The sequence below is a fragment of the Fodinicurvata sp. EGI_FJ10296 genome (genome assembly GCF_040712075.1).
In the GTDB taxonomy this organism is placed as follows: domain Bacteria; phylum Pseudomonadota; class Alphaproteobacteria; order DSM-16000; family Inquilinaceae; genus JBFCVL01.
On the sequence record NZ_JBFCVL010000005.1, the window covers coordinates 57672 to 115342 of the forward strand.

52 protein-coding genes and 2 tRNA genes (2 of these 54 cut by a window edge) are annotated in these 57671 nt (G+C 60.4%); 26 read left to right on the forward strand and 28 right to left on the reverse strand.

The genetic code is table 11. The features are described from left to right. From tpiA to ABZ728_RS11685, 12 genes are all read left to right on the forward strand, one after another. On the forward strand, nucleotides 1-444 hold the 3' portion of the coding sequence (gene tpiA, locus ABZ728_RS11630; RefSeq protein WP_366656292.1) for a triose-phosphate isomerase. The gene continues 312 nt to the left of window position 1, outside the view; only the last 444 of its 756 coding nucleotides appear in the window; the start codon falls outside the window, past its left edge; the stop codon is at nucleotides 442-444. A gap of 207 nt (nucleotides 445-651) precedes the next feature. Further along, nucleotides 652-966: a preprotein translocase subunit SecG gene (gene secG, locus ABZ728_RS11635; RefSeq protein WP_366656293.1), complete on the forward strand. Its 315-nt coding sequence runs from the start codon at nucleotides 652-654 to the stop codon at nucleotides 964-966. 120 nt (nucleotides 967-1086) lie between these two features. Continuing rightward, complete coding sequence (locus tag ABZ728_RS11640; RefSeq protein WP_366656294.1) at nucleotides 1087-2715, forward strand: CTP synthase; 1629 nt, start codon at nucleotides 1087-1089, stop codon at nucleotides 2713-2715. A 55-nt stretch (nucleotides 2716-2770) separates the two neighbouring features. After that, nucleotides 2771-3613 carry a 3-deoxy-8-phosphooctulonate synthase gene (gene kdsA / locus ABZ728_RS11645; protein WP_366656295.1) on the forward strand — a complete coding sequence of 281 codons (843 nt, stop codon included), beginning with the start codon at nucleotides 2771-2773 and terminating at the stop codon, nucleotides 3611-3613. A 40-nt stretch (nucleotides 3614-3653) separates the two neighbouring features. Further along, nucleotides 3654-4940, forward strand: coding sequence for a phosphopyruvate hydratase (gene eno / locus ABZ728_RS11650; RefSeq protein WP_366656297.1), 1287 nt, complete (start codon nucleotides 3654-3656; stop codon nucleotides 4938-4940). Between the two features lie 164 nt (nucleotides 4941-5104). Then, nucleotides 5105-5455: a septum formation initiator family protein gene (locus tag ABZ728_RS11655; protein WP_366656299.1), complete on the forward strand. Its 351-nt coding sequence runs from the start codon at nucleotides 5105-5107 to the stop codon at nucleotides 5453-5455. Nucleotides 5456-5695: 240 nt separating this feature from the next. After that, nucleotides 5696-6664, forward strand: coding sequence for a pyruvate dehydrogenase (acetyl-transferring) E1 component subunit alpha (gene pdhA, locus ABZ728_RS11660; protein WP_366656300.1), 969 nt, complete (start codon nucleotides 5696-5698; stop codon nucleotides 6662-6664). Between the two features lie 109 nt (nucleotides 6665-6773). Next, nucleotides 6774-8198, forward strand: a complete 1425-nt coding sequence (locus tag ABZ728_RS11665) for a pyruvate dehydrogenase complex E1 component subunit beta (RefSeq protein ID WP_366656301.1) — start codon at nucleotides 6774-6776, stop codon at nucleotides 8196-8198. A gap of 77 nt (nucleotides 8199-8275) precedes the next feature. Further along, nucleotides 8276-9679, forward strand: coding sequence for a pyruvate dehydrogenase complex dihydrolipoamide acetyltransferase (locus tag ABZ728_RS11670; RefSeq protein WP_366656302.1), 1404 nt, complete (start codon nucleotides 8276-8278; stop codon nucleotides 9677-9679). A gap of 98 nt (nucleotides 9680-9777) precedes the next feature. Then, nucleotides 9778-11178, forward strand: coding sequence for a dihydrolipoyl dehydrogenase (gene lpdA, locus ABZ728_RS11675; protein WP_366656304.1), 1401 nt, complete (start codon nucleotides 9778-9780; stop codon nucleotides 11176-11178). 116 nt (nucleotides 11179-11294) lie between these two features. After that, a complete protein-coding gene (gene lipA / locus ABZ728_RS11680; protein ID WP_366656305.1) occupies nucleotides 11295-12284 on the forward strand; it encodes a lipoyl synthase in 990 nt (329 codons plus the stop codon). Nucleotides 12285-12360: 76 nt separating this feature from the next. Beyond that, nucleotides 12361-12855 carry an SRPBCC family protein gene (locus tag ABZ728_RS11685; RefSeq protein ID WP_366656306.1) on the forward strand — a complete coding sequence of 165 codons (495 nt, stop codon included), beginning with the start codon at nucleotides 12361-12363 and terminating at the stop codon, nucleotides 12853-12855. Here the strand turns inward: ABZ728_RS11685 and ABZ728_RS11690 are convergent. Genes ABZ728_RS11690 through ispD form a run of 3 tightly spaced genes read right to left on the reverse strand, consistent with a single transcriptional unit; the run spans nucleotide 12822 to nucleotide 15184 of the window. Further along, entirely contained in the window at nucleotides 12822-13331 is a 510-nt protein-coding gene (locus ABZ728_RS11690; RefSeq protein WP_366656307.1) for a nicotinamide-nucleotide amidohydrolase family protein, read from the reverse strand. The two genes, ABZ728_RS11685 and ABZ728_RS11690, sit on opposite strands and share 34 nt — an antisense overlap. 21 nt (nucleotides 13332-13352) lie before the next feature. Then, on the reverse strand, nucleotides 13353-13901 hold the full coding sequence (locus tag ABZ728_RS11695) for a phosphatidylglycerophosphatase A (RefSeq protein ID WP_366656309.1): 549 nt from the start codon (nucleotides 13899-13901) through the stop codon (nucleotides 13353-13355). A gap of 14 nt (nucleotides 13902-13915) precedes the next feature. Then, nucleotides 13916-15184, reverse strand: coding sequence for a 2-C-methyl-D-erythritol 4-phosphate cytidylyltransferase (ispD, locus tag ABZ728_RS11700; RefSeq protein WP_366656310.1), 1269 nt, complete (start codon nucleotides 15182-15184; stop codon nucleotides 13916-13918). A gap of 241 nt (nucleotides 15185-15425) precedes the next feature. On the opposite strand from ispD, the gene dusB reads away from it, so the two are divergent. The 11 genes from dusB (at nucleotide 15426) to groL (ending at nucleotide 29645) form a co-directional block, all read left to right on the forward strand. Further along, a complete protein-coding gene (gene dusB, locus ABZ728_RS11705) occupies nucleotides 15426-16511 on the forward strand; it encodes a tRNA dihydrouridine synthase DusB (protein ID WP_366656311.1) in 1086 nt (361 codons plus the stop codon). Beyond that, complete coding sequence (locus ABZ728_RS11710) at nucleotides 16508-17740, forward strand: ATP-binding protein (protein WP_366656312.1); 1233 nt, start codon at nucleotides 16508-16510, stop codon at nucleotides 17738-17740. Before dusB ends, ABZ728_RS11710 begins: the two co-directional genes overlap by 4 nt. A 3-nt stretch (nucleotides 17741-17743) precedes the next feature. Then, entirely contained in the window at nucleotides 17744-19195 is a 1452-nt protein-coding gene (gene ntrC / locus ABZ728_RS11715) for a nitrogen regulation protein NR(I) (protein ID WP_366656313.1), read from the forward strand. A gap of 199 nt (nucleotides 19196-19394) precedes the next feature. Then, on the forward strand, nucleotides 19395-21719 hold the full coding sequence (locus ABZ728_RS11720) for a PAS domain-containing sensor histidine kinase (RefSeq protein ID WP_366656314.1): 2325 nt from the start codon (nucleotides 19395-19397) through the stop codon (nucleotides 21717-21719). 86 nt (nucleotides 21720-21805) lie between these two features. Then, nucleotides 21806-23239, forward strand: coding sequence for a sigma-54 dependent transcriptional regulator (locus ABZ728_RS11725; RefSeq protein WP_366656316.1), 1434 nt, complete (start codon nucleotides 21806-21808; stop codon nucleotides 23237-23239). A 52-nt stretch (nucleotides 23240-23291) separates the two neighbouring features. Next, a complete protein-coding gene (trkA, locus tag ABZ728_RS11730; protein WP_366656317.1) occupies nucleotides 23292-24671 on the forward strand; it encodes a Trk system potassium transporter TrkA in 1380 nt (459 codons plus the stop codon). Between the two features lie 89 nt (nucleotides 24672-24760). Continuing rightward, nucleotides 24761-25642, forward strand: coding sequence for a D-amino-acid transaminase (locus tag ABZ728_RS11735; RefSeq protein ID WP_366656318.1), 882 nt, complete (start codon nucleotides 24761-24763; stop codon nucleotides 25640-25642). A 220-nt stretch (nucleotides 25643-25862) separates the two neighbouring features. Beyond that, nucleotides 25863-26114, forward strand: a complete 252-nt coding sequence (gene hfq / locus ABZ728_RS11740; RefSeq protein ID WP_366656760.1) for an RNA chaperone Hfq — start codon at nucleotides 25863-25865, stop codon at nucleotides 26112-26114. A gap of 8 nt (nucleotides 26115-26122) precedes the next feature. Then, nucleotides 26123-27526, forward strand: coding sequence for a GTPase HflX (gene hflX / locus ABZ728_RS11745; protein ID WP_366656319.1), 1404 nt, complete (start codon nucleotides 26123-26125; stop codon nucleotides 27524-27526). Nucleotides 27527-27626: 100 nt separating this feature from the next. Then, nucleotides 27627-27914: a co-chaperone GroES gene (gene groES / locus ABZ728_RS11750; RefSeq protein ID WP_366656320.1), complete on the forward strand. Its 288-nt coding sequence runs from the start codon at nucleotides 27627-27629 to the stop codon at nucleotides 27912-27914. A gap of 63 nt (nucleotides 27915-27977) precedes the next feature. Further along, on the forward strand, nucleotides 27978-29645 hold the full coding sequence (gene groL / locus ABZ728_RS11755; RefSeq protein WP_366656321.1) for a chaperonin GroEL: 1668 nt from the start codon (nucleotides 27978-27980) through the stop codon (nucleotides 29643-29645). Between the two features lie 105 nt (nucleotides 29646-29750). Here groL and mazG read toward each other — a convergent pair whose 3' ends face one another. Then, the gene (mazG, locus tag ABZ728_RS11760; RefSeq protein ID WP_366656322.1) at nucleotides 29751-30596 is read right to left on the reverse strand and encodes a nucleoside triphosphate pyrophosphohydrolase; all 846 of its coding nucleotides are present in this window, start codon (nucleotides 30594-30596) and stop codon (nucleotides 29751-29753) included. A gap of 117 nt (nucleotides 30597-30713) precedes the next feature. Here mazG and ABZ728_RS11765 point away from each other — a divergent pair, with 117 nt between their 5' ends. Next, nucleotides 30714-31838, forward strand: a complete 1125-nt coding sequence (locus ABZ728_RS11765; RefSeq protein ID WP_366656324.1) for an FAD-dependent oxidoreductase — start codon at nucleotides 30714-30716, stop codon at nucleotides 31836-31838. A gap of 13 nt (nucleotides 31839-31851) precedes the next feature. Here the strand turns inward: ABZ728_RS11765 and ABZ728_RS11770 are convergent, their stop codons facing one another. The 3 genes from ABZ728_RS11770 to ABZ728_RS11780 all read right to left on the reverse strand — a co-directional run bounded on the left by ABZ728_RS11770 (nucleotide 31852) and on the right by ABZ728_RS11780 (nucleotide 35408). After that, nucleotides 31852-33360, reverse strand: a complete 1509-nt coding sequence (locus tag ABZ728_RS11770) for a GNAT family N-acetyltransferase (RefSeq protein WP_366656325.1) — start codon at nucleotides 33358-33360, stop codon at nucleotides 31852-31854. A gap of 133 nt (nucleotides 33361-33493) precedes the next feature. Continuing rightward, the gene (locus ABZ728_RS11775) at nucleotides 33494-34066 is read right to left on the reverse strand and encodes a YceI family protein (protein WP_366656326.1); all 573 of its coding nucleotides are present in this window, start codon (nucleotides 34064-34066) and stop codon (nucleotides 33494-33496) included. A 139-nt stretch (nucleotides 34067-34205) separates the two neighbouring features. After that, nucleotides 34206-35408: a PAS domain-containing sensor histidine kinase gene (locus tag ABZ728_RS11780; protein ID WP_366656327.1), complete on the reverse strand. Its 1203-nt coding sequence runs from the start codon at nucleotides 35406-35408 to the stop codon at nucleotides 34206-34208. 231 nt (nucleotides 35409-35639) lie between these two features. On the opposite strand from ABZ728_RS11780, the gene ABZ728_RS11785 reads away from it, so the two are divergent. Further along, the gene (locus tag ABZ728_RS11785) at nucleotides 35640-36182 is read left to right on the forward strand and encodes a hypothetical protein (protein WP_366656328.1); all 543 of its coding nucleotides are present in this window, start codon (nucleotides 35640-35642) and stop codon (nucleotides 36180-36182) included. A gap of 13 nt (nucleotides 36183-36195) precedes the next feature. On the opposite strand, the gene ABZ728_RS11790 is transcribed toward ABZ728_RS11785, so the two are convergent. The 8 genes from ABZ728_RS11790 to ABZ728_RS11825 all read right to left on the reverse strand — a co-directional run bounded on the left by ABZ728_RS11790 (nucleotide 36196) and on the right by ABZ728_RS11825 (nucleotide 44656). After that, nucleotides 36196-36960, reverse strand: coding sequence for an MBL fold metallo-hydrolase (locus ABZ728_RS11790; RefSeq protein WP_366656329.1), 765 nt, complete (start codon nucleotides 36958-36960; stop codon nucleotides 36196-36198). Between the two features lie 16 nt (nucleotides 36961-36976). Then, nucleotides 36977-37828: a TatD family hydrolase gene (locus tag ABZ728_RS11795; RefSeq protein ID WP_366656330.1), complete on the reverse strand. Its 852-nt coding sequence runs from the start codon at nucleotides 37826-37828 to the stop codon at nucleotides 36977-36979. 62 nt (nucleotides 37829-37890) lie between these two features. Next, nucleotides 37891-39471, reverse strand: a complete 1581-nt coding sequence (gene metG, locus ABZ728_RS11800) for a methionine--tRNA ligase (protein WP_366656331.1) — start codon at nucleotides 39469-39471, stop codon at nucleotides 37891-37893. A gap of 111 nt (nucleotides 39472-39582) precedes the next feature. Beyond that, nucleotides 39583-40698: a DNA polymerase III subunit delta' gene (locus ABZ728_RS11805; protein ID WP_366656332.1), complete on the reverse strand. Its 1116-nt coding sequence runs from the start codon at nucleotides 40696-40698 to the stop codon at nucleotides 39583-39585. Further along, nucleotides 40695-41351, reverse strand: coding sequence for a dTMP kinase (tmk, locus tag ABZ728_RS11810; protein ID WP_366656333.1), 657 nt, complete (start codon nucleotides 41349-41351; stop codon nucleotides 40695-40697). Before tmk ends, ABZ728_RS11805 begins: the two co-directional genes overlap by 4 nt. Nucleotides 41352-41462: 111 nt before the next feature. Beyond that, the gene (locus ABZ728_RS11815) at nucleotides 41463-42608 is read right to left on the reverse strand and encodes a D-alanyl-D-alanine carboxypeptidase family protein (protein WP_366656334.1); all 1146 of its coding nucleotides are present in this window, start codon (nucleotides 42606-42608) and stop codon (nucleotides 41463-41465) included. 53 nt (nucleotides 42609-42661) lie between these two features. Beyond that, nucleotides 42662-43588 (reverse strand): septal ring lytic transglycosylase RlpA family protein, encoded by a 927-nt coding sequence (locus tag ABZ728_RS11820; protein ID WP_366656335.1) that lies wholly within the window; start codon nucleotides 43586-43588, stop codon nucleotides 42662-42664. Between the two features lie 33 nt (nucleotides 43589-43621). Beyond that, nucleotides 43622-44656 carry a lytic murein transglycosylase gene (locus ABZ728_RS11825; RefSeq protein ID WP_366656336.1) on the reverse strand — a complete coding sequence of 345 codons (1035 nt, stop codon included), beginning with the start codon at nucleotides 44654-44656 and terminating at the stop codon, nucleotides 43622-43624. 163 nt (nucleotides 44657-44819) lie between these two features. On the opposite strand from ABZ728_RS11825, the gene ABZ728_RS11830 reads away from it, so the two are divergent. After that, nucleotides 44820-44910 (forward strand) — tRNA-Ser (locus ABZ728_RS11830). 168 nt (nucleotides 44911-45078) lie between these two features. Here the strand turns inward: ABZ728_RS11830 and ABZ728_RS11835 are convergent. The 13 genes from ABZ728_RS11835 to ABZ728_RS11895 form a co-directional block, all read right to left on the reverse strand. Continuing rightward, entirely contained in the window at nucleotides 45079-46134 is a 1056-nt protein-coding gene (locus ABZ728_RS11835) for a hypothetical protein (RefSeq protein WP_366656337.1), read from the reverse strand. Further along, a complete protein-coding gene (locus ABZ728_RS11840) occupies nucleotides 46131-50375 on the reverse strand; it encodes a hypothetical protein (RefSeq protein ID WP_366656338.1) in 4245 nt (1414 codons plus the stop codon). The genes ABZ728_RS11835 and ABZ728_RS11840 overlap by 4 nt, the downstream gene beginning before the upstream one ends. A 161-nt stretch (nucleotides 50376-50536) precedes the next feature. After that, complete coding sequence (gene mscL, locus ABZ728_RS11845; RefSeq protein WP_366656340.1) at nucleotides 50537-50998, reverse strand: large conductance mechanosensitive channel protein MscL; 462 nt, start codon at nucleotides 50996-50998, stop codon at nucleotides 50537-50539. A gap of 115 nt (nucleotides 50999-51113) precedes the next feature. After that, nucleotides 51114-52124, reverse strand: coding sequence for a mitochondrial fission ELM1 family protein (locus ABZ728_RS11850; protein WP_366656342.1), 1011 nt, complete (start codon nucleotides 52122-52124; stop codon nucleotides 51114-51116). Nucleotides 52125-52140: 16 nt separating this feature from the next. Continuing rightward, nucleotides 52141-52800: a 2OG-Fe(II) oxygenase gene (locus ABZ728_RS11855; RefSeq protein ID WP_366656343.1), complete on the reverse strand. Its 660-nt coding sequence runs from the start codon at nucleotides 52798-52800 to the stop codon at nucleotides 52141-52143. An 81-nt stretch (nucleotides 52801-52881) separates the two neighbouring features. Continuing rightward, nucleotides 52882-52958, reverse strand: a tRNA-Pro gene (locus tag ABZ728_RS11860). A gap of 82 nt (nucleotides 52959-53040) precedes the next feature. Beyond that, entirely contained in the window at nucleotides 53041-53889 is an 849-nt protein-coding gene (locus ABZ728_RS11865; RefSeq protein ID WP_366656344.1) for a MerR family transcriptional regulator, read from the reverse strand. A gap of 82 nt (nucleotides 53890-53971) precedes the next feature. After that, the gene (locus tag ABZ728_RS11870) at nucleotides 53972-54310 is read right to left on the reverse strand and encodes an integration host factor subunit alpha (RefSeq protein ID WP_366656345.1); all 339 of its coding nucleotides are present in this window, start codon (nucleotides 54308-54310) and stop codon (nucleotides 53972-53974) included. 114 nt (nucleotides 54311-54424) lie between these two features. Beyond that, the gene (locus tag ABZ728_RS11875) at nucleotides 54425-55402 is read right to left on the reverse strand and encodes a beta-ketoacyl-ACP synthase III (RefSeq protein ID WP_366656346.1); all 978 of its coding nucleotides are present in this window, start codon (nucleotides 55400-55402) and stop codon (nucleotides 54425-54427) included. Between the two features lie 5 nt (nucleotides 55403-55407). Beyond that, nucleotides 55408-56541: a phosphate acyltransferase PlsX gene (gene plsX / locus ABZ728_RS11880; RefSeq protein ID WP_366656347.1), complete on the reverse strand. Its 1134-nt coding sequence runs from the start codon at nucleotides 56539-56541 to the stop codon at nucleotides 55408-55410. Nucleotides 56542-56584: 43 nt separating this feature from the next. Further along, nucleotides 56585-56770: a 50S ribosomal protein L32 gene (rpmF, locus tag ABZ728_RS11885; RefSeq protein WP_366656348.1), complete on the reverse strand. Its 186-nt coding sequence runs from the start codon at nucleotides 56768-56770 to the stop codon at nucleotides 56585-56587. 141 nt (nucleotides 56771-56911) lie between these two features. After that, nucleotides 56912-57472: a DUF177 domain-containing protein gene (locus ABZ728_RS11890; protein WP_366656350.1), complete on the reverse strand. Its 561-nt coding sequence runs from the start codon at nucleotides 57470-57472 to the stop codon at nucleotides 56912-56914. Between the two features lie 48 nt (nucleotides 57473-57520). Next, nucleotides 57521-57671, reverse strand: partial view of a ubiquinol-cytochrome C chaperone family protein gene (locus ABZ728_RS11895; RefSeq protein ID WP_366656351.1) — the end only. The gene runs 347 nt beyond the window's last position; 151 of the gene's 498 nt are visible here — the last part of the coding sequence; its start codon lies beyond the right edge, outside the window — the gene reads right to left on this strand; its stop codon occupies nucleotides 57521-57523.

Below are 57671 nucleotides of genomic sequence, written 5' to 3' on the forward strand. Positions count from 1 at the left end.
AACCATGGCGAATCCGACCACGAGGTTGCCGCCAAGGCCGGGGCAGCCCATCGCGCCGGTTTGACGGCAATCGTGTGCATCGGCGAAACGCTTGAGCAGCGGGATGGAGGCGAGGCTCTGGCGGTCTGTTCGCGCCAGCTCGCCGGCTCCATCCCGTCGACAGCAACCGCCGCCAACACAGTGATTGCCTACGAACCGGTCTGGGCAATCGGCACCGGCAGGGCCGCAACGGCGGACGATGTTTCGCAGGTTCATGATCACCTTCGCGCCGATATTGCCAGCCGCATCGCCGATGCATCTGCCGTGCGACTGCTTTACGGCGGCTCTGTCAAAGCGGCGAATGCGGGGGAACTGATGCAGGTCGCCAACGTTGACGGGGCTCTTGTCGGCGGCGCCAGCCTGAAGGCCGACGAATTCTGGGGAATCGCCAAACACTGTGGTTAACCCGGACCGGGCGAGGTGAAATCCGGGGACCTGCGCCCTGGTGGAGGCCGGGTCCTGAAAATCGGGGTTGGCTTGGCTCACCGGGTTGACTACAACGACACGCGTTGTTGTAGGCTTCGCCGGTTCGGGCGCCGCGGTGAGTGACGTCAGTAAGGCGTCCGGCGGGTCGTGAGCCGAAACCCATCATTCCAAGGAACGGGTGACCGTGTGTCGCAGGTACTCCTGATCATTCATCTTATCGTCGCGCTTTCGCTGGTCGTTTCGATCCTTCTGCAGCGGAGCGAGGGCGGCGGTCTCGGGATCGGCGGCGGTGGCAGCGGCGGTCTGGTTTCCAGTCGTGGATCCGCCAACTTTCTGACGCGGGTGACCGCAGTGCTGGCTGGCGGATTCATGGCGACGAGCCTGACATTGGCGATCCTGGCCAGTCACGGCTCCGAGACCCAGTCCATCGTCCAGCAGATTCCGATGGGCCAAGACGCACCGGCAGAGGCTCCGGCCGATCCTACGGTTCCGCTGAACTAGCAGCGACTGGCGGCTTTTAACCAGGAACGGGCGACTGCCGTTCGATATGCTTCGGCGGAGCGATGATTGCATCACTCCGCTTGTTTTTGTGCGTTTAGCGCTCGAATATGGGATGCCGTCATGACGCGGTATATATTCATCACCGGTGGAGTCGTTTCCTCGTTGGGAAAGGGCTTGGCGGCGGCGGCCTTGGGGGCATTGCTTCAGGCAAGGGGCTACAAAGTCCGATTGCGCAAGCTCGACCCCTATCTGAACATCGATCCGGGCACCATGAGTCCGACGCAGCACGGTGAGGTGTTCGTCACGGACGACGGTGCCGAAACCGACCTCGATCTTGGCCACTACGAGCGCTTTACCGGCGTTGCTGCGCGCCAGGGCGATAATGTGACGACGGGGCGGATCTATTCGACGGTGCTGGCCAAGGAAAGGCATGGCGACTATCTCGGCGCCACGGTGCAGGTCATTCCGCATGTGACGGACGCCATCAAGGAATTCATCCGGTCCGGCGTTACGGACGAGGATTTCATCCTCTGCGAAATCGGCGGGACGGTTGGCGACATCGAAAGCCTGCCCTTCCTCGAAGCCATACGCCAGTTCGGCAATGATGTCGGCGCTGAAAACGCCCTTTTCGTCCATGTGACATTGCTGCCCTATATACCGGCGGCGGGCGAGCTCAAGACAAAGCCGACCCAGCACTCGGTCAAGGAGTTGCTCTCGGTCGGCATTCAGCCGCAGTTGCTGCTATGCCGCGCCGACCGCCCGATCCCGGAAAGCGAGCGGCGCAAGATCGCTCTCTTCTGCAACGTTCGCGAAGGCAGGGTCGTATCGGCCCTTGATGTCGACACGATCTATCAGGTCCCGATCAGCTACCACGAACAGGGATTCGATAAAGAGGTTCTGGACTATTTCGGCCTGCCCAATTCACCGGAACCCGATCTGGATCTCTGGCGAACGATCGTTTCGCGCATCAAGCAGCCGGAAGGCGAAGTGGTCATTGGCGTTATCGGCAAGTACACGGCGTTGCTCGAAAGCTACAAAAGCTTGAACGAAGCGCTGATCCACGGCGGCATTGCGAATAATGTCCGCGTTCGGCTTGAATGGATCGATTCCGAAATTTTCGATACCGAAGACCCGGTCATCCATCTTGAGGGAGTCCACGGCATTCTGGTGCCGGGCGGGTTTGGAGAACGCGGTGCCGAAGGAAAGATGAAGGCAGTACGCTTCGCCCGCGAGAGAGGGGTGCCGTATCTGGGGATTTGCTTTGGCATGCAATTGGCCGTGATCGATTGCGCGCGCAATCTCGCCGGGATTGCCGAGGCATCGTCGACAGAATTCGGGCCGACGTCAGAGCCGATCGTCGGTCTGATGACCGAATGGCAACGCGGCAACAGCGTCGAACATCGATCCGCATCAGAGGATTTCGGTGGGACGATGCGTCTGGGTGCCTACGAAGCGGTGCTCGCGGACGGGAGCCTCGTCAGTGAAATCTACGGCGCCAATCGAATCAGCGAACGACATCGTCACCGTTACGAAGTCAATATTGACTATCGCGATGCACTTGAGGCCGTTGGCATGACATTCTCGGGGCTCTCGCCCGACGGACGCCTGCCGGAAATCATCGAATTCCGCGATCACCCATGGTTTGTTGGCGTTCAGTTTCATCCGGAACTGAAAAGCAAACCGTTCGATCCGCACCCGCTTTTCAGCTCTTTCATCGCAGCGGCAATGAAACAAAGTCGTTTGGTCTAGGCACACGGCGGTAATTGTCCGTCCGCGCGGGCAGGTTCGACACGGAGCAGTTATCATGGTCGAAATGCGCGAAGTATCGGTTGGCAGCGTTACATTCGGCCGGGACCGTCCGTTGGCGCTTATTGCCGGTCCCTGTGCGCTGGAGAGCCGCGACCACGCGCTTCGCACAAGCGGGACGCTTCAGGAAATCGCCGAGCGCCGTGGAATCGGCCTCGTCTACAAGACCTCGTTCGACAAGGCTAATCGAACCAGTGCCCGCGGCTTTCGCGGCCCCGGCATCGACGAGGGTCTGGAGATCCTTGCTGCCGTAAAGGCGGCCACCGGCTTGCCCGTGCTGACCGATGTTCACGAGCCGGGACAATGCGGGCCGGTGGGCGATGTCGTCGATATCCTGCAGATTCCCGCATTTCTCTGCCGCCAGACGGATCTGTTGCTGGCGGCGGCGGCCACAGGCCGGGTCGTGAATATTAAAAAGGGCCAGTTTCTGGCGCCTTGGGACATGACAAACGTTGCAGCAAAGGTTTCAGGTGCGGGTAGTGACCGTATTCTGCTGACCGAACGCGGCGTTTCTTTCGGTTACAATACCCTGATTACCGATATCAGATCGCTTCCGATTATGGCTGATACCGGATACCCCGTGATCTTCGATGCCACTCATTCGGTACAGCAGCCGGGCGGACGGGGGCAGTCGAGCGGCGGCCAACGCGAATTTGTACCCGTTATGGCCCGGGCAGCCGTCGCTGCCGGGGTGGCCGGATTATTTATCGAGACTCATCAGGATCCGGACAGCGCACCGAGCGACGGGCCGAATATGGTACCGCTGAGCGACATGGAGCCGCTGATCCGCCGTCTGCAATCTATCGATGCGGTAGTCAAAGAACAGGATTATTCCGTATAAAGTGCGAGCGACAGCACAAGGCCAGAATAGGAAGAATGCCATGGCAGCAATAATCGACGTTCATGCCCGGGAAATATTGGACAGCCGCGGGAACCCGACGGTAGAGGTCGATGTCGGCCTCGATAGCGGTGCCTTCGGTCGTGCGGCCGTGCCGTCCGGTGCATCGACAGGCGTTCACGAAGCGGTTGAACTGCGTGACGGCGATGCATCACGCTATGGCGGCAAGGGAGTCACGAAAGCAGTCGACTCTGTTAATGGCGAGATATTCGATACCGTCGTTGGCATGGAGGCCAGCGACCAGGGCGCCCTGGATCGGATGCTTATCAACCTGGACGGTACTGAAAACAAGAGCCGACTGGGTGCCAATGCGATGCTGGGCGTGTCCCTCGCCGTCGCCAAGGCTGCGGCCGAAGAAACCGGCCTGCCGTTGTACCGGTATGTCGGCGGGACCTTCGCCCGGACGCTTCCGGTGCCGATGATGAACATCGTTAATGGTGGCGCGCACGCGGATAATCCGATCGATTTTCAGGAATTCATGATCATGCCGGTTTCGGCGCCGTCACTGACGGAAGCCGTACGAATGGGGGCTGAGGTTTTCCATTCCCTGAAGAAGATTCTGAAAGATGCCGGGCACAATACCAATGTTGGCGACGAGGGCGGATTCGCGCCGGCGTTGAAATCCGCCGACGAAGCCCTTCAGTTTATCATGAAGGCCGCAGAGAAAGCCGGCTATCGGCCGGGTGAGGATATTCTGCTGGCATTGGATTCCGCATCGACTGAATTCTACCGCGAGGGGCGCTATCATCTAGAGGGCGAGGGTAAAACCCTCGATGCCGCCGGCATGGTGGCGATGTACACCGATCTCTGCGCCCGCTATCCAATCGCATCGATTGAAGACGGCATGGCGGAGGACGACTGGGATGGCTGGAAGCACCTGACCTCGGAGCTCGGGTCGCGAGTTCAGTTGGTTGGCGATGATCTGTTCGTCACCAATCCAGCCCGTCTGTCGGACGGTATCGAAAAAGGCGTGGCGAATTCGATCCTTGTGAAGGTCAATCAGATCGGCACCTTGACCGAGACGCTTGAGGCCGTCGATATGGCGCACCGGGCCGGATATACGGCCGTGTTCTCTCATCGATCGGGCGAAACGGAGGACGCAACCATCGCGGATCTTGCGGTTGCCACCAATGCCGGACAGATCAAGACCGGATCGCTATCTCGCACCGATCGCGTTGCGAAATACAATCAGCTCATTCGGATCGAGGATGCCCTTGGCGATCTGGCGCGTTTTCCTGGTCGCAAAGCAATAAAAGGGTATGGTGGCTGAGGAACCTGTAGTCGGAGCACAGACACAGCATCTAGGATCAGCGCCAAGCTTGAACGCTAGATGCTGTGTCTGCTGCCCGCAGATTGACTTCGCAATCTAAGTCATTGAAATACCACCAAAAAGCAATTGACGGAAGTGCCGGGGCGTGATCGATTGGTGTGATGATGTCCGCCGCCCGCATGAAACGTTGCCTTCACCCCGTAATCTGGCCCGTAATCGGGCTCGGACTGATCGCCTATTTCCTGATTCATAGCGTCGAGGGCAATCACGGCCTCATCGCGCGAGAGACGCTGATGGATCGCATTATCCGAGCTGAGGCGGCGCTTGGGACATTGAGTTCGGAGCGCCAGGTGCTCGAACGTCGGGCTCGGCGGCTGTCAGCCGCGGCCCTCGATCCGGATATGCTTGATGAGCGCCTGAGGGTGATGCTCAACTATTCTCATCCAAATGAAGTGATAATCTATCGCCAACGCCATTCGGATCACGACGGAAACGCGCCTGTTCGCCAGAACTGAACAATAAGTGCGAATATTAAATATGCGTGATTGTTGCGGTGCAGCAAACGAATTTCATCCAATATAGCCCTTTACCGCTACGCTGATCCTTGCATATTTGGGTTCCTCACGGTATCGCTTGTGTACCCTGCGGATGGCTGAGCATTGACTGCTGCCGCCTCCGCGATACCAATGAGCAGCCTGGAGGATCCCTTGGCCACGACGAAGCGTCGCACATCCGGTCGGTCAAAATCCGGCGATATGAAGGCATCAAAAGAGGACCTTCTTCATTACTATTCCGAAATGTTGCGGATCCGGCGATTCGAGGAAAAAGCCGGCCAACTTTACGGCATGGGATTGATCGGCGGATTTTGTCACCTGTACATAGGGCAGGAAGCGGTCGTCGTCGGCATGCAATCCGCGCAGGAGCCGGCGGACAGCGTCATAACCGGCTATCGCGATCATGGTCATATGCTCGCTTGCGGTATGGACCCCAAGGGTGTCATGGCCGAGTTGACCGGTCGTCGCGGCGGATATTCGAAAGGCAAGGGCGGTTCGATGCACATGTTCTCGCGGGAGAAGAAATTCTTCGGCGGGCACGGTATCGTGGGCGCACAGGTCCCGCTCGGAACCGGATTGGCATTCGCCCACAAATACAACGAGGACGGCGGCGTCAACGTCTGCTACTTCGGCGACGGCGCGGTGAATCAGGGCCAGGTTTACGAGAGCTTCAACATGGCGGCGCTCTGGCATCTGCCCATCGTCTACGTGATCGAAAACAACCAGTACGGCATGGGAACCTCAGTGGCGCGGCATTCGGCCCAGGCCGATCTGTCCAAGCGCGGCCAGGCCTATGGAATCCCCGGACGGCAGATCGACGGAATGGACGTTCTGGCAGTCCACGAAGCCGCCGACGAAGCTCTTGATCATGCGAGATCCGGCAATGGCCCGTATCTGCTTGAGATGCTGACCTATCGGTATCGCGGGCATTCGATGTCGGATCCGGCCAAATACCGCTCGCGCGAGGAACTCGATGAATACCGCTCCAAGCGCGATCCGATCGAACAGGCCAAAAGCCGCCTGATCGACGGCGGTCACGCGACAGAAGACGAGTTGAAGGGGATCGATAAAGAGATCCGGGCCACCATCAACGAAGCGACAGAGTTTGCCCAGCAGAGTCCCGAGCCGGACGAGTCGGAACTCTGGACCGACGTCCTGATCGAAGCCTGATCGACAGGTGGTCGGCCAGCAGCCGCACCAACCCTCGACGCGACCCGATTCCGAATAAGGTGCTTATGGCGCCGGCCTTGAGGCCGCGCCGATTTCCGGAGGAGATCCGATGCCGATCCAAGTCCTGATGCCGGCTTTGTCCCCGACTATGACCGAAGGCACACTTGCCTCATGGCACAAGAAAGAAGGGGACAAGGTCGACATTGGCGATGTCCTCGCCGAGATCGAGACCGACAAAGCGACAATGGAAGTCGAAGCGGTCGATGAAGGCACAGTGGGCAAAATCCTGATCGAAGAAGGAACGGAAGGGGTTGCGGTCAATACGCCCATCGCCCTCTTGCTGGGTGAGGGTGAAAGCCCGGACTCTCTGGATCAGGCCGCCAAATCGCCGCCGAGCGGAACCGACGCCAGCGGCAAGGGGAAGGATGAAGCTGCTCCGGCCGCTTCCGCCGAGGCCCCGCCTGCCCAGGCGAAGTCGTCGCCGGCTTCGGATGGCGGGGATGCTGTCGACGATGACGCTGCGGATGAAGCGGAGGCCGCGTTCTACAAGGAAACATCGCGGGTAACCCTGCGGGAAGCATTGCGCGATGCCATGGCGGAAGAGTTGCGCCGCGATGGCAAGGTCTTTCTGATGGGCGAGGAGGTCGCAGAGTACGAAGGTGCCTACAAGGTAACGCAGGGCCTCCTGAAGGAATTCGGCCCCAAGCGCATCATCGATACCCCGATTACCGAGCATGGCTTCGCCGGCCTTGGGGTCGGAGCGGCCTTCGGAAAACTGCGTCCGATCGTGGAATTCATGACCTTCAACTTCGCCATGCAGGCGATGGACCAGATCATCAATTCTGCCGCCAAGACGCTGTACATGTCCGGTGGCCAGATGGGCTGTCCCATCGTATTCCGCGGGCCCAATGGCGCTGCTTCGCGCGTTGCTGCGCAACACAGCCAGGATTACGCCGCCTGGTACAGCCAGGTGCCTGGCCTGAAGGTGGTGTCGCCGTATTCCGCCGGTGACGCCAAAGGGCTCCTCAAGGCTGCCATTCGCGATCCTAATCCGGTGGTCTTTCTGGAAAACGAGATGCTCTATGGGCAATCGTTCGATGTGCCCACCGATGCTGATTTCATGGTCCCGATCGGGAAAGCCAAAGTCGTCCGCAAGGGCACCGACGTCACGTTGGTCGGATACTCCATCATGGTCGGCCGCGCCCTCGAAGCAGCGGATGCACTGGCGGAAGAGGGCATCGAAGCCGAAGTCATCGACCTTCGCACGATTCAGCCGATGGATGTCGATACGATCATCCGGAGCGTGAAAAAGACCAACAGGATCGTTACCTGCGAAGAAGGCTGGTCCTTTGCCGGTATCGGCGCCGAAATCGGAGCGCAGGTCATGACCCACGCTTTCGACTACCTCGATGCGCCGGTGGCCCGGGTGGCACAGAAGCCGGTTCCGCTGCCATATGCCGCCAATCTGGAGAAAATGGCGCTTCCGCAGGTCGCCGGGATCGTCGATGCCGCCAAATCCGTCTGCTACCGATGAGCGTCTTTCGCCCGTCATCACGCTGAACCGAGAACGACCGGCCGTATTGCCCGCGCCGGGTGCCCAGGGAGAATTCGATGCCGACCAACATCCTCATGCCGGCGCTGTCGCCGACCATGACTGAAGGAACATTGGCGACTTGGCACAAGAACGAGGGAGACAAGGTCGAAATCGGCGACGTCATCGCCGAGATCGAGACCGATAAGGCTACCATGGAAGTGGAAGCTGCCGACGAGGGCGTGATGGGTAAGATCCTTGTCTCCGCCGGCACCGAAGGCGTCCCTGTCAACGAACCTATTGCCATTCTTCTCGAAGAGGGCGAGGACGCCTCGGCGCTCGACCAGGCACCCGATCCGTCCGGTGGTGCCAAAGCGCAGTCGCCACAGTCGGAAGGCGGCAACGGCAAGCCGGAAGAGAGCGGGGCCGCGGACAGCAATGCCGGTGGCTCGTCGGGCGAAACGCCACCGCCTCGAAACAATGCCGGAGCGGATCCGGGCGGCAAGGCGCCACCGGCGCCGAAGACATCCGAAGGCAAGAGAGTCCTGTCGAGCCCGCTGGCACGGCGGATCGCTGAGGGTGCCGGGATCGATCTGACAGCCCTGAAGGGATCCGGCCCCGGTGGTCGCATCGTCCGCGCGGATGTCGAGCAGGCCATCGAACGCGGCACCGCTGCCAAACCCAGGCCAGAAACGGCACCAGCTGAAGCAGAAAAGGCGCCGGCTTCAGCGCAGGCGGGGCCCAAGGCAGCCGGCACTGGCCCTGATCCCCGGCAGCTCGCCACTGCTTACGGAATCCCGTTTACCGAGCAGAAAGTCAGCCAGATGCGCAAGGTCATTGCGCGTCGCCTGACGGAGAGCAAACAGACGGTCCCGCATTTCTACCTGACGGTCGATTGCCAACTGGACGCACTGCTGAAGCTGCGCAAGGAGCTGAATGCGCAGGGTGAGGAGGCGGGCATCAAGCTGTCGGTCAATGACCTCATCATCAAAGCGGTCGCTGCAGGTCTGAAGAAAGTGCCGGCGGCGAATGCCGCCTGGGCCGAAGATGCCATTCTTCTTTACGACCGTGCCGATATCTCGGTCGCAGTGGCGACGGAATCGGGCCTCATTACGCCGATCATCAAGGACGCCGGAAGCAAGGGGCTGGGCACGATCTCGTCGGAGATGAAGGACCTGGCGAAGCGCGCACGCGACAACAAGCTGAAGCCCGAAGAATTTCAGGGCGGCACGTTTTCGATTTCCAATCTGGGTATGTACGGCATCTCCGATTTTGCAGCCATCATCAATCCGCCCCAGGGTTGCATCCTCGCCGTCGGCAAGGGTGAGCAGCGGCCGGTCGTCAAGGATGGGGCGCTGGCCGTCGCAACAGTTATGACATGCACCCTGTCCGTCGATCATCGGGTTGTCGACGGGGCGATCGGCGCGGAGTTTCTGCAGGCATTCCAGGCACTGGTCGAGAATCCGCTAGGGTTGATGCTGTAGACCGAACCCCGAGGTCCGTCGCGCCTCGAACGAGATAACGATCGACCGGCGGGCGCATTCGGCGCCGCCGCCGGCTCACGGACGGAGGTTATTGGGACATGGCTGAGACGAAGTTCGATCTGGTGGTCGTCGGCGGCGGTCCGGGTGGTTATGTCGCCGCCATCAGGGCGTCGCAGCTCGGCATGAAAGTCGGTCTGGTTGAGCGCGAACATTTGGGCGGGATTTGCCTGAACTGGGGCTGCATCCCGACGAAGGCGCTGTTGCGCAGTTCCGAAATCATGGGAATCCTGAACCATCTCGACGAATTCGGGTTCAGCGCCAAGGATATCAGCTTCGACATCAAGAAGGTGGTCAAACGGTCGCGGGCGGTGGCCGGCCAGCTTAGCGGCGGCGTGAAGCAACTGCTGAAGAAGAACAAGGTCACTGTCTTCGATGGCCATGGCAAATTGGCCGGTGGCGGGAAGGTCGCCGTCGAAAAGGATGGAAAAACGACCGAGACGCTTGAGGCAAAGCATATCGTTCTCGCGACAGGGGCAAGAGCAAGATCGCTGCCCGGCATGGAACCGGACGGCAAGTCCATCTGGACGTACAAAGAGGCCATGGTGCCCGAAACAATGCCGAAATCGGTGCTGGTTGTGGGTTCGGGCGCGATCGGTATCGAATTTGCCAGCTTCTACCGCACCATGGGGGCCGAAGTGACGGTCGTCGAAATGGTGGATCGCATTCTCCCGGCCGAGGATATCGAGATCGCCAATTTTGCCCAGAAGGCGTTCAAGAAGCAGGGCATGAAGATCTATACCGGTGCGAAGACGGAAAAAATCGAGAAGACGAACGACGGCGTGAAGGCGACAATCTCGGTTGGCGGCAAGACGGAAAGCATTACGGCTGAAAAGGTTGTCATGGCCGTCGGTATCGTCGGCAACACTGAAGATATCGGCCTCGACAAGACGAAGGTGAAGGTCGACCGCGGCCACGTCGTCGTTAATGAATGGCTGGAAACAGACGAGCCCGGCGTATACGCCATTGGCGATCTGGCCGGCCCGCCGTGGCTTGCTCACAAGGCAAGCCACGAGGGTGTAATCTGCGTCGAGAAGATCGCCGGCGTAAAGGATGTCCACCCGCTCGATGTCGACGGAATTCCCGGCTGCACATATTGTCAGCCACAGATTGCCAGCGTCGGCATCACCGAACAGCAGGCAAAAGACCAGGGCTATGAGGTCAAGGTCGGGCATTTCCCCTTCATCGGTAACGGCAAGGCGATCGCTCTTGGCGAACCCGAGGGGATGGTGAAGACCGTTTTCGACGCCAAGACCGGCGAATTGCTCGGCGCTCATATGATCGGCGCCGAAGTCACGGAGCTGATCCAGGGTTATGGTATTGCCAAGACCCTGGAAACGACCGAGACCGATCTGATGCATACGGTCTTCCCGCATCCGACGCTGTCGGAAATGATGCATGAAAGTGTGCTGGACGCCTATGGTCGGGCGATCCATTATTAAGGTACCGAGGGGAGTGATCAGCGGCGAGGCAGGTCCGGCTATGCTGGCGACAATTGCTGGCAGACCCGGCCGCGTATCGCCGCTTCTCCGCCGTACCGTTTGAAAAGGCTGATACCATGACTGTCACCGATGTGGTGAAACACCGTCATCCCGAGAAGCGCAACCGGCCGGACAATCCGATTCAGCGCAAACCTTCGTGGATTCGTGTCAAGGCTCCCACGTCGAAACAATACCAGAGCACCCGCAAACTGATGCGGGAGCTGGATCTCGTCACGGTTTGTGAAGAAGCGGCCTGCCCCAATATCGGGGAGTGCTGGTCCAAGGGTCACGCCACCGTGATGATCCTGGGGTCGGTATGTACGCGGGCTTGCGCGTTCTGCAATGTCGCGACCGGCCGGCCGGATCAGGTCGATCCGCACGAACCCGAGCACATTGCCGAGATGGTCGAACGTGTCGGCCTTCGGCATATCGTCATCACATCTGTCGACCGTGATGATTTGTCCGATGGCGGGGCGCGGCATTTCGCTGATGTCATCGGCGCCGTCCGCGACCGGGCGCCAGATACGACTATCGAAATCCTGACTCCGGATTTCCGCGGCAAACGTGGCGCCCTCGAGATCGTGGTCGAGGCTCGCCCCGACGTTTTCAACCACAATCTTGAGACTGTCCCCAGGCTTTATCCCGGCATTCGTCCGGGCTCGCGGTATTTCACCTCGCTGAAGTTGCTGGCCGAGGTAAAAGAGATCGATCCGGCCATCTTCACCAAGTCCGGCATCATGGTCGGACTGGGCGAAGCGAAGGAGGAGGTCTATCAGGTGATGGACGACCTGCGCGCAGCGGATGTCGATTTCATGACGATCGGGCAGTATCTTCAGCCGACGCCCAAGCATGCGCGTGTCGACCGGTTCGTCGAGCCGGACGAATTCTCGGCCTATGAGGGCGTCGCCCGCGGGAAGGGTTTCTTGCTGATTTCCGCTTCTCCACTGACGCGTTCGTCATACCACGCCGACAGCGACTTCGCACGCCTTCGGGCGGCCAGGGAGGCAAAGCTCTCGGGCTTGCCCTCCATGAATCTGGTCGACCTGATCGACGGCGCCGCGGAATAGCGGAGCGGAGCTTTTGCCGCATGAAACGATCGAGCGGGTTCTGCCCTACGGCTGTGACCTGCTCATCGGCATCGTCATGGATGTCGGTCGATACCCCGACTTTCTCAAATGGGTCCGCTCTGCTCGGGTCCGTCGAAAGGGGAACGACCAGATCGACGCCGATTTGCTGATCGGACACAAACTGTTTACGGCGCCCGTATCAGCCAACCTGGTTCGATGCGACAACGGCAGGATCGAGATCCGCTACCTTCGTGGACCAGTCAGGGATTTTTCGAGCACGTGGCTCATCCAGCCTGTTCAGGGTCGGGAGACTGATGCCCCATACACTGAACCCCCAGACACTGACGTCGAAGGCAGCGGCGGCGTCGCTTCGCGAGTACGCGTCACTGTCGATATCAAGCCAGGTCTGATCCAGGCGCCAATCATCAATGGTCTCTTTGACCGAGGCATGGTTCGGCTCGTTGAAGCATTTGAGGCGCGTGCCCATGCGCTGCATGGATCAGAGCCCGGCTGGAATGGCGGACCGGAAGGAACGGGTCAGGTCGATGCGGCAGTGCGCTCCAGCAACTGAAGCGCATAAAGTGTAGCCGCAGAGCGTATGTCCGAACGATCACCCGAAAACACGAAACGCTCGGTTGTGACCGGAAATCCACTTCGACCGGCGCCGAACCAGACGAGCCCAACCGGCTTTTCAGTCGTGCCACCGCCGGGCCCGGCAACTCCAGTAATGGAAATCGTCAGGCCGGCGCGCGACCGATCCAGGGCTCCCTCGGCCATAGCGGCCGCGACCTCCTGACTTACGGCGCCATGACTGGCGATCAGTGTGCGGTCGACCCCCAGCATTTCGGTCTTGGCGTCGTTGGAATAGGTAACGAAGCCGCGATCGACGACGGAAGACGATCCCGCCACTGACGTCAGGCTAGCGGCAACCAGGCCGCCCGTACAGCTCTCGGCCGTAGCAACCATGGTTCCGGCACGCCGGCAAATCTCCAGAACTCTCGCCGCGGCGGTCAAAGCCTCGTCGTCGATCGTCGTAGCGGCGCACATTCGCCCACTCCGTTCGCAGCATCACCAGGTCTCGAATATTCCGGGCGCAATCAGATAGATGATACATAGCGCCAGGCCGGCATAGACGCCAGCGATCAGATCGTCGGTCATGATACCGATGCCGCCGGTCAGCCGACGGTCAGCCCAGTCGCAAGGCCAAGGCTTCAGAATATCGAAAATTCGGAACGCGATGAATGCGATCACCAGTCCCGTCGGCCCGACCGCCTCTGGAACGCCAGCAAGCGCCACCAACATGGCCAGTGTCAGCCACTGACCTGCAATCTCGTCAATGACGACGGCGCCGGGGTCTTTGCCGCCACCGTGATATTCGATGTAGTTGCCGGCCATGGCGCCCGCGACGGTGACGACCAGTATCGCGGCCGACAGGGCATAGATCTGACCGGCACCAACGATGAACCACGCCAGCGGCAGGGCGACCAGTGAAGCAGCTGTCCCGGGCCCCCAGCGCCACAGCCCAACGCCGCCGACAGTGGCGATCATCACCCAGATGTTGGATAGCGGCAGGGCGCCGGGCGATGGTCGCAGAAATACGTAGCGTCCCCTGGGCATGCAGATGTCCAATCTCAAGTCTGTTTCCGGCCGAGAACGACCATCGCCATGGCCGCAATGCCTTCTCCCCGTCCGGTAAACCCGAGCCGCTCGGATGTTGTCGCCTTGACCGACACCCATTCGGCATCCAGCTCGGCGACGGCTGCCAGACGCGCTCGGAGCGCGTCGCGGTGAGGCCCGATGCGGGGCAGTTCGCAAATGATCGTAACGTCGATTTGTTCCGGCCGGTAGCCGCGAAGGGCGGCGCGTTCAATGGCCGTCTCCAGGAACTGCACGCTGTCAGCGCCGCGCCAATGTGGATCGGTGGGTGGAAAATGGCTTCCGATATCCGCATCGGCCATCGCGCCCAGGACTGCATCGGTCACGGCATGGAGCGCGACATCGGCGTCCGAATGGCCGGACAGACCAAAGGGCGCAGGAATGACGACGCCACAAAGGGTTACGCTGTTTCCCGGACATGTCCTGTGAACATCGAACCCCTGTCCGAAGCGCCGGATCGGTGCCGCTGTGGCCGTTTCGCCCTGAAAGTGAGGAATCGTCGGTAACATATTGGGTTCGCGAAGAAAAACCTTGGCAAGTGCCAGATCTTCCTCAACTGTTATCTTTATGTTGTCCATGCGGTCGGGGACATGGCCGACCCGAAGTCCTGCGGCTTCGGCTACGGCGGCATCGTCTGTCAATCGGCGGCCTGCCGCTTCACGATGTGCTGTCAGGATCCTGTCGAACCGAAATCCCTGCGGCGTCTGTGCCCGATAGAGGCCTGCGCGGTCGACCGTCTGCTGAATGATGCCGGAATCGGTGACGGCTTTCAGGGTATCGGTGACCGGCATGGCAGCGATCGCGCCGTCCAGCTCGCCCGCAACGGCCCCAATTACGGCTTCGATCGTTGGTCGGCGGACAAGCGGCCTCACACCATCATGGATTAACACCATCGTCGGTGGGTCGGACGCGCGGGCCAGGCTTTCCAGCCCCGCCAATACCGACGCCTGGCGGTCGGCGCCGCCATCAACAATGGACAGGACAGCCCCGGCGGGGTTCAGTCCGTCCAGGGCCATTGCCGTCATGTCCCGGTGAACAGGATCGACGACGACGACAATGCGGCTGATGCCTTCAACCGGCAGAAACGCCTCGACCGTGCGGCGCAGAACAGGGCGGCCCGCCAGATCGCGGAATTGCTTCGCTATGGCGCCGCCGAACCGTTCTCCCCGGCCGGCTGCCACAATGATGACGCTACAGGACGGTCGGGATTTCGATTGGCAGGTTTCTTCCGCGACGTTGCTCATAAAGGCTTCCAGTCGTTCGGACAATCAAAGCATTGGTATTCGGGGTCGCAGGCCCCGAGACTCCTGGTTCAAAAATGGGATAGACCGCGATACGGCCGCTGGCAAGGACCGAGACAATTTGACGAGAACGCCGCCGCGGCAGACCGGCCGTTACGGAAGAATTTCGATTCACGCTTTGATTCAGTAGCAAACCCTGCTAACTTTGCCTAATTTTGGGGCACTATATGGAGTTGCCTAATTCATGGGCATAACGCTCAATCCTGTTCATATAGGCGACATAGGCGTGGATCCGCCTGTGTTTCTGGCACCCATGTCCGGCGTCACGGATCAGCCGTTCCGCGCAATTGTCAAGAAGCTGGGTGCGGGGCTCGTCATCTCCGAGATGATTGCCAGCCACGAGATGGTGCGTGCCGCGCGGGCCAGTATGCGCACCAGCACCGATTGCGGCGACGAATATCCGATGGCGGTTCAGCTGGCCGGCTACGACCCGGCGATCATGGCCGAAGCGGCACGGCTCAACGTCGATCGCGGCGCAGCGATCATCGACATCAATTTTGGCTGCCCGGCCCGAAAGGTCGTCACGAAGCAGTGCGGATCGGCACTGATGCGGGAACCCGCCCTGGCTGCCTGCATCGTGGACGCTGTAGCCAGGGCGGTCGACGTTCCGGTAACGGTCAAGATGCGGCTCGGCTGGGATGACAGCGACCTGAACGCGCCTGATCTGGCCGCCCGTTGCGAGCGGGCCGGTGCGCGGATGATTACCGTCCACGGCCGCACTCGTTGCCAGTTATATACCGGGACCGCCGACTGGGCAGCAATCCGGCCGACGGTCGATGCGGTGTCGGTACCCGTGATCGTGAATGGGGATATCGACGGTCCGGCCTCCATAGACCGCGCCCTGCAGGCCAGCGGTGCAGCGGGCGTGATGATCGGCCGAGCCGTCCAGGGCCGCCCCTGGCGGTTGGCCCAGGCCGGCGCCTATCTTCGGACCGGCGTCTGGCCTGCCGACCCCGACCTTTCCATGCGCCGGGACATCGTGTTGCAGCATTATGAAGCGATACTCGCTCACTATGGTTCGAGCAAAGGAATAAGAATCGGACGTAAGCATCTGGGATGGTACGTCAACGGACTGCCGAATGCCGCCGACGCCCGTCGCTTGTTCAACACACTCGAAGACTCGCAGGCGGTACTGGAGACGGTGTCGGCGGTGTTCGACGCGGCGATCGGAGCTGGACTGGACAATGAGAGTCTACCCGTTCAGGACGCTTCGACAGTAGGTGAAGATAGCGGCATAAATGCCCGAGCGAACACGAGGAAGGTCGCATGACCGACGATACCGGGGCGGGTGCGGCAGTCCGATCGTCGGGAAAAACGCAGCACTCGGCCATATCGATCCTGAATTCGTTGCCCGAGCCGGTGCTGGTCGTCGATCTCGACTTCAGTGTTCGGTTCGTAAATTTCGCGGCACAGCATTTTTTCGACGCCAGCGATGCCCAGATGACCGGACACAAGCTGGACCATTGGCTGCCCGGCGATAACCCACTGTTCAGCCTTATCAGGCAGGCAATCAGCGATGGCGGCAGCGTTTCGGAGTACGGCGTCACCCTGGAGAGTCCGCGGATTGGTCGGCATGACACGACGATCACGGTCGGACCGGTCGAGGCGGCCAGCGCCGGCGAGGCGGCGGGAAACACCGCCAATAAAACCGCGGTCGTTCTGATTCACAGCGCCTCGATCGCCCGGAGGATCGACAACCAGCTGACCCATCGGGGTGCTGCGCGGTCGGTCACCGCCATGGCTGCAATGTTGGCGCATGAAGTCAAGAACCCCTTGTCTGGCATCCGTGGCGCTGCGCAGCTGCTGGAGGCCACCGCGTCGCCGGAGGACCGGTCGCTCACCCGCCTGATCTGCGACGAGGCCGACCGGATTGTCGCTCTGGTCGACCGGATGGAAGTTTTCGCCGACGGTCGACCGGTCGAACGGTCGGCCGTTAATATCCATGCGGTGCTGGAGAGAGTCAGAGGGGTTGCGCAGAACGGGTTTGGACGGCGCGTGAGGTTCATTGAACGCTATGACCCGTCGTTGCCCGCCGTGCACGGGAACCATGACCAGCTTGTCCAGGTGTTTCTGAACCTTGTGAAGAACGCCTGCGAGGCGGCGCCGGTCAAAGGAGGCGAGGTCACATTGACCACCTCGTTCCAGCACGGTGTCAGCATCGTCGTGCCGGGGACGGGAAGCCGGATGCAGCTGCCACTGGTCGTATCGGTACAGGACAACGGCGCCGACGGTATACCGGACGATATCCGCCCACATCTGTTCGACCCGTTCGTGACGACCCGGACCAATGGAACGGGGCTCGGATTGGCGCTCGTGGCCAAGATCGTCGACGATCACGGCGGCGTCATCGAACTGGACGGTACCGCCCGTCAGACGACGTTTCGCGTATTCCTGCCCATGTATACCCAGCGGCGCCATCGACATAACGGCGACGATGAGCGGCACCCGGCGGAAACGACCGCGCTTTCCGATGAACCGTCACGCTTCCCGGAGAACTAGACGATGGCGACACCCACGATTCTGGTAGCCGACGACGACAAGGCGATCCGGACGGTGCTGGTACAGGCGTTGAACCGGAACGGGTATGACGTACGAACGACAGGCCATGCCGCAACCCTGTGGCGCTGGGTGCAGGATGGGGAAGGCGATCTCGTCATCACCGATGTGGTGATGCCCGACGAAAACGGTCTCGACCTTATCCCGCGGATGAAACGGATCCGTCCCGACCTGCGTGTCATCGTGATGAGCGCGCAGAATACGCTGCTGACCGCGGTCAAGGCGACCGAGCGCGGCGCCTTTGAGTATCTGCCGAAGCCATTCGACCTGGGCGAGCTGGTGAATGTGGTCAAACGCGCGCTCAAGACGCCTGCCGCCCCTGCTGCGGCCGGCGGTGGAGGCGAAGGCGAAGATGACGAGCAGCTTCCGCTGATCGGGCGTTCGCCGGCCATGCAGGAAATCTACCGCGTCATGGCCCGGCTCATGGGGACCGATCTGACGGTGATGATCACCGGAGAGAGCGGAACCGGCAAGGAGCTGGTTGCCCGCGCATTGCACGACTACGGCAAGCGCCGCAACGGCCCCTTCGTTGCGATCAACATGGCCGCCATTCCCCGCGACCTGATCGAGTCCGAACTGTTCGGCCACGAAAAAGGCGCCTTCACCGGGGCCACGGTGCGATCCACCGGCCGTTTCGAGCAGGCCCAGGGGGGGACGCTTTTCCTGGACGAGATCGGCGATATGCCGATGGAAGCGCAGACGAGGCTTCTGCGCGTCCTGCAGGAGGGAGAATATACCACCGTTGGCGGCCGCGTGCCGATCCGTGCCGATGTCCGCATCGTGGCCGCGACACATCGCGACCTCCGCCATGCGATTCAGCAAGGCGATTTCCGCGAGGATCTATTCTATCGCCTCAATGTCGTACCGATCCGGTTGCCGCCGCTGCGGGAGCGTGTTGAAGACATTCCCGCACTGGTCCGGCATTTCCTGAACAGCGCCAACAACGAAGGCCTTCCGACCAAGAGCATCGATCCGCCGGCCATGGAGCGCCTGAAAATGTACAGGTGGCCGGGCAATGTCCGGGAACTGGAGAATGTGATCCGCCGGTTGTCGGCCCTGTATAATCAGGAGAGCATCGGCGCCGATATCATCGATATGGAACTTGCGGAAGCACCGCCTCCAGCCGAAGACGGCACAGCGCCGCCGGCAAGCGAGGGATTGTCCGGTGCCGTCGACCGTCACCTGCGTGACTATTTCGCTGCTCATGAGGGCGAGCTGCCCGCAGACGGCCTTTACGACCGGGTGCTGCAGGAGATCGAGCGGCCGTTGATCACACTGTGCTTGTCCGCCACGAAGGGCAATCAGATCAGGGCGGCGCAGTTGCTCGGCCTCAATCGCAACACATTGCGCAAGAAAATTCGCGAGATGAATATCGAGGTCGTCCGCGGGCTCAAATAGCGTTGCGCGCGACGCAGACGGCAGGTATCCACTGACAGGCAGGTGAGGGCGCGAGCGGGGATCGTGCCTGTGGCGATGCGCTGTGCTACCGATAAGGTTTCCGCCCCGGCAGTAGTGTCCGGTAACCTGCCCCATCCGGTCGGTTTGACCGGGACCGAACCACCGCCGGCCCTTTGGAATTATTGGAAGTCTGTTGTCCATGGCGAGTGGCGCCGATACCGACAAGCGTATTCCGCAGGGTCATTCCCTGCGTCTGGCGTGGCGCGACCTGGTCCGCTGGTCGTCGCGGCTTGGGCTGGGCAACAAATTCGCGCTTGCCCTGATGGTCGCGGCCGTTCTGGCCGGATTGGCCACCTATGCCGCGCTGACCGAGGGTACGTCACTCAACCGCGATACGGACACGATCAACTTCCTCCTCAACCTCGATCTGTTCATACTGCTATTGCTTGGGGCGGTGATCGCGCGGCGCGTGGCCATCCTGTGGGGACAGCGGCGGCAGGGGCTGGCGGGTTCGCGCCTGCATGTGCGGGTTGTGGCGCTGTTCAGCGTTGTGGCCGTTGCGCCGGCGATCCTGATGGCGACCTTCTCGCTGCTATTCTTCCATGCCGGCCTGCAATCCTGGTTCTCTGACCGGGTCTCCACCGCCGTCAATGAAAGCCTCTCGGTGGCCCAGGCCTATCTGGAGGAACATCAGCAAACACTGCGGGCCGATGCGCTTTCGATGGCCAACGATATCAATCGCGAGGCGGAACGCCTTGCGGTCGATTCAGCGTTTTTCAATCAGTTCGTTACCACACAGGCCATTCTCCGGAACCTCACCGAGGCTCTGGTCTTCGATTCGTCCGGCGAAACCCTGGCCCGTTCAAACCTGACCTTTGCGCTCCAGTTCGAACCCATTCCCGAAGACATTCTGTCCGACGCCCGCAATGGCGACGTCCGGCTGATGCCGACGGACAGCGATGACCGGGTCCGCGCGCTGATCCGGCTCGACCGGTTCGACGACGCATTTCTGCTGGTGGGCCGCCTGGTCGAAGCCAGCGTCATCGGCCATATGGAACGCGCGGAAACTGCTGTTGCCGAGTATCGGGAGCTGGAGGGGCGGCGGTCGACCCTTCAGATCACCTTCACGCTGATTTACGCTGTCGTTTCGCTGCTTCTGCTCATGGTCGCCGTCTGGCTGGCGCTGGTCTTTGCCGACCGGCTGGTCGCGCCCGTCAGCGCATTGATCGTCGCGGCGGAGCGCGTACGCAGCGGCGATCTTGCTGCCAGGGTGACGCCGACGGCCAGCGGTGACGAACTCTCCGATCTCGGCCGGGCTTTCAACCGCATGACCAGCCAGCTGGAAAGCCAGCGGTCCGAACTGATCGAAGCCAACCGCCAGCTCGATCACCGCCGGCGCTTTACCGAGACCGTTCTTTCAGGTGTGTCCGCAGGGGTGCTTGGCGTCGACGAAGGCGGTGTGGTCAATCTGCCCAACCGATCGGCAACGGAGCTGCTGGGCCTCGACCTGGAGAATATCCTCGGCGCACGATTGACCGATATTGTCCCGGAAATCGACGACCTGCTGGCGACCGCGCGGCGCCAGAACCGTCTGGCCGAAGGCAATATCAGGATCTACAGGAACGGGGAATTGCGCACGCTGCTGGTCCGGATCGCGGCCGAAAGACTGGACGGCCGGGTGCGCGGATACGTCGTCACCTTCGACGATATCACAGAGCTTCTGGCCGCGCAGCGAAAAGCGGCTTGGGCCGATGTGGCCCGACGCATCGCGCACGAGATCAAGAATCCGCTGACGCCGATCCAGCTGTCGGCGGAAAGACTGAAGCGGCGCTATCTGAGACAAATTGATAACGATCCCGAAACGTTTTCGCGGTGTATCGAGACTATCGTCCGCCATGTTGGGGATATCGGCCGCATGGTCGATGAGTTTTCGTCGTTTGCACGGATGCCGGCGCCAGTTATCGAGCCGATCGATATCGTCGATCTGACGGGGCAGGCGGCGTTTCTGCAGAAGACCGCCCGCCCGGATATTAATTTCGAAACCGAAACGGAAGAAGATGCTGTTATCGTGGCTTGCGACGGCCGCCAGATATCCCAGGCCATGACCAATCTGCTGCAGAATGCGATCGATGCGATCGATGCACGCCTTGAACAGCAGTCGGAAGGAGAGGCAATCGTTCCCCGGATCCGGATCAGGGTCGACGACGCGGGCGACGCCATAACAGTGTCGTTCATCGACAACGGACGGGGATTGCCGACGGATGAAAGGGATCGGTTGACGGAACCCTACGTTACAACGCGGGACAAGGGCACAGGCCTTGGCCTTGCGATTGTGAAGAAAATAATGGAAGACCATGGTGGCCGGCTTGTTCTCGAAGACAATTCGGAGGAAAAGGGCGCTATCGTGCGAATGGTCTTCCCCAAGATCGAGACCCCGGCACCGGCACGTGAAATTGACCCGCAGGGCCCGGAAGGTGAGAATGACGGTCCGACCAGAACCGGCCCGGATTCCGATGATGACTGACCACACGCAGAATTGCGCCGGCCTTGGCGCCTCGGGCGAGATCGGCACGAATAATGACCCCTTCAGGGGCGAACAACGGATGTCTCATGGCGCATGATATTCTGGTCGTCGACGACGAAGCGGATATCCGCATGCTCATCTCGGGCATTCTCGAGGATGAAGGATATGCCGCGCGGGAAGCCGGAACGTCGGAACAGGCACTCAATCAACTTGCCGCCCGTCAGCCGACCCTCGTGATCCTCGACGTCTGGCTTCAGGGCAGCGAGATGGACGGTCTGGGAATTCTGGATCGTGTCCGTTCCGACTATCCGCAGGTCCCGGTCGTCATGATCAGCGGCCACGGCAATATCGAGATGGCCGTCGACGCAATCAAGCGCGGCGCTTACGATTTCATCGAGAAGCCGTTCAAGACCGATCGCCTGTTGCTGATGGTCGATCGGGCCATCGAAGCGGCCCGCCTCCGCCGCGAGAACGCGGAGCTGCGGCTTCGCTCCGGCAAGGACGGAGAGCTGGTCGGTGAGTCGGCGGCCATGATGCAGCTGAAGCAACAGATCAACCGCGTTGCACCGACCGGAAGCCGCGTTCTCATCACAGGGCCGGCCGGAACGGGCAAAGAGGTCGTAGCCAGAATGCTGCACGGACTTTCCAAGCGCCGGGATGGTCCGTTCGTCGTTCTGAACTGCGCCGCGCTCCATCCGGACCGCCTCGAAGAAGAACTCTTCGGCAGCGAACACGATGACCGCAGACGCGCCGGGACTCTGGAATCCGCTCACGGCGGCACGCTCCTGCTGGATGAGGTGGCGGATATGCCGCTGGTGACGCAGGGCAAGATCGTCAGAATGCTGCAGGAGCGGAGTTTCACGCGGGTAGGCGGCATTCAGACTGTCGAGGTCGATGTCCGTGTAATCGCGTCCTCGAACAGGGACCTTGTCGAAGCGATCAAGGACGGCACATTCCGCGAGGATCTGTACTATCGGCTAAACGTCGTGCCCATTCATGTCCCGCCGCTTGTCGACCGCAAGGAAGACATCCCGTCGCTTGCCCGGCATTTCATGGCGCGCAACGCCGAGATGCAGGGACTGCCGCCACGCGACATCGGCGAAGACGCAATGGCCGCGCTCAGGTCCTACGACTGGCCCGGCAATGTCCGCCAGTTGCGCAATGTCATGGATTGGCTGCTGATCATGGCGGGGCCGGAGGGGTCCGGGGCGATCAGGGCCGACATGCTGCCGCCGGAAATCGGCGCAATCGCACCCGACGTCCTGAAATGGGAGAAGGGAGGCGAAATCATGGGGTTGGCGCTGCGCGAAGCCCGGGAAGTGTTCGAGCGCGAATACCTTCTGGCCCAGATAACGCGCTTCAATGGCAATGTCAGCCGGACGGCTGAATTCGTCGGAATGGAGCGTTCCGCCCTGCATCGCAAACTGAAAAGTCTTGGCGTCAACCCGGCAACGGTGTCGACCGCGGCGCCCGGCACCATTCCGCCGGCTCTGTCGGATCAGTCCGACGAACGGGTCTGACAGCGCTCGTGACCGATGTGCCGACCAGAAACACACCCAAAGGTATTGACCCATGAAGGTCGTCATCTGCGGCGCCGGGCAGGTCGGCGCCAATATCGCCCGGTATCTTGCCACCGAGAACAACGACGTCACGGTCATCGACCGTGAGTCGCGGCTGACCAAGAAAATCTCGGACACGCTGGACGTACAGGCACTCGTTGGTCATGCCTCAAGCCCCACCATTCTGGAACAGGCAGGTGCGGCCGACGCGGATCTGCTCGTCGCGGTAACACAGAGCGACGAGGTCAATATGGTCGCCTGTCAGGTGGCGCATTCGCTGTTCAGCGTGCCAACCAAGATCGCGCGGATTCGCAATCAGTCTTATCTGCGGCCGATCTGGGCCGATCTTTTCAGCCGCGAGAATATTCCGATCGATCATGTGATCTCGCCGGAGATCGAGGTCGCCCGCGCGATCGCGAGACGCCTTCAGGTACCCGGAGCCTTCGAGATGATCCCCCTGGCCGACGGTATGGTACGGGTTCTCGGCGTCCTTTGTGCCGACGATTGTCCCATCATCAACACGCCGCTTCGCCAGTTGACCAGCCTGTTTCCGGATCTGAACATAGAGGTCGTGGCGATCGTTCGTGGGAATCGCCCCATCATACCCGATGCCAATGACCAGATGTTTCCGGGTGATGAAGTCTATTTCGTCGCCGACTCCCGTCATGTTGGCAGAGCGATGGCCGCTTTCGGGCACGAGGAGTCGGAAGCCCGGCGGATCGTGATCATCGGGGGCGGCAATGTCGGCTTGTTCCTGGCGCAAGAGATCGAGGCGAATTACCCCGGGGTCACGGCGCGTATCGTCGAGGAGAACGAGGATCGTGCGGCCTACATTGCCCAAACGCTGTCCCGAACGCTCGTCCTGACCGGCGACGGTCTCGACACGGAACTGCTTGAGGAAGCGAATATCGGTGTCACCGAGACCGTGGTGGCGGTTACCAACGACGACGAAGTCAATATTCTCGCCTCACTGCTTGCAAAGAAGCACGGTAGCCAGCGCGCGGTCACACTCGTGAACAATACCGACGTTTACGGGTCGCTGATCACCGGACTGGGGGTGGACGCCGTTGTCAGTCCCCGGGCGATAACGGCATCGGGCATTCTGCAGCACGTAAGGCGGGGCCGGATCAAAGCTGTTCACTCGCTGCGCGACGGTTTCGCCGAGATCATAGAGGCTGAAGCCCTGGACACATCCAGCCTGGTGAACATGCCGATCAAGGACATCAGGCTGCCGGTGGGCGTTATCATCGGCGCTGTGGTTCGCGGCGACGACGTGATCATCGCCAGGCCGAAGACCGTCATCAGGCCCCATGACCGCGTGATCCTGCTTTCCGCCAGCGCCTCGGTGAAAAAAATCGAGAAGATGTTCGCTGTACGACTGGAATTCTTCTGATAACTCCGGCTACACAGTGCGCTCAAGACTGCGCCTTTCGACACGGCTTGCGCCGTGAACCGTCCCGCCAAAGGGGAGCTTCGACGAAGATGCCACGTTTCGCTTACGTCAATGGCCGCTATGTTCCGCACGGCGACGCCGCCGTCCACATCGAGGACCGGGGTTTTCAGTTCGCCGACGGCGTCTACGAGGTGGTGAGCATTCATCGGGGCCGTCTTGTCGACGAAGCAGGACACCTGGATCGGCTGGAGCGGTCGTTGAATGAACTGCGCCTCCAGGCGCCGATGACACGCCGGGCGCTCGCGCTGGTCATGCGTGAACTGATCCGCCGCAATCGTCTGCACAACGGGCTGATATATCTGCAGATTACCCGCGGAGTCGCACCAAGGGACTTCAAATTCCCCAAGGGGGTCGCCCCGACGCTCGTCATGACGACGAAACGCAACGCGCGGGCGCCTGCCGCCACTCTGCGCGACGACGAAGGCGTCAGCGTCGTCTCGATTCCCGACATTCGCTGGAAACGCCGCGACATCAAGACGGTCGCGTTGCTGCCTCAGGCACTGGGCAAGCAACAGGCCGCCGACGCCGGGGCCTTCGAGGCCTGGCAGGTCGATGACGACGGGAATGTCACCGAAGGGTGTTCTTCCAACGCCTGGATCGTCACCAAGGACGGTGTTCTGGTGACCAGACCGGCCACCAATGACATCCTCAACGGCATCACTCGGCGTTCGGTCCTGGCGATCGCGGCCCGAGAGGGATACGAATTCCAGGAGCGCCCCTTTTCCGTGGCCGAGGCTCAGGAAGCACGGGAGGCATTCCTTACCAGTGCAACGACCTATGTCACCCCGATCACGCGCATTGACGGGCAACCCGTTGCCAACGGCCATCCAGGTTCGCTGTCGTCCGCCCTGCGCGGACACTATGTCGCATTCGCGGAATCCGACCGCGCGGAGCTTTATATTGCCGGGTAGGGCAAATTGAAGCGGACCGACGCCGGATAGGCCCAGAGCCTGACGCTGTCCTTCTTCGGCGGCTGACGTTAACGCCGGGGCTTTAGCCCCTTGGCGTCGGGTTCGCCCGTCACCATATCGCTTTGGAAATGGGTCGTTTCACCTGAATCGGTTCGCCAGACCGGCTAACAACCTCCGGGTGACAGATCGGCAGTCATCCACTACAAACCATCGGGGTCAACTGATGTCTGAAAAAAATCAGAACGTACAAGACGTATTTCTTAACTATTGTCGAAAGCAAAAGACACCGGTGACCATTTTTCTTGTAAATGGGGTTAAATTGCAAGGAATTATAACCTGGTTCGATAATTTTTCGGTCCTGCTCAGGCGCGATGCCCACTCACAGCTTGTATACAAGCACGCCATCTCGACTGTAATGCCGGCACACCCCATTCAACTGTTCGAAACCGCCAAGGAAGAGGAAGAGGCCTGAACCGCATCATGACGCCCTCCGATAGCCATCCTTCCAACGATGGGCCGCACCCCGATGCGGCCCATGATGACGATGAACGACTGCCTGCCATCCCCGGCACGGCTTTCGTTCTCCACCCGGAGGTTCGGGGAGAGGCAAAGGGCAGCGCTCGGGGGCTTCGCACCCCCGAAGCTCACCTTGAGGAAGCTGTCGGGCTTGCCGCGGCGATCGATCTGACTGTCGTGGTTGCACGAAGTGTGCGCGTCAACAAGGCTGTCCCGGGCACCTTGCTTGGTGGCGGTGCTGTGGCGGAACTCACCGGGGAAATCCACGAAAAGCGGCCCGAAATCGTTGTGATCGATCACGATCTTTCACCGATCCAGCAACGCAACCTGGAACGGGCCTGGGACGTAAAGGTCATCGATCGAACTGGTCTGATACTCGAAATCTTCGGCGAACGCGCCCGGACGAAGGAGGGTATGCTTCAGGTCGATCTGGCGCACTTGTCGTATCAGCGTTCCCGCCTCGTCCGATCCTGGACCCACCTTGAACGGCAGCGCGGCGGTGCCGGATTCATGGGCGGACCCGGAGAACGGCAGATAGAACTCGATCGTCGGCAGATTGATGACCGGATCGTCCGACTGAAACGGGATCTTGAGGACGTACGACGCACGCGTGGCCTCCATCGGAAATCGCGAGAGCGCGTTCCCTATCCGGTCGTTGCCTTTGTCGGTTACACGAATGCCGGAAAATCCACGCTCTTCAACAGGCTGACTCAATCGGATGTGTTCGCCAAGGACCTGCTGTTTGCGACCCTGGATCCGACCATGCGGCAGATTGAACTCGGCGGCGGTCACAAGGCCATCGTATCGGATACGGTCGGCTTCGTTTCGGACCTGCCAACGCAACTGATCGCCGCGTTCCGGGCCACACTCGAAGAAGTGGACGCCGCAGATATCATCGTACATGTACGCGACGCCGCACATCCTGACGCCGAAGCCCAGCGTCAGGATGTGAATGCCGTCCTGGGATCGATGGGCATCGATACTGAATCCGACCCACGGCTCATCGAAGTGCTGAACAAAGCCGATCTTCTGGAACCCGAAGCCGACGGTTCGCCGAATGCGGTGCTTCGCGCAGGTTCGGGTGCCAATTCGCGCCGAACCCAGCCCCTGGCCATGTCCGCCCTGACCGGCGAGGGCGTCGACACATTGCTTGCCGCTATCAGGGAGCGGCTGGATCAGGCACGCACGTCGTTGACGCTCACCGTTGCCTCTAGCGAAGGGCAGGTTATCGCCTGGCTCTATCAGAACGGAGACGTCGTCGAGCGCCACGACGACGGGGAGCGGATATCGCTGACGGTTCGTCTGTCGCTGCAGGATCGGGCGCGCTTCGAAAAATCTTTTGGCGATCAGGTCGAAATTCCGGGTTGAACTGGTTCGACCGTTTGATTATGTCCGTGGCACTCACAGAGCGTGAGTGCTAACAGGCAACCGCAATGTGCCCACAATCCAACCAAAGGAGCGACACCGCATGGCTTTCAGGCCTCTCCACGATCGCGTAATGGTCAAGCCGACCGAACAGGACGAAGTTACCAAGGGCGGCATCATCATTCCCGATACCGCCAAGGAAAAGCCCATGCAGGGTGAAGTGGTCGCCGTCGGCCCCGGCGCTCGCGACGACAACGGCAAGGTCAATCCGCTCGACGTCAAAGCCGGCGACCGGGTCATGTACGGCAAATGGTCCGGCACCGAAGTCAAGATGGACGGCGCTGACTACCTGATTATGCGCGAATCCGATCTGATGGGCATTCTGGAATAAATTGTCGCCGACCCATCATTCTTCCAAGATTCTGCGGCACAAGACTGAGAAGAGAGAACGGCTATGAGCGCAAAAGACATTAAATTCGGCATCGATGCCCGCGACCGCATGCAGCGCGGTGTGGATATTCTGGCGAACTCCGTCAAGGTTACCCTCGGCCCCAAGGGCCGCAATGTCGTGATCGACAAGAGCTTCGGCGCGCCGAGGACGACCAAGGACGGTGTTACCGTCGCCAAGGAAATCGAACTGACCGACAAATTCGAGAACATGGGCGCGCAGATGCTGCGCGAAGTGGCCTCGAAGACCAACGATCTCGCCGGTGACGGCACGAGTACGGCGACCGTTCTGGCGCAGGCCATCGTGCGCGAAGGCGTGCGGGCCGTTGCTGCCGGCATGAACCCGATGGATCTCAAGCGCGGCATCGATGCGGCCGTCGAATCCGTCGTCGCCGACATCAAGTCGCGCTCGCGGAAGGTCGAGACGAACAGCGAGATCTCCCAGGTCGGTACCATCTCTGCCAATGGCGAGAAGGAAGTCGGCGAGATGATCGCCCAGGCCATGGAACGCGTCGGAAACGAAGGCGTGATCACGGTCGAGGAAGCCAAGGGTCTCCACACGGAGCTCGAAGTCGTCGAAGGCATGCAGTTCGACCGCGGCTATCTCAGCCCGTACTTCGTCACGAACTCCGAGAAGATGCAGGCGGAGCTGGACAACCCGTACATTCTTTTCCACGAAAAGAAGCTGTCCAACCTTCAGGCCCTTCTGCCGGTTCTTGAATCGGTCGTTCAGTCGAGCCGTCCGCTGCTGATCATCGCTGAAGACGTCGAAGGCGAAGCCCTGGCGACGCTGGTCGTCAACAAGCTGCGCGGCGGTCTCAAGATCGCAGCCGTCAAGGCCCCGGGCTTCGGTGATCGTCGCAAGGCGATGATGGAAGACATGGCGATCCTGACCGGTGGCCAGGTCGTGTCGGAAGACGTCGGCATCAAGCTGGAAAACGTCAATCTCGACATGCTCGGCTCCGCCAAGAAGGTGACGATCACCAAGGACGACACCACGATCGTCGACGGTGCCGGCAACAAGGCGGACATCGAAGCCCGCTGCGGTCAGATCCGGGCCCAGTCCGAAGAGACCACGTCCGATTACGACCGTGAAAAGTTGCAGGAGCGTCTGGCCAAGCTGGCTGGCGGTGTTGCCGTTATCCGTGTCGGCGGCGCATCTGAAGTCGAGGTCAAGGAAAAGAAGGACCGCGTCGACGACGCCATGCACGCGACCCGCGCGGCCGTGGAAGAGGGCATCGTCCCGGGTGGCGGCGTTGCGCTGCTTTACGCTTCCCGTGTCCTGGCTGGTCTGAAGCCTGAGAACGACGATCAGCGCGTCGGGATGGACATCATCCGCCGCGCGCTCGAAGCGCCGATCCGCCAGATCGCGACCAATGCGGGCGTCGACGGTTCGATCGTCGTGGGTAAGCTGATGGAGCAGAAGGAAGCGAACTTCGGCTACAACGCAGCGACCGAGACCTACGAAGATCTGATCAAGGCCGGTGTGATCGACCCGACCAAGGTCGTTCGTGCGGCCCTTCAGAACGCTGCATCCGTTGCAGGTCTGCTCGTCACCACCGAAGCGATGGTCGCCGACCATCCGCAGAAGGAAGACGACAGCGGCGCCGGCGCCGGCGGTGGCGGCATGGCCGGAATGGGCGGCATGGGCGGTATGGGTGGCATGGGCTTCTAATCGCCCGTCACTCGACGCCTGGCCGTACCGCAAGGTACGCCATACTCCAGAAGAAGCGGGGGCACCAAATGGTGCCCCTGTTTTTTTGTCTCGTCTTTGCCTGGGCTAGCTTGCCTCGCCAGCCTTGTCGATGCTGCGTGCCTGATTCCAATAGCCGTCCAGCGTCTCAAGATCGACCTCGGCCGGTGTCAGTCCGATCTGGTCGAGACAATCTTCGATATGGGCAAACCGCCGCTCGAATTTCGCATTGGATCCCCGTAGCGCCGCCTCGGGATCAATTCCCAGGTGCCGCCCGAGATTGGCCACGGTAAACAACAGATCGCCGATTTCCTCGGCCGTCGCAGCAGATGAACCCGATTCCAGAGCAGCGCACAATTCTTCCAACTCTTCGCGAAGTTTCGCCAGGATCGGCGGTGCCGTATCCCAGTCGAAGCCGACGCGGGCCGCGCGTCGTTGCAGTTTGACGGCGCGCGTCAGGGCCGGAAGACCCTTGGTTACGCCGTCCAGAGTGCGGGCAGGGCCGTTGCCAGCCTTTGCGCGTCGCTCGTCCTCTTTGATTTTCTCCCACAGCCCGGTCATGGCCTCGGCCGACGCGATGGTTTGGTTGCCGAATATGTGCGGATGCCGGGCAATCATCTTGTCGCCGATCGTGCGGGCCACGTCGGCAAAACCGAACGCGCCGGCCTCGCGCGCCATTCGGCTGTGAAAGACGACCTGAAACAGCAGATCACCCAATTCATCGCGCAGATCATCCATGGAACCGCGCTCGATCGCGTCGGCGACTTCATATGCCTCTTCGATCGTATGCGGGGCGATGGACGCGAAGGTCTGTTCCAGATCCCAGGGACATCCCGTCGCGGAATCGCGCAACCGGTCCATGATCGCCAGCAACCGGCCAAGCGGGTCGCCGATCCGGTTCGGGTCGGCGGGAGATTGGTCTTCTTCGGACATGGAGATAGATCCCGATCGTTTACCGGAGACATTCGGCGAATGGCAGAGGCTCTTTTATCATGGTAGAGCCTGATTTGGCAGACGCCACCGATACAGGCATATAACGCGGAGAAAACCATGGCGACGGCGGATTTTATCGTGATCGGTGCCGGCATCGCGGGGGCATCCATCGCCGCCGCGCTGGCTGGCGAGGCCCGTGTGGCGCTGATCGAGCAGGAGGCCCATCCTGGCTATCACAGCACTGGCCGTTCGGCGGCGATGTACATCACCAACTATGGCCCGTCGGATGTTCGGTGCCTGACCCATGCCAGCGGCGCGTTTTTTCGTGAACCTCCGGATGACTTTGCGGGGACCGCGCTGGTCCGAAAGCGCGGCGTCCTTGTGATTGCGGGCCCCGGTGACGAGAGCATACTGGACAGAATGTCCAGAGAAGCATCGGTTCCTGTCGAGCGGCTGACCGCGCAGCAAGCAAGGGACCTTGTACCGATCATCAAGCCCGAACGCGTAGCCGCGGCGAACTATGAACCGGACGCACAGGACATCGATGTCGCGGCCCTGCATCAGGGTTTTCTGCGCCGGGCGCGCCGGGCAGGGGCTTTGGTCCATCTGAATGCCCGGGTCCAGGCCACGATCCGCCGCCGGGACGGACTCTGGACAGTGCCAACGGCCGATGGCCAGGAGGTGTCGGCCCCTGTCATCGTCAACGCCGCTGGTGCCTGGGCGGACGAAGTCGCCGGCGCCTTTGGCGCTGCACCAATCGGGCTCGTGCCCAAGCGGCGGACCGCAGTAATCATTGATGGCCCTACCGGCTATCAGATCGCCGACTGGCCAATGATGAACGATGCCCGGGACACTTGGTATGCCAGGCCGGAAGCCGGGACAAAGCTGATGGTTTCACCGATCGACGCAACACCGACCCCACCCTGTGATGCCGCGCCCGAAGAATGGGACATAGCTGTCGCCATCGATCGGATCCAGACGGACCTCGACCTGACCGTCCGCCGGGTCGAGCATAGCTGGGCTGGACTCCGGACCTTCTCGCCTGACGGAAGTCTGGTCATTGGACCCGATCCGGAGGTGGACGGGTTTTTCTGGCTGGCCGGGCAGGGCGGCTACGGCATCCAGACGTCACCCGCCGCCGCGGATCTGGCGCGGGCGCTTTTATACGGCCGTGATATTCCCGAGCCGTTGCGCCGCGCCGGCGTCGACCCCGACGCTGTCGCCCCGGCCCGTTTTCGGTAGGACGACCTGAGCTTCAGTCCGCTGCCAGCTTGTCGAGATCCGCATCCTGTATCCGGAGTATCTCTTCGGCCGTCGCATGGAACCCAAGTCGCGTATATGTGGTCCGGGCCGATCCGTTGTCGGCCCGAACCGTAAGTTCCATGCGCCGGATTCCGAGGCCGAGCGCGGTCCGTGCCGCGGCCTTCATCAGAAGGCGGCCGAAGCCGCGGCCGCGGTGGCTTTCCGGGACGAACAGGTTCTCGACCATCAGTGTCGCACCGCCCTTGAACGGGGAAAAACCCCGGAACCAGGCCAGATATCCGACGGGCGTGCCGTTCTCCCGGGCGACGAGAACCGCAAGTGTCGCCTTCGTTCCGAAAAGCCATTCGCGGACCGTTTCGGGCGAAGGCGCCTGATCAAGCGCCTTTCCCTCGAATTCCGCGAGATCGGCGATCATGGCGGCAATTGCCCGGGATTCGTCCGGCCGGGCCGGACCGGCGTCGATCGCGGGAACGTCACCTGCGAGGTCCGGGATCTCGTTGCCGGTTCCGGCGCTGTCCTTTGGCGCATGACCAAGCATCTCAAGGAAGCGCTCGTCCCGCTCCGCTTGCAGCTCGGCCACAGAGCGTCCGCGCACCGCCCGATTCATGCCGGCGACGAGTTTGGCGCGGGTATCTGAATCCAGGGTCGGCGTCCCGAGAGTCTGCCAACGGGCCTCCTGGCTGTCACCGAGGTGATCGAGATAGGCCTGCAGCCCCCCATCACCGCCACCCAGATGGTACGTCAGGAATGGCCCCATCACGCGCCAGCGAAAGCCGGGCCCGTGGCGCAGCAGATTGTCGACATCCTCGACATCGGCGACGCCCTCGGCCACCAGATGGACAGCCTCCCGCCACAGCGCCGTCGCCAGTCGGTTGGCGCCATGCGCCGGCAGCGACCGCTTCAGGCGTACCGGCTCTCGGCCGAGTGAGCGGTAGAAGTGGTCAAGAAAGGACGCGACACCGTCCGAGGGCGAGTAGATTTCGACCAGAGGGACGAGATGCGGCGGATTGAACGGATGGCCGATTGCAATGCGCTTGGCATCGGCAACTGTCATCGACGCGGTCAGGGCCGCATGGGGCAGTGCGGAGGTGGACGACACCACCGGACAGCCACCGAAGTCCGGTTCGGCGTGTGGCGCGAAATCTGGCCCTGAATTCGGCGACGTCCGGGTCGCCGACAATATCTCCGCCAGAAGCGCGCATTTGCGATCAACGGCTTCTGGTCCGCATTCCTGGACGAGATCAGCCCCGGCGACGGCCTCTGCCAAAGAGGCGGTAAAGGTGACCGAACCATCGCCGATCGGGCCGAGACGGGCCAGGTCGCCCCGCGCCTGAGCCAGTCGTTCGAAGAACCGGTCGCGAACGTCATCTGCCGGGTCATAGACGTTAACTGTGTGCCCGTGGGATGAGAAGAGCGCCGCCCAGCTGGCGCCGATGAGACCGGCGCCAGCGATGCCGATGACCATCGGTTCGTCGTGCCGAACCGTCATTCGGTCATTCATTTTCCCTACCTTCCTTTGTTGCCAACATTCTACCCGCAGAGTGCTCAGCAGCAGCCGCCGGAAGAGGGAACAGCAGGGGGAGGGTCATTGGCAACCCGTCTATTGACGAGACTCCGTCATCCGTCGTCTGACCCTATTCTTCAGCGCGCGTTGCCTCGAACTCAATGCGGATAAGGACATCCGCTCCGATCGCCGGTGCGCCGAAATCCATCCCGTAATCCGTTCGATCAATTGTTCCTGTGGCGGAAAAGCCGGCACTATCGGGACCGCCGAACGGGTTCGCGCCCAGCTTGTTAAGGGTGACGTCGAGCGTGACATCGTTCGTCTGTCCCAGCATCGTCAACGTACCGTGCATCAGGGCAGTATCATCGCCTGTGACTTCCACCGATTCGGATTCGAACGTCATGGTCGGATATGCTTCCACATTGAAGAAGTCGCTCCGCCGCAGGTGTTCGTCTCGTGGCTCGTGGCCCGACGACACGCTGGCCGTACCGATTACGGCTGTGACAGAGGTCCCCTCGGGCGCTGATTCATCAAAGTCGAACGTGACGTCAACGTCGGAAAACGTGCCGATGGTCGTGGAGAAGCCGAGGTGGTCGACTTCGAACATTACGGTCGTATGCGCCAGATCGGTGTCCCAATTGGCAAAGGCGGAACCGGCGAGCAAGACAGTCGTCGCTGTCGCGAGGGACGCAAGGCGGATCATGGCAATATCTCCTGATATCGTGGATCGGTCGTGGACGGCTGGAATTCGGGCAGAAACAGCCCGACCTGAGTCAGGTTACCGAGGATGAGGCATTTCTGCCGGGCGACAAAGACGTCTCGGGGAAATGCAGTGTTGCCTGTCACGAGACAGGATGCCCCTGTGCCTGAATCGGCAGGGCGATCGAGGCTACGGTTCCAAGGCCCTTTTTACTCTCGATCGAGAGCCGACCGCCCAGCATTTCCGCCATCGACGCTGCCAGCGGCAGACCGAGACCGGTTCCGGAATACTCTCTGGCGAGCGTACAGTCCAATTGGCCGAAATGGGCCATGGCTTTCGGAATTTCGATGTCCTCCATTCCAATGCCGCTGTCACGTACGGCAATCCGGATCGTGTCCGGCGCGTCGAACAGGGAATTCGGACCGGACAGGATCGTAACGGATAACTCGACCATCCCGCCGCTATCGGTAAATTTGACGGCATTGGACAGCAGATTGAGAATGATCTGCTTGAGAACGCGCGGATCGGAGTAGAGGGTAGGGCAGTTATCGGCAATCGATGTCCGGAGCGACAGCCCCGCCGCTTCGGCCCGCGGCGCCACCAGCCGCGCGCATGCACTGGTAATCTCCGGGATGCTGATCGGGGCCAGGGCGAGGTCATAGCGACCGGCCTCGATCTTTGCCAGATCGAGAATGTCGTTGATCAGTTCGAGCAAGTGACGGCCCGAGGCCTCGATATCGCCGATATACTCCCGATACCGTTCATTGCCGAGTGGTCCGTAGACTTCCGCTGACAGCAACTCGGAAAACCCGATGATCGCATTGAGCGGGGTTCTCAGCTCATGGCTCATATTGGCGAGAAACTCCGACTTGGCGCGGTTGGCCGCCTCGGCTTCTTCCTTCGCTGCCAGAACCGCACGTTCGGCACGCACCAGGTCGGTGACATCCTCCACGAGACCTTCATAGCCGAGAATCCGGCCTTTTTCGTCCCGAACGGGCCACGAAGTCTCGGACATCAGCAGCAGGCTGCCGTCCTTGCGGACGGCCGTAACGCGATAATCGCGGACTTCGCCGTCGCGTTGAATCATGGCGACGAGACGCTCGCGATCATCACGGTCGGCATAGATCCTCGTCGAGTACGGGAACGCTGCGAGGAAATCATCCACAGAGTCGCACCCGTGGATACGGGCGAGGGCCGGATTGACCTCGACATATCGCCCGTCAAGTTCCGTCAGGAATATGCCTTCGACGGCATTTGCGAAGATGCTTTCATAGCGTTGATGCCGCGACCAGCGGCTGCGGCCGAGCTCTGAGGTACTGTCGTCTGTTTGTGGATCTGTCGTCATGGGCCAATCCGGCGTCAAAATAAGCTAATTATATTATAGCTCCTGGGCCGGATTAATGCAGCAAGGCCGTTGGATATATATCGAATGTTCGCCCGGCGTGGATATGTTTTAAGTCGGATAATGTATATTATGGAAAATAATGCCGCTTATTGGAAGAGGGTAGCTTGACCCGGCTCGATTGTGGGATACGGTTCTGTGCGACCGCAAGCCTGATCAGGAGATATTCCGCTTATGCGCATCGAAACCTTCATGGCCGTTCAAGGCGATCCACTGGCCAATCCGCATAAACAGCGTCTGGGCTGGCGCAGCGCCGGTCTGGTTCTCGTGTTGTTGGCATCTACAGGAATGACGGCCGGCTGTGCCGGTCTGCTTGGCGACGCCGGCGAAGAATCCCGACAGACTGCCTCACTCGATGCCGATCGCCAAGCTGCCGACGGCGCGCTGCTGGACCAATCCAGGCAGCTGGAATCCGGTGACATTCTGGCCATCGTCGCGAATAACACATTGAATCACGGACCGTTTCAGGAGTTCTACGCGGCAGACGGAACCGTTACCGGCCGAATATCCGGCGGCGACATCTATACCGGCCGATGGGCGCTCGACAGCGACAGCCGGGTGTGTACCGAACTTCCGGACTTCGGTGCCGAAGGCTGCGCCGAAGTCTATGCGACACCGGACAACGATCTGCTGTTCGTCACAGCTGACGATCGGATCACGCGTCTGAGCGTCGAAAGCGGCGATCGTGTTACAGACCCCCGGCCCGCCTCGTCCTAAGAACGCCTGGGACTCAGATATCCAGTACAAGCCCGTCATAGGCCGGCTCGACGCCCGTCGGCAATCGGGCCATCAGCCTGTCGTAGTCCATGGTATGATTCATGTGGGTCAGATAGGCGCGCCGCGGCTCCACACGCTCGATCCATTCCAGCGTCCGCTCCAGGTGAGCGTGGCTGGGATGCGGCTTTTCCCGGCACGCGTCGACGATCCAGGTATCAACACCATGAAGAACGTCGAACGCGGCTTCGGGCAGAATTGCGGCGTCCGTGCAATAGGCAAAGTTGCCGCATCGAAATCCGATCGTTTCGACCGGACCGTGGTTCTGATGGAACGCGTCGAACATCATGTCGCCAATGATAAATGACCGGCCGATATCGTTGAGAGACAGGATCGGCCGATAAAGCCCCCGGTCCATCGTCACCGTGTCGACGGCGTAAGCGAACCGCTCTTCGAGCTGGCGACGCGTGTCGTCGTCGGCAAATGCCGGAATCGGCCCCTGATGCGCGAAATAGAATGGGCGAAGGTCGTCGATACCATGAATGTGATCGGCATGGGCATGCGTGAAAAGAACCGCATCGATCCGCCGGATCCCGGCGGCTACGGCTTGTTCCCGCAAATCCGGTCCGGCATCGACCAGGAGCCGGGTTTGCTCGGACTCCAGATAGATCGATGGCCGGGAACGACGATTGCGTGGGTTTGCCGGGTCGCAGGTTCCCCAGTCACCGTTGCTCAGGGGTACGCCCAGCGAGCCGCCGCAGCCCAGTACAGTGACCCGCATTAACTTGGCTCCCCGGTTAGATCTTCGCCAACAATCGAAAGAAGTTAGCCGTCGTTGCGGCGGCCAGGTCATCGAAGTCCACGGCCTTTACCTCGGCAAGAATTCGCGCTGTGTGGACGACATAGGACGGTTCATTGCGTTTTCCACGTTTCGGCATCGGGGCGAGATACGGTGCGTCGGTTTCGACCAACAGGTTTTCCATCGGAACGGATTGCGCAATTGCCCGGATTTCTTCGCTGCGCCTGAAAGTCAGGATGCCTGAGAACGAGATCATGAATCCCAGATCAACGGCCGCCTCGGCCAGACCCGGACCACCGCTGAAGCAGTGGATAACGCCGGTCAGCGGGGGCAGGTCCGCTCCGCCCTCCTCTGTTCGGGCCTCGTCCGTCAGGATACGGATCGTATCGTCGTCGGCATCGCGGGTATGAACAATGATCGGAAGACCAAGCCGGCGTGCCACACGGCAGTGCCGGCGGAATCCCTCTTCCTGTACAGCCTTAGGCGCATGGTCATAATAGAAGTCGAGCCCCGTTTCGCCGATCCCGACAATTTTGGGATGCGCCGCCAGGGCGGCAATGTCGTCATCGGTCATGGCCATGGCCGAGGGTGTGGCGGCTTCATGCGGATGGACGCCGGCCGCCCCATAGACGGACGCAAACCGCTCGATGATTGCGTGGGTCGCCGCTATCCGTTCCGGGTGGGTGCAGATGGTCAGCATGTGACCGACGCCAGCCTCGTGCGCACGGTTGACGAAGACGTCCAGAGTTTCCGCGTCTTTGGTCCCGCCTTGCTCCCCCTTTTCGGCCCTGGCCTGGGGGTTGAAATCAGGGAAATCCAGGTGGCAGTGACTATCGACAAGTAGCGTCATACGCCGTTCCTCGCATTCTTTGCCTCCACCTTATCCGCCATACCGAAGCATGAGAGTCCAGGTCATGCATCCGTGCCGGGGTCGACATAGCGAGGAAAGACACCCGTGGGTTTGGGGAGCGCTGATCCCGTGGCGAGCATCGACGCCTCATCATCGATATCGGCGAAAGTCCGTCGGTCGTCCGGAACGGCGAGCTGATCGAGCATGGTCTTCATGGCGTCGGGCATGATCGGCTGAATAAGGATCGCAAGCCGCCGCACCACTTCCGCCAAGGTAAAAAGGACCGTCGCCATTCGTGCCGGGTCTTCCTTGCGCAGCTTCCAGGGCGCCTGATCGTCTACGTACCGGTTAGCCTCGCCGACAACCGCCCAGATGGACTCAAGGGCGCGATGAAAGGCCATGGCGTCAATCTCGCCACGAACCTTTTCCAGCAACCCTGCGCCCGCGGCATCCAGCATCGCCGTGTCAGCCACCTCGAAACGGCCAACAGCCGGCACCGTGCCATCGCAATTCTTGGCGATCATCGACAGTACGCGCTGAGCCAGGTTGCCGATGTCATTCGCAAGATCGCCATTGATCCGGTTGACGATCGTTTCGTGGCTGAACGCGCCGTCGCTGCCGAAGGGCACCTCTCGCAGGAAAAAATATCGTATGGCGTCAAGACCGTATTTCCCGGCGATATCCGCCGGCGCAATGACATTGCCGAGGGACTTGGACATCTTCTCGCCCTGATTCAGCAAATGCCCATGAGCAAATATCCTTTTCGGAACCGGCAGCCCGGCAGCCATGAGGAACGCCGGCCAGTAGACAGCATGGAAGCGCAGGATGTCCTTTCCGACGACATGAACGTCGGCCGGCCAGAATTGACGGTAGAGATCGCCATCCGTGTCCGGGTATCCGAGTGCGGTGATATAGTTCGCCAGCGCATCCAGCCACACATAGATTATGTGCGATTCGTCGCCAGGCACGGGGATACCCCAATCAAAGGTGGTCCGGCTGATCGAGAGGTCGCGCAGCCCCCCTTCAACGAAACGCACGACTTCGTTCCTGCGGCCGGGGGGCTGAATGAACTCCGGATTCTTGGCATAGAAATCCAGAAGCGGCTGGGTCCATTGCGAAAGCCTGAAAAAGTAGCTCGGCTCTTCGACCCATTCGACTTCGGATCCGCTCGGCGCGAGCCGGCGACCCTGTTCGTCGGTTCTCAGTTCATCTTCGGCAAAGAACGCCTCATCGCGCACCGAATACCAGCCGGCATATTTGTCCAGATAGATATTGTCGCCATTCGATGCGATGGCCTGCCAAAGCGCCTGCGCGCCCTTGACGTGTCGGTCTTCAGTCGTCCGGATGAAATCGTCCGGTGTGGCGTTCATATCGGCAATCATGGTCCGGAACGTCTGCGAAACCCGATCGCAGAAGACCTGCGGATCGACACCGGCGACAGCCGCCGATTTCTGGACTTTCTGGCCATGCTCGTCGGTTCCGGTCAAAAGCCGCACATCGAAGCCGTCGAGCCTTTTGAATCGCGCCATCACATCGCAGGCGAGCGTTGTATAGGCATGCCCGATATGGGGTTGGGCATTGACGTAGTAGATCGGTGTTGTGACGTAGAAAGCCTTGCGGTCGCGCGCGGAACGATCCGCCATGATAGGAAACCTCCAGAGAGGGGAAATGGTGACCCCGTGTCGATGCTGCTTGCTGTGACCGCCATCGAGGAGCGCTACCGGAGGCAAGAGCCATCGGGATCGCACCCTCAATTATCGGCGAAGCGCCTCATCCAGCATCATCATGACGTTCAGGGCGATTTGCCGACGGTCGAGATGGACGCGGTCCGCCGACGCAAACAAGCGGCCCATCTTTTCCCACACCTGTAGCCAGGGATCAAGGCCGCCACGGGCGCCGGCGGCAACGATATCCTCCTCGCTCTCCAGCATGCCGGCCCCACCTAGTCCCGTCGCCGCGGATCGCAAAATTCTCGAAACAAGGTGGGCCGTTACAGTCTCGAAAGCGCGGTAGTCCGCTTCGGCAGCCGGCCTTGATACGCGATCCGCGATACGGCTTGCCGCCTGAATGTCCAGCCGCGCGCCCTGCCCCAGTGTCTCGGTCAAAGACCGAAACAGACCGACAGAATCGCCTTCGTGAAGTTCAATGGCCTTTCCGGGGCTGCCGTCCGCCAACTGGCCCAGGACCATCGCCTGTTGGCGGTCCCGAACCGTATCTGACCCGGTGAGCAGGTCGGCAACATCTGCGGTGCCGGGCGCCGAAAGCAACAAGCGGCGGCACCGAGAGCGGATCGTCGGCAGCATGGCGCCGGGGCGGTTGCATACCAGGAAAATCAAAGCCTGCCGAGGCGGTTCTTCGATGACCTTGAGAATCGCATTGGCAGCGTTGCGATTGAGGCTATCCGCTTCGTCGACTATGACGATCCGCCACCCGCCCTCTGCCGGAGTTCGATGAAGGAACGGTGGAATTCGCCGGGCAATGTCTACAGGGATTTCCGGCGCCTTCCGCCGCTCTTCATCGACGGATTTGCCCTCGTCCGCCTTTACCGGAGGGCGCTCGATCGTTAGCAGATCCGGATGGGCATGGGCGCCGATCTTTCGTGCTGCCGGTGCCTCAGGCGCGACATCAAAACGCCCGGGATCCGCCCGGTGACCGGACGACCCACCATGCGCAAGAATGTATCTTGCAACCCGGAATGCGAGGGTCGCTTTGCCGATGCCGGTCGGGCCGCAGATCATCCATGCATGAGGCATACGTCCCGACATGAACGCCCGGCCGAGCAACGCCAACGCCGCGTCATGACCGACAAGGTGATGCGACCGGTGCGGGGGCTGCAGCCCCATTGTGTCAGTGGAGTCCGACGCCATCATGGCTGATAACGAAACCGGATGATGCTGCGGATGGATTCTTCGGCCTCATCTACGCAGCGGCCGGCATCGATTCGCTGGACGCGATTCGGCTCCGCCTCTGCGATTGCATTGAAGCCGACGCCAATTCGCTGATGAAATTCAAGTTCTTCCGCTTCGTACCGATCGATCGCCGGGCCGCTTGTTGACGTGCGGTGCCGCGCCCTGGCCAGACCGTCCTCAGGCGATAGTTCCAGAAGGAATGTCGTCGACGGGCGGATGCACCGCGGCACGGCGAGATCGTGCAACCGCGTTAGGGTTTCGAGCGGCACACCAAGACCGAAGCCCTGATAGGCGATGGTGCTGTCGCTGAAGCGGTCGGAGATAACGAATGCGCCGCGATCGAGCGCCGGCATAACCACCTTCAGGCAATGGTCGCGCCGGGCCGCGGCGTGCAGCAGGGCTTCTGTCAGGCCATCAAACCGTTGTTCCGGCTGGGGATCCGCTGTCAGGATAAGCGTGCGAATACGCTCGGCCCCCGGGGATCCGCCCGGCTCGCGCGTAAGCACAACCTCGTGCCCTGCGCCGCGCAGCCAGTCCGCAAGAAGGCGTGCCTGGGTGCTTTTCCCGGCCCCTTCTCCGCCCTCGAAGGTGATGAACTTCAGCAGGTCGGTCATGATATCCGGAACCGTTTCCATAAGGTACGGTATTTCAGAGACGGTATGCGCGCGATTTCGCCGGCCTATGACGCCAGCAGCAGTGCCCAGTGCCCGAAGCTTATCGAACCGCTACTGAACGAGGCTCATGACGAAATAGCTGGTCGAACTCGCGATCCGGCCGAAAAACCCTCGTTGCCCAACCTCGGCTCCGGTGACCAAAGGGACGATCCGATCGGGAACGCCTGACATCGAAATGACGAGATCGGCGACATGCGCCCCGGCCGTCAACGGCGCCGGCACAGGTTCTTCAATGCGGACCGACATTGCCATCTCGCTTTCGGCACCTCTCCGCCGCGTCAGGTAGAGATCCTCGCCGACAACCAGCGGAACGCTCGCCGGGTCGCCCTGCCAGACCCACGCCTCATCAACGGGTTCATTGGCGTCGAACAACAACTCGGTCTCGAATTCCCGGAATCCCCATTCGATCAGGCGCTCCCCCTCTTCCGCCCGAGCGGATGCCGATTCGAGACCGTTAATGACCAGGATCAGGCGACGGCCATTTCTTTCAGCAGATGCCATAAGACCATATCCGGCATCGGAGGTGTGTCCGGTCTTCAGGCCATCCGCCCCCAGATTTCGGTAGAGCAACGGATTCCGATTAGACTGACGAATATCTGCGTATGTAAATTCGGTTTCTGCGTAGTAATCATAGAACTCTGGGTAATCGTCGATCAATGCTTCAGCCAACCGCGCCAGATCCCGCGCGGTCGAATAGTGATCGGGGTCAGGCCAGCCGGTCGCATTCACCAGATTTGTGCTCTCCAGTCCAAGCTCGCGTGCCCGTTCGGTCATGCGCCGGCCGAATTCTTCTTCCGATCCAGCCAACGCTTCCGCAACCACGATTGAGGCATCATTGCCGGACTGAACAATGATGCCGCGGATCAGGTCTTCGACGCGAACCTGCTCGCCCACTTCGACGAACATCTTCGACCCGCCTTTGCGCCATGCCCTCTCGCTGACCGTTAACCGATCTTCCAGCGCCAGACGTCCGTCACCCAGGGCCTCGAAGAGCATATACATCGTCATGACCTTGCTCATCGACGATGTCGGCATGCGTTCGTCAGCATTCTTTTCAAACAGGACTGTGCCGGTTGTCTTGTCGATCAGAATTGCCTGGCGGGCCTGAGTCTCGATTACCTGAGCCGACGCCGGTCCGGCAACTGCCAGAACGACAATCAAGATCCCGAAAACGCTGCTTAAGGCGCGCATCATCATTCCGCCACCATCATTGTCGCCGTGGTCCGTCCTCTGAGTTAGCCGTACACCGATCAATTCCGGACAATAACGGCGTCAGTGTGGCCTTCTTCGCGAAGCTGGCTTACCGACGCGTCCGCTTCATTGACCGTTGAGTGGGGTCCAAGCTGAATCCTGTAGAGCCATGTGCCTTCGACGAGCCGTGACGTGATCCGGGGCGACGCCGCGGTCGGGATCTCCAGCAACGCGCGTTCCGCGTTCTCGCGGATGAGCCAGGTTCCGGCTTCGACGTAGAAGGATGTTGGTACATAAGCAGGTTGGCGCATTCCTGATCGAACGGCGTCCATGGCCTCGACATCGTCTGCCAGTGCCGCTGCCTGCAAAAGGCCGTCACTTTCATCGCGGACGAGCGCATCCGTTGCACGCCCGCTGTTTCCGCGGCGCATGGCCGAGGCGACACCCGCAAGCAAGGTCTCTCCACCCTCGTCATCGATGCGGGCGGCGAGATTGGTTTCTTCGGGCAGCACTTCGACCCGCACTTCGGCAACGCCGTCGGCGACGAACCCAAGCCGCCGCGCAGCTTGCTCCGAAACGTCGATGATTCGGTCACCGGCATAGGGTCCGCGATCATTGATCCGCACGATGACAGATCGATCATTATTCAGGTTGGTGACGCGCGCGATACTCGGAAGGTCAAGCGATGGGTGAGCTGCCGTTAGTGCAAACCGATCGTAAATCTCACCGTTCGCTGTGCGATTGCCATGGAAATCGGCTCCATACCATGACGCCTCGCCGACCTCTGTGTGGCTGTACTCGCCGTCCCCGTAATAGCGGACGCCGTCCAATGAGTAGTATTCGCCGACACTCATGCCCATGCCGATTTCCGGGGCGGCGGCCGTGATCGACGGTGTGTTGGAAAGTGTGCAGCCTGTCAGGGCGAGGAGTACAGCACAGGAGGAGAGTGAAAGGGCGCTCACGCCCCCCTTTTGACTGACCGGCATTGATTTTCAACCATCCGCTGTTTCAAATCGGGTTTAAAGAACGCAGCGAAGACCGACATCGTGGTCCTCGCATTGGCCGATGCGGTCGGAGAGCAGACCGACCGACGTGGCAAAATAGGTCGAACGGTTCCATCGAAGGATAACGCGAAAGTTTTCATACACCAGAAAGGCCGGCCCTGATACCCCTTCTGGCAGCAACAGGGAGGCTTCGACCGACGCATCCGGCAGCGGCGTGCCGTCAGCGCGTCTGACCCCCACAGAGTTCCAGTGGTTCAGAGGGTGCTTTACGTCGAGATCCGCCTGGCTTTGATCGATCGTCGCAGGCACGCTGACGCGGCGGCCCCAGGTTATGCTGTCATCCCACCCCGACTGGGCGAGATAATTTGCGGCGGACGCAAAGACATCGGCTTCGGTCGTCCAGATGTCCCGACGGCCGTCGCCGTCGAAGTCCACGGCGAACCGGTGGAAGCTGGACGGCATGAACTGGCTCTGCCCCATCGCACCTGCCCAGGACCCTTGCATATTTCCAGTGTCTACATGGCCCTCGTCGAGAATCCTGAGCGCGGCGAGGAGTTCACTTCGGAAAAATTCGCCTCGCCGGCCTTCCCAGGCCAGGGTCGCCAGAGCGGAAATCACCGAGAACCCGCCGGTGTTGCCGCCGTAGCTGCTCTCTATGCCCCAAAGTGCCAGAATGAATCGCGGCTGAACTCCGTATTGGGCTGACACGTCCTCGATCAGCGAACGGTATCGTTCGCCTAGTCGCCGGCCCTCGGCTACTCTTGCGTCCGAGATCGTTCGAGCCAGATAATCCGAAAAAGTAATCCGCGATTCCGGTTGTCTGCGATCCAGATCGATCACCCGCTGCACCGGACTCAGGCCATCCAGCGCCCGGTCAAGCGTCGAGCTGCTGATCCCGGACGCAGCCGCCTCGCGGCGAAACGCAGCCAACCACGTGTCGAACGAGGCATCGGCGCGCGCCTCACGACTGCCAGCCAAACCGGCCGTACCGGCGATGGCGATCAGCGCAGCGGCCGATGCTGACGCCCGTACCAGATCCCGTCTCTTCATTGACCCCTCGCGCAACCGAACAACGAAAATATTCCCGTCTGTTGCCACAGGTGGCGGCCGATCACAAATGCTAGTTGGAGGACTGGACGCCGGGGGCACGACTGGGCTAGAAACTGGGCGCGCGTTCGCTGCGGCAGTACGTCCGGGATTAGCGATACGCAGTGGATGGGTGGCCGAGCGGTTTATGGCACCGGTCTTGAAAACCGGCGTGGGTTCATAGCCCACCGTGGGTTCGAATCCCACCCCATCCGCCACTTTCCGTTTTTGCGTCAAATCGCGGGGTGACAATGTCCTGCCAATCGGGTTGTCGATTGCCTGAAGGCATTTTTGTCCGCGCCACGGGGGCGGGGCTGCCCGAGGGTCACTCCCCGGTCCATAGTGAAGGTCGGCTGAGACGCCCGCGACCACCTGAACCGGGCTCGTCATTTGGCCCGTACCTGTCGCAGCCCTCGCAGCATTATCTGCTGAATAGCAGGAAGATCGGCGGCAATAGCTTCGTCTTCAACCATTTCGACCATTCCGGAGCGTTTGATCTTGAAGGAACTGCGAAAGAAAGCGTTGGAGTAAAGCACCGGCACCTCAGTCAGCCAGGCGGTTTCGTCGGACTCGTCCTCGACTCGGGTCAGTCCCTCAAACTGGAACGCGTCGGGCGAGATATCGTATCTGGAGCCCTCCTGCATGTGAGCGTTGAATGTAGTGATGTCTTCGACAATGCGAAATGGACCCTCATCGCCGTGGACGGAGCTGCAGAAAAAGCGGAGATACTCCATCGCACGTCGCTCGTCGGAAATATCGAGGTGTGGCCGCCCATCCTCGGCCTGCATTGCATTGAGCTGGTGAAGACCATTGGAGACTCCGGTGACCCAGAAAGCGACTTGAGGACCAAGGAGTGCGACTTGCGAAATCGGTGCACGATCACCAAAACGGAATAGCACTTCGACAGCGTCGAAGCCCCGATAACAGGACATCACCATACGCCGAACGGCGCGGACACCCTCAATGACACCTTCGCCCCAGGGGCGTGGGAAAGCCGCACGTACGCGATTAACTGCGGCGCTTGCTGCGGTAGCGTCAAGGTCAGCCCAGTCGCCGGCAAAGGGAGGCGGAAGATGCCAATCCGGTTTGGGGTCGAGCGCCAGTTCAACCTCAATTGACGGAACTTCGGTGTAGGCTTGGGGCGGGACCATGAACTGTCGCGCGGCAGCGTCGGAAGACTGCTGTGAGGTTAGGGCGCGAGCCTGTTCAAGTGCCAGCGTTCCCTCCTCGACCAGGCCAACCCGTTTCGGATCGTCATCGTCCAGGAGTCGGACGAGACGGGCAATCGCGAGAGGCAGGGCCTCGGACGGCGTGCGTGCATGGATGGCGCGGAGCGTCGCGAGATCGGCTCGGGCGTCGTCGAACGATGTGGACTCGACGATCCGCTCGGAGAGCGCCTTGGCAACGGCGCGCTCGACCCTCATTGCAGACGATGCTTTCATGACAGATCTCCCTGCATCCAGTTGGCAGGATCGCCGCCATTGAGCACGTGGAGGCGCGCCGCCGCCATGCAGGCGTCGATGAGTGCCTCATTATGTTCGTGACTGGAATGTTCGTGAATGGACCGTTCCGTCTCGCCTTCATCCAGGCCACCATCGGCACTCAAACCGACATCAGCGGAGCGGGAGAGGTCCGGTTCCCCGGAAACGAGTTCGATCTCGCGAAGCCGCCCCGACCAGCTATCCGTGAAGGCATCGGGCGTCCGCGTCGCGTCGATCATCAGCGCTGCACCCCAGACCGCGAGGGTACGGCCGCGTGCGGCACCGGGCTCCCCCGTGGCGCGCCAAAGTGCGTCGATCTCGGATTTCGCACGCTCGCAATCACCTCTGAGAAGGTCGTGAGCCCAGACCGCCATGGTGGCGGCGGAAACGTGATCGCGCCCGTCAAAGCCATGGATCACCTTGACGTGGGCGAGGTACCGGCGGGCGAGGTCGATGGGGACGCGGGCGCGAGCCTCGCCGTCGGCCTCAACCGTACTGGCGATTGCCTTCAGTGCCGCGCGAGTTGCCTTGGCGCCCACCTCCCGATCGAGTGCGACAAGAAGGTCGAAAGCAAGGTTCTCCGGAAGGCGCAGACGCTCCAGGGGAACACCGAATGCGAGTTGGCAAAGCTGATCGACCGGTTCGCTCGAATTCGGGGAGCGAAAGTTGTGGCCGTCGATGGCTCCGTTGACCAGACGCGTTCGTATTGCGTCGTGAAGCTCTGCAAGGATTTCGGCATCGGTGTCTTCAGGCAGGTTCGTCAGCACGGAAAGAAAATGCAAAGGCAGCGGTGTGTCTTCCGGCGTGTTGCAAAGCAGCCGAGCAAACCGCTCGGCTACTTCGGGCGCGCGCGGATCAGAAGTTTTTTGGGCCTGAATGAGAAACTTGAAAGTCGTTGTTGTAAAAGAACTGATCATTCGGCGCATTTGCTGGGCTGCCACCGTTTCGCTGAAATCCACCAGCACAATCAGTTTCATGAAAAGATCAAGCCCATCTGAAATGTGCGCCCGCTCTTCATCAGTAAGCTGTTCTGCATCCGGCGAATGGACAACAGAATTACCAAGCATAGCGGCCATCCGAGCCGCGAAAATCGGGTGCACGGACTTTGTTTCATCGAGTGCCCGACGGGTGGCCGCATAGATGCGCCGATAATCCCTGGCAGTGCTCTCAAACTCAGCATAGGAAATGCTGCTCATAAGTCCGGCCATGACGGCTACGTCATCGACACTGCCGTCGGCAAGCGTTTCGGCATGCTCGCGCCATTTGGAAACAACATCTTCGGAATCCTTGTCACGAGGAGACGGCCAACGGCCGCCAAAACGACGGTTGTCGCGGTGACGGAAATGGACGGATCCAAGGATTTCAGCCACCACGGCCTCGAAAGGCCGACGTTCGAGATAAGGGCCGGGACTCAGGACAAAATGACGCGCACGGTCGAGGAGCGGTGGCAGGCGTTCGCGGATAATTTCGGCAAGATCCTCCGGCAAGGGCGGCGGGCCGTCGTCAGCGTCGAGCCGCGCCGAGGCGTCAGTGATGCTGCCGCTGTGGGAAAACGTCGCGGCGAGGCCCGGCCGCGCCACAGACGTGCCCTCTTCATCTTCGACATCAGGGGCCAGCCCGCTGTGAGAGAAGGTTTCGGTAAGGCCCCGGGCCGCCGGAGCCGCGCCCGCTTCATCTTCGACAACGGTGATGGGATCTTCGACAGCGGCGATCGGATCGATGTAAGGGATCGCTGCGTTCCCGAGACGTGCTGCGATGTTCGTGACCTGGCGCAAAATTTGACCGTAATCCTCGCGCATTTCGTGGTCAGACTTGGCGAGTTCGACCAATGCGGCGCCAAACTCGTCCACGATATCGAAGAGGCGCCCGAGATCCCTGGCCGTCGGCATCGCTGGGCCATAGCGGGTGGCGATGTCGGCGCAGAGGTTGCGAAGCATGCGGGCTCGCGCTTTGAGAACGTGCTCGTCTGTTTCAGACGAAGCCGGTGGTAGCCAACGCATTTCGTGCATCCTTAGCGGATAGTCCTGGGCCGCCATCCTCAGGAATGCCGCGGTCGCGTCAGGCGCACACCTCCAGGCCAAATGTGAGAGCCGTTTTGGGGTTTGCCAGGCGTTCGGCGCATTCCGGAGTTCGTCCGACATCATAAGGAAGAACCGCTCTCCGAGAAGGTCCGGTTCCAGCGTCGGCACGACAGATGAGGCTTCGAACCAGTCGTCTTCGGTGTCGTCGGCGTCCACGCGCACGCGTTCGCCTGTCATCGTCCAGATGAGCTGATTGCGGATCGCGCCAGACTGCTCGGCGACGGAAAGCTGCGGGAAGTGAAAGGATTCGACAGGAGCCGCTGCGGGAACACGGCAGCTGATATCGTTGACCGGGAGTCCCCCGCAGCACGTCGCAAGCCTTACAAGGTTCGCATGGCGCACCACCACGCCGCTTGGCGTCGTCTCGGAAAGCGCCGTTGCCCGTGGAAGCCAAAACTTGTCATATTGCCGTTGGAGATAATGGCCAAAGAGCAACAGGCGGTTCACTTCTTCGCTGCTCTCTGCCTCAGGCAGCGCGCCGCGCTGAAGTTCCGCGGCGACCATGGCTGCGAAGAGCGGGCGGCGGCGGGGATCAAAACTTCCGAGCTTGCTCAATAGCTGCTCGTCCGAAAGATCGACCGGCTCGATCCGCATCTCGTTCGCCGTAATCCTGATGCGGGCGCGCATCAAACGAAGCGTTGCGTCGTCCGTGAGCGGCCCAAGCACCATCGGAGACGCCGGGATCTCGGCGGCAGACACGAGCGACATGTCGGCAAGAGGATTGATCCCTATGCCGCGGATCTCGTTAAGGATTATGTCGTTCGATTTGCGAGTGATAACAATGATGCACACCGGATGCGCCCGCTCAGTGTCTGCATAGTCTGCCCAGGCCCTCATGTACCCCGGCAAGTCGGCGTCAGCCCTCGCATTGACCGTGTAGTCCACTACGATCAATGTTGGACCCTCCAGGACTTGCCCGACCTCGAAAACCTTCTCCGGATTCTGGATTACATCGATCCCGGCGAAACCCGCATGTTTCCAGGCGTCGGAGTTCCGACCGAGAACCGCCATGGCGAGGCGGCTCTTCCCGCTGCCGCCTTCGCCGCACAGTGCCATCCACCGAAACCGGGGCAGTCTATCGCAAACAAGCGTTGCATCCAGAAGATCCGCTTCAATCTCGCGTACTTTGTCGATGCGCCCAACGAATGGATCCACAGCCTGGGCGTAGTGAAATGCGGACATGGCTTCGCTGTCTCCAGCACTGCCGCTGGACGGACTCCGGAACAATTTTTTCTTTCTGATATGCAGGCGGGTATTCTCCTGCTTTTCGAGCAGTTCGACGCTGCGCTCTATCCCGTCCTGCAAACCAAGAATTTCTGCCGCCACCCGGTCGGCGAGATCAGTCATGAAAATGGCAGTGGATTCCAGGCTCGCGAGAGTATCGCCAACCATTCCCATGAGCGACTGTTGATCCTGCGCCACCCGGCGCAGACTCTCGGCGATCTCCGCTTGGCCGTCAGCCAGGTCGACGTTCCCACGACGAAGACCCTCCAGCATCGTGGCGTTAAGGATGCTTGCGAATCGTGGATTCGACTTGACCTGCTCACACAGGAAGGCACGATAGTTAACGATCCAGGGCAAACAGTCCCCCTCACCCTGGTAGAGCAGATTGCCAAAGCGTGGAGGGAGAACTTCGCGCCCGCCAGCGCGGCAAAACTCGGCCACGACAAAGTCGAGCGTCACAGCATCGGATTTCGTGTCTCCGCGTTCGCCGCGGGCACCAAGATCCAGGTCGAGGGAAATCGACTCGCGTACATGGGCGCAGAACGCCGGGGCGAGTTGAACGGTCGCTCGTTTGCGGAAGACACGGTTGATATGTCGGTTGGTTTCTTTGATAAAACCTTTTGGGTTGTGCTCGGGGTCCACCGGCGTATCGATCTTCTCGAGTGCACTGACCAAATTCTCGTAAGCATTGAGACTAACGATCATGGCTTGAAGCTGGGCGACGCGGACCGCCCGCTCAATGTCGTGATTCCCCGGCACACCAGTAAATCCGGCCAGTCGAGAGATCGCTTCCTGTTTTACACCAACGAATGCTTTGCCGCCCGGCTCGCCAATAAATCCCGCAATTGTCGGATCGATGAGGACTTCGAATACACTTCCAAAAAAAGACACGCTCAAATCCCTCCTACAGTCCTCGCTGCTGAAAGAACATAATGCCGCCTGGTCTTATTGGAGAAGCGTCGTTAAAAAAAGCCTGCGATGAGGCGAAACCTGACGAATGTTCGACGCCGACTCCATTCTTTCCGCCATCATTCAGATAAAAAACGTCAATGACGCGGTTATTCCCCGGGTTTGCCCAAAGACGTATCTGTAGGAGTATCTCCGGGCTTCCTGGCCAGCAGGTCACGAATTTGTTCCAGAAGTTCTTCCTGCCGTGTTGGTGGCGGCGGTGGCGCGGTGGACTCCTTCTCGCGAGTCCGCAGCCGATTGATCTGCTTGATGACGACGAACAGCGCCGCACCAACGATCAGAAACTGAACGACGGCATTGATGAATAGCCCGATATTCATCGTCGCGGCGCCGGCCTCCTGGGCTTGTACGAGCGTCTCGAAGGAGCCGCCGGAGAGCGTAATGAAGATGTTGGAAAAATCCATTCCGCCCATTAGCAAACCGATCGGCGGCATCAGGATGTCATTGACCAAAGAATTTACGATCGTTGTAAAAGCCGCCCCCAAAACCAGCCCGACCGCCAGATCGATTACATTCCCTCTCGCTATGAACGCCTTGAATTCGTTCAACATTCTCGATCTCCGGAGTCAATGAACAATTATTGCTTTTCCGGATTATTCCATTGACAACTGAAACAGTGCAAATGAATTTTCGGACAAATGGCTGGCGTGTCGAAGGTATTTTGGGTTAGATCAATTCGGAACTTCCATCACGCCGTTCGAGTAGTCGGCGCACTTCGGCCGCGACCGCTGGTGTATCGTTGACCGGGTCGTATGCCCAGGGCGCATCGAGGCGGCCTGAAAACGGCCGCGTCGCCCCCTCTTCGCGCATATCCTGGTGAAATCGCCGAAAGCGTTTGGTGCCGCCTGGCAGATCTGCGACATAGACCGGACGGCCGGTAGCGCAGGCTTCCGTCACCATCGAAACACTGTCGGACGTCACGACGATGTAGTCGGCAGCGCTGAGGATGGCAAAATAGGGATTGTCGCCCTGCCCTTTGCTCTTTGATCCGTCCCACAGCCGGTATCGAGACCCGACCAGACTTTCTTTCAGTGCATTCAGAGCTGCCTCCGGTGTCCGGCGGGATGACGTTATCCAGGCGCTTCCGCCAGATTGCCGCAGCATATCGGCAAGAGTCTTGCCGATTTTGGCAAACGTCTCTGGATCTCCGCGATGGCTGTTGCTGGCCCCACCGAGCAGCACGCCGATCAAAGGGCGGGAAGACTCGGCAATCGTATCGGAAAACGCTGTCCGAGCCGCGGCCAACCGTTCCGATGTCACCAGATGGACAGCGCCACGGGTGGACAAAACGTTCTGCCCGGAAAGCCTGTCATGTTTGGGGGGGACGACCAGATCGAAATACCGCGGTGATATCCGCGGGTCCTGGACATGTACTGTCAGCGTCCGACCGCGGCTCGCCCGCTTGATTGCCACCGAGAGTATGGCGGGCCTTCCGCCGCAGGTTATGAGCAGATCCGGCCACGGCGGTGCCGGGCGTACGCCGTCAAGGCGGGCACGGCTAAGGACGCCAAGGGTCGCATAGCCCGGAAGCCACTTCCAGGGTGCGGGTATCATCGCCAACTTGTGTTCGTAATCGATACCTATTGCCGAAGCCAGTCCAAGCGCCTGACTCTTCATGCCGGCCTCGCCCGTGGTAATCACCCAGCAGCGCGAACGACCATCATCGACAATGGACATCGGAGAAGCGCCTCGGTCAGGCACCGTTGGCGGTTACGGTCTGATCCGGATAGGCCAGTTCGTGTGTGTTACGCCATTCAGTCGTCACGTAGTTGATAATCAGACTGCGACGAATTCCATTTATCTGGCGGCGATGGAAACCGTGCCACGAATGATCGGACGGCACAAAAATCATGCCGGCATTGTAAGGAGAAGAAACGGTCTTGACGATCTCATGCTCTCTGTCCAGGACATCAGTGCCCCAGGTCTCAGACCCCGGTCCATCGGAAAGATAGATCATCATGGTGAATTTCTTCGGGCCTACATCGGTATGAGGACCAAGCCAGAATCCGCCGGTATCCTGTGTATACTCAATCCGGAGAAAAGTGTCTTCCAGTTGAGCGCCGCAGGTCCGTTCGAGCGCAGCAATGCAGTGCGGTGATTGGAGTGCCGCCGACAAATCCTCCAGCACGGGAAATTCGCGCCGTTCGTTCGGGCTGATGAACTGCCGCGACTCGTTATGGGAATCCCGCTTGCCCTCGGTGTCTTCGATCGCTGGCGGAGGAAACGGCAGACTTCTGATGGCTTCGCAGGTCTCAACCGGCAGGCAGCCGGCGAGAATCCAGTGATCGTAAGGGTACCCATCGTGACGACTGGATGCCAGAGACGCCAGAAACGTATCGAGTACTTTGCCCATGACTGCGATCCTAGAGATAAGGCACTCAGTGCATCCAGTGCGCCAAGCCAATGTCAGATGGTCGTCCGTGTATTGGGGGTATGGTCGGAGCGGCGGGATTCGAACCCACGACCCCCAGTCCCCCAGACTGGTGCGCTACCAGACTGCGCTACGCTCCGCCCGTCTCGCGGACACTGATTGGTCCGGCACGAGTGGCCGGACTATAATCAGGGAACGACAGCCAACGCAACGGTAAACGTCTCAATTTCCGTCGTGCCCGCCCCCGTCGATCATTCTTTCTTCGGATTCTGTGATCGGCTTGTCGGAGGTCAATCGTTCCCGCAGATCCTGCATGACAGCCAGCACGGCCTCCAACTCCCTTCGAACGGGCCCAGGCAGATCTTCGCTGGTTTGATCCCCATGGACCGCCGCATCGGCATCTTCCTCGCCTTCGATGCCCGTATCTTTGCCTGGATCTTCAGAGGAGTCGGCGTCGGCCGTGGCTCCGAAGCCCTCACCTGGAGCCTCAGCAGTGACATCTGCTGACTCACCGGCATCAGGCCCCTGATGCCCCGGTTTGTCTTTGGCCGGGCCTTCAGGCGGTCCGACTGGTGACTCTTCGGCATCACCGGAAACCTGAGCTGCGCCAACGTCGTGCCCGGTGGCACTGCCGTGCACGCTGTCACCGTCACCCTTCTCTGATTCGGATAGTGAACTTCCCGGCGTCCGAACTTCCTCGGGCGTCGGATCCTGAATACGCTCTTCCGGAATTGATGACGACCCGGCTTCATCGGTCATGACGGCACGAGCCCGTTCAGCCGCCCGTCCTTCACGAAGAAGCTTCTGGACGCCCTTGATCGTATAGCCTTCTTTGTAAAGGAGGACCTGAATGCGGCGAAGCAGCGTGATGTCTTCCGGCCGATAATAGCGCCGGCCACCCCCGCGTTTCAGGGGCTTGACCTGGGAAAACTTCGTCTCCCAGAATCGCAACACATGTTGAGGAATTTCAAGCTCATCCGAGACTTCGCTGATCGTCCGATACGCGGTCGGCGATTTTCGTGCAGACCGGCCGGCGTCTGCCCGCCCTGTTGCGGCGCCATCGGCTGACACTACAGCATTCTCCTGTCGTCCTGCTCCGACTTCTACCATCTGACGGCCACCGAGTTCTGCGCCTGCGTGCCTCCGACGGCCCTCACTCTCGCGACTCCGCGGAAGAGGAACCATTCAAGCGAGCGGCCAAGCGACCGGAATTGATCCGGTCTTTCAAGACATGGCTTGCGCGGAATACCAGCACTCGCCGCGGCAGAATCGGTACTTCTTCCCCGGTTTTGGGGTTGCGGCCGACGCGCTCACCTTTCTGGCGGACAGAAAAACTTCCGAAGGACGAAATTTTTACAACGTCGTCGCGCTCCAACGCCTGGCAAATTTCTTCAAGTACCGTCTCAACGAGGTCCGCGGACTCGTTGCGGGAAAGTCCAACTTCCTCGTAAACGGCTTCGCTGAGCTGCGCGCGCGTCAAAGTTTCAGACATGACCTTCCCCTCTATTACGGAGAAAGAATATCGTGGCTGAAATATGGCGTCAATTACAAAGAGTTGGCGGGAGGCTTTAAAGTGTTGTCTCGGTACTGAGAGCCGGCTTCAATCTCACCAGCGGATCAAGGCCGACGCCCAGGTAAATCCGCCACCCATCGCTTCGAGGAGAACCAGGTCGCCTTTGCGAATGCGCCCGTCGCCGACACCCTCTGCCAGAGCAAGCGGAATGGAGGCTGCGGAGGTATTCGCATGGCGATCGACCGAGATGACGACGCGACTCATCGGTATGCCCAGCTTTTTGGCGGTAGCTTCGATTATCCGGCGATTTGCCTGGTGGGGAACAACCCAATTGATTTCTTCAGGGGAAAATCCGGTCGTCGCCAGAGCTTCGTCGATTACCTCGGACATCTTGGAGACGGCGTGCTTGAAGACCTCGCGGCCTTGCATCCGGAGTTTTCCGGCCGTACCGGTCGATGACGGGCCGCCATCGACGTAAAGCATGTCATGGTAACGTCCGTCGGAATGAAGATGCGTGGTCAGAATTCCGAAGTCGTCGTAGGTGCCGAATCCGGTTTCGGCGGCCAGAACAACGGCGCCGGCGCCGTCTCCGAACAGAACGCAGGTGGAGCGGTCGTCCCAGTCGAGGATGCGTGAGAAAGTTTCTGCTCCGATGACGAGCGCGCGACGCGACTGTCCCAATCGGATGTGATTGTCGGCAAGAGTCAAGGCATAAACGAAGCCCGAGCACACAGCCTGAACGTCATAGGCCATTCCCCGGGTCATTCCCAAGCCTGACTGAACACGAACTGCCGTCGCCGGAAAGGTTTGATCGGGCGTCGCCGTCGCCAAGACGATGAGGTCGAGTTCGCTACCGGAGATTCCCGCGGCGTCCAGCGCGTTTCGCGCGGCCGACAAGGCCAGATCGGACGTCATTTCTGAATCTGCAGCGATATGCCGCTGCCGGATTCCGGTTCTCTGAAAGATCCAGTCATCCGATGTGTCGACGATATCCGCCATGTCGGCATTCGTCAGTATTTTCTCTGGCAGGTAACTTCCTACGCCGATGATCCGAGAGCGCGTTGCTGTCATACCTGTTATCCCGCTGCCACATCGGCAGACCCGACGGACGCTACACCCTCTTTTGCGGCTCCATTGGAATCGATCAAAGAACCAAAATCACCACGCTGAAACTCTTCGATGACTTTCGCATTGAAGCTGTTCTGCGCCAAATCCGCCGCGACTCCTATTGCGTTTGCGAAGCCGGTAGCGTCGGTTCCGCCATGGCTCTTGACGCATATGCCCCGAAGTCCAAGAAACATCGCACCATTATATCGCCGCGGGTCCGCGCGGACACGAAGTTTTCTGAACGCACTACGGGCGAACAGATAGCCAATCCTGGCCATCAGCGACGATTGCAACGTCTGTTTCATCCACTCGGCATAGAGCTTTGCCGTCCCCTCTGCCGTCTTCAGGGCAACATTGCCGGTAAAACCATCCGTCACCACGACGTCCACGACACCGGCGGTAATATCGTTGCCTTCAACGAATCCGTCGAATCGACCGGGAAGCGGGCACTCCTGGAGAATCGCGGCGGCCTCCCGGACGACCTCTGATCCCTTCAGGGCTTCGGCCCCAACATTGAGAAGGCCGATCGTCGGCGTGCGGGTTCCAAGGACGGCCTTTGAAAACAAGGCGCCCATGACAGCGAATTGGGCAAGATGGCCCGATTTGCATTCGACGTTCGCGCCAAGGTCGAGAAGGACGCTCTCGCCCTTTTGCGTTGGTATGATTGCCGCGATGGCCGGACGGTCGATGCCGGGCAATGTCTTTAGCACATACTTTGCCATCGCCATCAACGCACCGGTATTACCGGCGGAAACGACGCACGATGCCTCGCCCGCGCTGACCGCATCGATCGCAAGCCGCATGCTCGACTGGCGACCGCTACGCAACGCGACTGACGGTTTCGCGTCATTGGTGACAAATTCGTCGGTGTGCCGAATCTGCGACACCGCGGCTAAAGCCTGTCGGCTGTCTATAAGCGGCCTCAGCCGCTTTTCGTCGCCGAATATCAAGAACGAAATATCCGGGTAGCGGCTCAGTGCGATCTCTGCACCGGAAATTACGCATTCGGGTGCATTGTCCCCACCCATTGCATCCAGTGCAACGGTCAGCGACGTATCCGCACCCGAATATGTATCATTGTTGTTTTCGATTCCTGCCGACATGTCCCCGACCGCTTAGCCGTCCATACGGGTCGCCGCCGAGGAATCAAGCCTCAGCGGCTGCGCTAACGACCTCACGGCCGTCATAGTAGCCGCAGGAACCGCACACATGGTGCGGAAGTTTGGTCTCTCCGCAATTCGGGCATTCGCCGACGGCCACGGATTTCAATCCAAGATGGGACCGGCGCATGTCCCGGCGGGATTTGGAGGTCTTCTTCTTTGGAACAGCCATGATCTGATACTCTTTCGCGAAAATAGGCGCTCATTGCAAGGACAGCCGGAACCCCGCTGCCTGCTGCGGGCCGTTTCTTAGAGGAATTTGGCGGCATGGGCAAGGGCGACGCGTGACAAAGCACAATTACGGGCGCGCAGGTCAGTGCTGCCGATCTTTCAAGCGGGCGAGCGCCGCGAACGGATTTGGCTTCTCGTCGTCATCCTCGGCATTCCGATCAACCATGCTTGTCGTCTCGGGAGGCTCTACCCCTGGCTTTCTGGGATGAGGGTCCAGCGCCAGTGACAGATGCTGGGCAACGATTTCTCCGATATCCAGAATGTTTCCGTCCAGTGGCTCCGGATCTTCGTCTGACAGCGGGTCGATGTCCACAATATCGACATGGATGTCAGCGGGAACGGCCGCAAGCGACAGATCGATATCTTCAGATACGCTGCTTTCGAACGACTCAAGGCTTACGACGCAGTATTGGCTTACGCGCGCCTCGAACCGGCCGCGAACCCGGACGATCCCCGTCGCCAGCGATAACTTTACCGTCAGATCGGCCGACAGAGCATGGATCGCCTCCAGGCCCAGCCGCCTGGCCAGCGATTGGCATTCCCCATCCTTTGCAGAGATCGATCGCTCGACAGCATCTGTCGGCAGACGGTCGACGCGAAGTGGACGGCTGAATTCCGGCATACCGGCATTTGGCTCGGTCATCGGCTCCTCCCGGTTACAACGGGCCAGTTACAACGGGCGCGCTCTTGCTCATGAAGAGGCCTCGCCAGGCGGTGCGGGAAAGCGGATGACGGCCGCTCTGATGTCGGCGGCCTCCTGCCGGCGCAGAAGTACACGGGCCTCAACAACGTAGTCTGCCATCATCCTGATGGCCTCCGTCGTCGGTTCTGCCACGGTCCCG

Bases quoted from the DNA above. Each gene is read 5' to 3' on its own strand.
- ABZ728_RS11640 (WP_366656294.1), top strand. From the start codon at position 1,087: ATGACGCGGTATATATTCATCACCGGTGGAGTCGTTTCCTCGTTGGGA.
- kdsA (WP_366656295.1), top strand. From the start codon at position 2,771: ATGGTCGAAATGCGCGAAGTATCGGTTGGCAGCGTTACATTCGGCCGG.
- eno (WP_366656297.1), top strand. From the start codon at position 3,654: ATGGCAGCAATAATCGACGTTCATGCCCGGGAAATATTGGACAGCCGC.
- ABZ728_RS11655 (WP_366656299.1), top strand. From the start codon at position 5,105: ATGTCCGCCGCCCGCATGAAACGTTGCCTTCACCCCGTAATCTGGCCC.
- pdhA (WP_366656300.1), top strand. From the start codon at position 5,696: ATGAAGGCATCAAAAGAGGACCTTCTTCATTACTATTCCGAAATGTTG.
- ABZ728_RS11665 (WP_366656301.1), top strand. From the start codon at position 6,774: ATGCCGATCCAAGTCCTGATGCCGGCTTTGTCCCCGACTATGACCGAA.
- ABZ728_RS11670 (WP_366656302.1), top strand. From the start codon at position 8,276: ATGCCGACCAACATCCTCATGCCGGCGCTGTCGCCGACCATGACTGAA.
- lpdA (WP_366656304.1), top strand. From the start codon at position 9,778: ATGGCTGAGACGAAGTTCGATCTGGTGGTCGTCGGCGGCGGTCCGGGT.
- lipA (WP_366656305.1), top strand. From the start codon at position 11,295: ATGACTGTCACCGATGTGGTGAAACACCGTCATCCCGAGAAGCGCAAC.
- ABZ728_RS11685 (WP_366656306.1), top strand. From the start codon at position 12,361: ATGGATGTCGGTCGATACCCCGACTTTCTCAAATGGGTCCGCTCTGCT.
- ABZ728_RS11690 (WP_366656307.1), bottom strand. From the start codon at position 13,331: ATGTGCGCCGCTACGACGATCGACGACGAGGCTTTGACCGCCGCGGCG.
- ABZ728_RS11695 (WP_366656309.1), bottom strand. From the start codon at position 13,901: ATGCCCAGGGGACGCTACGTATTTCTGCGACCATCGCCCGGCGCCCTG.
- ispD (WP_366656310.1), bottom strand. From the start codon at position 15,184: ATGAGCAACGTCGCGGAAGAAACCTGCCAATCGAAATCCCGACCGTCC.
- dusB (WP_366656311.1), top strand. From the start codon at position 15,426: ATGGGCATAACGCTCAATCCTGTTCATATAGGCGACATAGGCGTGGAT.
- ABZ728_RS11710 (WP_366656312.1), top strand. From the start codon at position 16,508: ATGACCGACGATACCGGGGCGGGTGCGGCAGTCCGATCGTCGGGAAAA.
- ntrC (WP_366656313.1), top strand. From the start codon at position 17,744: ATGGCGACACCCACGATTCTGGTAGCCGACGACGACAAGGCGATCCGG.
- ABZ728_RS11720 (WP_366656314.1), top strand. From the start codon at position 19,395: ATGGCGAGTGGCGCCGATACCGACAAGCGTATTCCGCAGGGTCATTCC.
- ABZ728_RS11725 (WP_366656316.1), top strand. From the start codon at position 21,806: ATGGCGCATGATATTCTGGTCGTCGACGACGAAGCGGATATCCGCATG.
- trkA (WP_366656317.1), top strand. From the start codon at position 23,292: ATGAAGGTCGTCATCTGCGGCGCCGGGCAGGTCGGCGCCAATATCGCC.
- ABZ728_RS11735 (WP_366656318.1), top strand. From the start codon at position 24,761: ATGCCACGTTTCGCTTACGTCAATGGCCGCTATGTTCCGCACGGCGAC.
- hflX (WP_366656319.1), top strand. From the start codon at position 26,123: ATGACGCCCTCCGATAGCCATCCTTCCAACGATGGGCCGCACCCCGAT.
- groES (WP_366656320.1), top strand. From the start codon at position 27,627: ATGGCTTTCAGGCCTCTCCACGATCGCGTAATGGTCAAGCCGACCGAA.
- groL (WP_366656321.1), top strand. From the start codon at position 27,978: ATGAGCGCAAAAGACATTAAATTCGGCATCGATGCCCGCGACCGCATG.
- mazG (WP_366656322.1), bottom strand. From the start codon at position 30,596: ATGTCCGAAGAAGACCAATCTCCCGCCGACCCGAACCGGATCGGCGAC.
- ABZ728_RS11765 (WP_366656324.1), top strand. From the start codon at position 30,714: ATGGCGACGGCGGATTTTATCGTGATCGGTGCCGGCATCGCGGGGGCA.
- ABZ728_RS11770 (WP_366656325.1), bottom strand. From the start codon at position 33,360: ATGAATGACCGAATGACGGTTCGGCACGACGAACCGATGGTCATCGGC.
- ABZ728_RS11775 (WP_366656326.1), bottom strand. From the start codon at position 34,066: ATGATCCGCCTTGCGTCCCTCGCGACAGCGACGACTGTCTTGCTCGCC.
- ABZ728_RS11780 (WP_366656327.1), bottom strand. From the start codon at position 35,408: ATGACGACAGATCCACAAACAGACGACAGTACCTCAGAGCTCGGCCGC.
- ABZ728_RS11785 (WP_366656328.1), top strand. From the start codon at position 35,640: ATGCGCATCGAAACCTTCATGGCCGTTCAAGGCGATCCACTGGCCAAT.
- ABZ728_RS11790 (WP_366656329.1), bottom strand. From the start codon at position 36,960: ATGCGGGTCACTGTACTGGGCTGCGGCGGCTCGCTGGGCGTACCCCTG.
- ABZ728_RS11795 (WP_366656330.1), bottom strand. From the start codon at position 37,828: ATGACGCTACTTGTCGATAGTCACTGCCACCTGGATTTCCCTGATTTC.
- metG (WP_366656331.1), bottom strand. From the start codon at position 39,471: ATGGCGGATCGTTCCGCGCGCGACCGCAAGGCTTTCTACGTCACAACA.
- ABZ728_RS11805 (WP_366656332.1), bottom strand. From the start codon at position 40,698: ATGATGGCGTCGGACTCCACTGACACAATGGGGCTGCAGCCCCCGCAC.
- tmk (WP_366656333.1), bottom strand. From the start codon at position 41,351: ATGACCGACCTGCTGAAGTTCATCACCTTCGAGGGCGGAGAAGGGGCC.
- ABZ728_RS11815 (WP_366656334.1), bottom strand. From the start codon at position 42,608: ATGATGATGCGCGCCTTAAGCAGCGTTTTCGGGATCTTGATTGTCGTT.
- ABZ728_RS11820 (WP_366656335.1), bottom strand. From the start codon at position 43,588: ATGCCGGTCAGTCAAAAGGGGGGCGTGAGCGCCCTTTCACTCTCCTCC.
- ABZ728_RS11825 (WP_366656336.1), bottom strand. From the start codon at position 44,656: ATGAAGAGACGGGATCTGGTACGGGCGTCAGCATCGGCCGCTGCGCTG.
- ABZ728_RS11835 (WP_366656337.1), bottom strand. From the start codon at position 46,134: ATGAAAGCATCGTCTGCAATGAGGGTCGAGCGCGCCGTTGCCAAGGCG.
- mscL (WP_366656340.1), bottom strand. From the start codon at position 50,998: ATGTTGAACGAATTCAAGGCGTTCATAGCGAGAGGGAATGTAATCGAT.
- ABZ728_RS11850 (WP_366656342.1), bottom strand. From the start codon at position 52,124: ATGTCCATTGTCGATGATGGTCGTTCGCGCTGCTGGGTGATTACCACG.
- ABZ728_RS11855 (WP_366656343.1), bottom strand. From the start codon at position 52,800: ATGGGCAAAGTACTCGATACGTTTCTGGCGTCTCTGGCATCCAGTCGT.
- ABZ728_RS11870 (WP_366656345.1), bottom strand. From the start codon at position 54,310: ATGTCTGAAACTTTGACGCGCGCGCAGCTCAGCGAAGCCGTTTACGAG.
- ABZ728_RS11875 (WP_366656346.1), bottom strand. From the start codon at position 55,402: ATGACAGCAACGCGCTCTCGGATCATCGGCGTAGGAAGTTACCTGCCA.
- plsX (WP_366656347.1), bottom strand. From the start codon at position 56,541: ATGTCGGCAGGAATCGAAAACAACAATGATACATATTCGGGTGCGGAT.
- rpmF (WP_366656348.1), bottom strand. From the start codon at position 56,770: ATGGCTGTTCCAAAGAAGAAGACCTCCAAATCCCGCCGGGACATGCGC.
- ABZ728_RS11890 (WP_366656350.1), bottom strand. From the start codon at position 57,472: ATGACCGAGCCAAATGCCGGTATGCCGGAATTCAGCCGTCCACTTCGC.